The following is a 53,340-nucleotide window of genomic DNA, read 5'->3' as shown; positions in this document are numbered from 1 at the left end:
TTCCAACTTCTCACCCAGAAAACCGCCACTTGACACTCATAGGAGCATCACATGCAGCACATCGGGTACGTCCGTACGGTCGAGAAGGTGCGTGAGAAGTGGCGGTGGCTGGCGGTGGTGCTCGGCATCGCCGTGCTCGTCGCCACCCCCGCTGTGATCGAGCGCTGGCCCGTCGCCGCGTCGGACATCTCAGCGGACGAACTTCTCTCCCGAGTCCAGTCCTCCACCGCGACGCCGTACTCGGGCTACGCCCAGGCAGTCGGCGGTGTCACTCTGCCGGTGACCGACGGACTCGGTGGCCTGCCGGATCTGCTGGGCGACACCACGACCCTGCGCGCCTGGTATCGCAGCCCGGACAGCTGGCGCGTCGACACCGTGCGCCTCGCCGGTGAGCGCGGCCTCTACCGGAGCCCGGCTCGGCTGTGGCGATGGGACTACGAACAGAACACGGCAGTGGCGACACCGGTCCCCGAGCCGAGCCTGCGCTTGCCACGCGAAGCCGACCTGCTGCCCCCGGAACTCGGGCAGCGGTTGCTCAGCGAAGCGACCGCCGACGAGCTCACCCGGCTTCCGGTTCGCCGGATCGCCGGCCTGGACGCCCCTGGCCTCCGGCTGATCCCCGGCGAGCCGCAGAGCACCGTCACCGAGGTCGACGTATGGGTCGACCCCGACAGTGGGTTGCCGCTGCGGGTCGACGTGCTGGGCGACGGGGCCACTCGCCCTATCGTCAGCACCGCGTTCCTCGACTTCTCCTCCGCGACCCCCGACGCCGACACCGTTCGTTTCGTCCCGCCGCCCGGTGCCGATGTGCAGCGCGAGGACGGGCTCGACATCGCCTCGTTTGCCGACGGAATCGACTCCGCCCGTCTTCCGGCAACTCTGTCCGGACTCGACCTGATGGACCGCGGCGGCCAGGGTGCGGTGGGAATCTACGGCCGCGGAGTGACCGAGTTGATCGCCGCTCCGCTGCCGCGCCGGGCGGCGCGCGGGCTCGTCGACCAGCTGCGGGAAGCCCCGGGCGCAGTCGTCACCGGCAACAGCGTCGCGCTGTCGATCGGGCCGCTCAACGTCCTGATCACCGAGCCCACCGCCGACCGGCGTCGCTACCTGCTTTCCGGCACCGTCACCGCAGACACCCTGGCCACCGCCGCCCAGCAGCTCGAAGGAGCAGCCACATGATCCGCACGACCGGCCTCACCAAGAGCTACGGATCGGTGCAAGCAGTCGACGGTGTCGACCTCGACGTGCGAGCCGGCGACATCTACGGCTTCGTCGGTGCCAACGGCTCCGGCAAGACGACGACCGTGCGGATGCTGCTCGGCCTGGTCCTGGCCACCTCCGGACAGATGCAGGTGCTCGGCGAGGAGATGCCGCGGCGACGCAAGAGCGTGCTGCCGCGGGTGGGCGCGCTGATCGAGAACCCCGCCGCCTACCCCAATCTCTCCGGACGCAGGAACCTCACGCTGCTCGACGCGGCCGGACCGGGTGGTTCCCGGCGCACCCGCACCGCCCGTGTCGGCGAGGCCCTCGAGCAGGTAGGGCTCGCCGGGGTGGGACGCAGACCGGTCAAGCAGTACTCGCTCGGCATGCGGCAGCGCCTCGGCTTGGCCGCGGCGCTGATGCGGACCCCCGAGCTGCTGATACTCGACGAGCCGACCAACGGTCTCGACCCGCAGGGAATCCTGGAGATTCGAGAGTTGCTCCTCGGCCTGCATGCGAAGGGCACCACGGTGTTCCTCTCCAGCCACCTGCTGGCCGAGGTGGAACAACTGTGCGACCGAGTGGGAGTGCTCGATCGGGGGCGCCTCGTTCTGCAGGATCAGCTCGCCGCGTTCCAGCAGCCCACCGGCCGAGTGCTCGTGGGCACCCCGGACCCGGCCGAGGCCGTCACCGTGCTCGCCGGAGTCCAGGACGCCACCGTGCTCCACCGTGAAGGGCAGCAGCTCGTGATCGAACACCCCGACTCCGCCCTGCTCAATCGACTGCTCGTCGAAGGTGGGGTGCGGGTGAGCGAGCTGACCACGCAGCAGATGAGTCTGGAGCAGTCCGTGCTGGCCGTCACCGGCACCAGTGCTGATCGAGTCGACGGTCCCGTCCGCTCCACCCGAACGGAGGTGACCGCATGATCGGCGTGGAGCTGCGCGCGATGCTGAGTCGACCCCGCACCTGGGTCGTCATCCTCCTGCTCAACCTGCTGCCGACCATCGTCGCCTGCCTACTGGCCCTGACCGACGTGGGTCCGCGCCCGGGAGAGGGCCCCGCCTTTCTCTCCGCAGTGACCACCAACGGCCAGCTCTTCCCGCTCGCCGCGCTCGCCATCGTGCTGCCGCTGTTCCTGCCCGTCGCGGTGTCGGTCATCGCCGGAGATGCCGTCGCCGGGGAGGCCCAGGCCGGCACCTTGCGCTACCTGCTCGCCCGCCCGGTGGGACGGACCAAGCTACTGGTCGCGAAGCTGATCTCGGTGACCGCCTTCGTGTTGCTGGCCGTGGTCATCGTGGCCGCCGTCGCGTACTTCGTCGGTACGACGCTGTTCGACACCACGTCGTTGGCCGGGGTCTCCAGCGTGTCGGGCACGGTGCTGACCGATCAGCAGGTAGCCGCACGCACCGTCATTGCCGTGCTCTACGTGACGATGTCCATGCTCGGAGTCGCTGCCATGGGGTTGTTTCTCTCGACCCTGACCGACTCCCCGCTGGCCGCGACGCTGGGCGCGTTGGCTTTCCTCATCGCCAGCTCGTTGCTGCTGACCCTGGACGCGGCCGACGCCATCGCGCCCTACCTGCCGACGCGGTACTGGCTGGCTTTCGTCGACCTGTTCCGCGATCCGGTGCCGATGCGGGACCTGGTCCGCGGCGTCGGGTTGCAGGGCGTCTACGTCGTCGTGCTTCTCGGCGCAGCATGGGCGAACTTCACGACCAAGGACATCACGAGCTGAGACGGCTGCAATCAGCTGCTCCGAGCTGGGTGGTGGAGCTGCCGTCCAACTGGGCGGAGACCATCGCGGCGACGAGAGGGTCGCGGGGCAGGTTCCCGTGATCGACGGTGGAATCCGCACACACGCTCTGGACGGGGATGTTGATCGCCCCGTCGAGTTCGGCCGAGGTAGGCGGGGTCACCACCTGATCCACGTCGGTCCAGATCGATACCCACTGCGGCCCCTCCGGGGTCTCGTCGCCGGAGTTCAGGGCGGCGAGCACGGAGCTGTCCGGGGCGAGCTGCTGACAGGCCGTCGGGCACTGATCGGGCAGAACCTGGGCCGCCAGCCCCGCCACCTGGGTGCCGTGGTGCGGGGAGCCGAGAGTCACGATGCGCCGGGCCTGCTCGGTGCCGCCCAAATCGGCTGCCCAGATTCGGGCCACCACGCCGCCGGCGGAATACCCGACGACGTCGACCGAGGTCGCTCCCGTCCGAGTCAGAGCTGCGTCGGCGGCGTCACGCAAGGTGCCCGCCTGCGCAGTCAGATCGCCGACGCCACCGTCGGGCAGGGCCACCACGGTGGCGTCACGACCGTCTTCCCGCAGCGCGGCCGCGAGCACGTCGAGCGCATCGGTGGAACCGCCGAAACCGGGGACCAGCAGCACCGGCCCGGGCACCGACTGGTCGACGCTCGCGACGGGGTCATCGGTACGGAGTGACGACGCAACAACCGCTGCGACCACGACGACCCCGATTGCAACCAGGACGAGGAGAGCGAGGACGAACCGGCGACGGGCCGGGGCGAGGGAGGAGAACACTCCGTCCAGTGTGCCCCGGTTATGCCTGTAGAGCCTGGACCAGCGCGCGAGCGGCCGCCTGTGGGTCGCGAGCCTCGGTGATCGCCCGAACCACCACGATGCGATCGGCACCGGCTGCTCGAACCTGATCCACGTTGGTGGCGTCGACTCCGCCGATCGCGAACCACGGCCGCTCCGGTAGTGCATCCGCGGTGGCCCGCAGAGTCTCGAGCCCAGCGGCAGATCGGTTGGGCTTGGTGGGCGTCGGCCAGACCGGCCCGACGGCGAAGTAGTCGACGCCGTCCTCGATCGCGGCGAGCGAGGACTGGGCGCGGTTCTGCGTCGAGCGGCCGATCACCACGTCCGGACCGAGAATCTGGCGGGCGTAGTGCACCGGCAGATCGCCCTGACCGAGATGCAGCACGTCCGCGCCGGAGGCCAGCGCCAGGTCTGCGCGGTCGTTGACCGCAAGCAGTGCACCGTGCCGCTTGGTCGCGCCGAGCAGAATCGCCAGTGCAGCCAGCTCGTCCTTGGCCTCGAGCGGCCCGAACTGGCGCTCACCGGCAGAGTTCTTGTCGCGCAACTGGATGATGTCGACGCCACCGGACAACGCGGCCTCGGCGAACTGCGCGAGATCGCCCTTGTCGCGCCTGGCATCGGTACACAGGTACAGGCGAGCGGACGCAAGACGCTCACGGGGAGTCTGATTGCGGGCGGTCTGAGATGGATGCACACAGCGAACTGTATTCTCATGGTGGCCGCCACCGACGACGGAGTGGCCGAGATATCGCGGGAGTCCCGAGGATCGTGGGGCTGAGAGTGGGTTCGCCGCCCTTACCGTCAATACCTGAACCCGATCATGCGGGCGCAGGGAGTGAGGACGTGAATCGCGTGCACATCGTCGTTATCGGCGGAGGCGTCATCGGGCTGTCGACGGCGCTGCGCCTGAGCCAGGACGGTCACCGAGTGGTCGTGCACGATCCAGCTCTGGGCAAGGGCGCGTCCTGGGTGGCCGGCGGCATGTTGGCCCCGCTGTCCGAGGGGTGGCCGGGCGAACACGAACTCCTGCACCTCGGTGCTGCCTCGCTGGCGCGGTGGCCGGACTTCGCCGCGCGCCTGCCCGGCCCATCGGTGTTCTCCGCGACCGGATCGGTGACGGTTGCCCTCGACTCCGCCGATGCCGCCGATCTGCGGACCGTTGCCGAGTGGGTGGGCGAGCAGGGACACGAATTGGAGATTCTCGGTCGCGCACAGCTGCGGGAGCTCGAACCTGCTCTGGCGCAGAACATTCGGCTCGGATTGCTGGCTCCGACCGAGCTGTCCGTGGACAATCGAGCGCTGGTTGCCGCGCTCGAGCAGGGATGCCTGGATGCGGGAGTGGAGTTCGTGGCCGCCCCGGTGGAGACCATCCCAGACGCCGATCAGGTGGTCCTGGCCGCCGGTGCGCAGTCGGCGGCGCTGTGGCCCACGCTGCCCGTCCGGCCGGTCAAGGGCGAAATCCTGCGGCTGCGTCGTCGACCGAGCGCCGCGCCCCCGCCGCAGCGCACCGTTCGCGGAACCGTGCACGGCAGAGCGATCTACCTGGTGCCCCGCGGCGACGGATTGGTGGTCGGTGCAACACAATACGAATCCGGGCAGGACACGCAGGTGACCGTCGCCGGGGTACGAGACCTGATAGCCGACGCCGAACGGCTCATGCCGAGTATCGGTGAATACGAGCTGTACGAAACCGCCGCCGGACTGCGGCCCATGAGCCCGGACGGATTACCGATCATCGGCAGGCTGTCTCCCCAGGTGATCGTCGCGACCGGCCACGGCCGCAACGGCATCCTGCTCGCCCCCATCACCGCCGACGCAGTAGCCGCACTGATTGCCGGAGAAGAGATGTCCGAGGCGAAAGCCGCCACTCCTGAACGCTTCTCGCACATTCACAGCCCGCAGATCGAAAGGACACCATGACACAGGTTGCCATCGGCATCACCGTCAACGGCGAGGATCACCTGCTCACCGAGGACATGACCATGCGTCGATTGCTCGAGTTCCTGGGGCTGCCCGAGAAGGGGATAGCCGTCGCCGTCGACGGTGCGGTACTGCCCAAGAGTCGGTGGGACACCACCGACGTCCAAAAGGGTTGGACCATCGACGTTCTCACCGCAGTTCAGGGTGGTTGAGGGCATGACGGGTCTGACTATTGCGGACCGTACCTTCACCTCCCGGCTCATCACCGGCACCGGGGGAGCGGCCAATCTCGCCGTACTCGAGGAGGCCCTCGTCGCGTCCGGAACCGAACTGACCACCGTTGCGATGCGCCGCGTCGACGCCGCGGGTGGGACGGGAGTGCTGGATCTGCTGCGCCGGTTGAACATCGCGCCGCTGCCGAACACCGCAGGATGCCGAGGATCGGCCGAGGCCGTGCTGACCGCGCAGCTGGGTCGCGAGGCGCTCGAGACCGACTGGGTGAAACTCGAAGTGATCGCCGACGAGCGAACCCTGCTGCCCGACGCCATCGAATTGGTCAAGGCTGCAGAACAACTCGTCGACGACGGCTTCCAGGTGCTGCCGTACACCACCGACGACCCGGTTCTGGCCAAGCGGCTGGAGGACATCGGCTGCGTGGCCGTCATGCCGCTCGGCTCGCCCATCGGCACCGGCCTCGGCATCGCCAACCCGCACAACATCGAGATGATCGTCGACGCCGCATCGGTACCGGTGATCCTCGACGCGGGCATCGGCACCGCCAGTGACGCCACCCTCGCGATGGAACTCGGCTGCGATGCAGTCCTGCTCGCCACCGCGGTGACCCGTGCGAAGGACCCCGCGCTGATGGCGTCGGCGATGAGACACGCGGTGGCGGCTGGTTACCAGGCCCGACATGCCGGCCGCATCCCGAAACGATTCTGGGCGCAGGCCAGCTCGCCGATGTGAGTGCGTGACCAGGCGGGCTCCTGGCAAACGCGCGCGCATTCGTCGAACGCGCGCGAACTGTGTGTCGAGCCCTCTTTGCCAAGCTTCTGGCAAACGCGCGCGCGTTTGCGACCGCGTGCCGTCGCCCATGTGACCGACTGTCTCAGGGTGTGTGTCATCCGAAAGGATGATGGACAAGGCGACTGTAGGTCGATGTGCGGACGCGTTCGATCGGGGAAGGTTGACCCCATGATCGAAGTGACAGGATTGACCAAGCAATACGGCGCGGTGACGGCGGTCGACAACCTCACCTTCACCATCAAACCCGGCATCGTGACCGGCTTTCTCGGCCCCAACGGCGCGGGCAAGTCGACCACCATGCGGATGATTCTCGGGCTCGACCGACCCACCTCGGGTTCGGCGACCATCGAGGGCAAGAGCTACAGCCATCTGAAGCAGCCACTGCGTACCGTCGGCGCTCTGCTCGACGCCAAGTGGGTGCACCCCAATCGTTCGGCACGTGCTCATCTCGAGTGGATGGCTGCGTCCAACGGCATCCCCAAGTCCCGCGTCGACGAGGTGCTGCGTCTGGTGGGACTGTCCGAGGTCGCGAAGAAGAATGCGGGCGGCTTCTCGCTCGGCATGTCGCAGCGGCTCGGTCTCGCCGGCGCTCTGCTAGGCGATCCCAAGGTGTTGCTGTTCGACGAGCCGGTCAACGGCCTCGACCCCGAGGGCATCGTCTGGATCCGAAAGTTCATGCAGCGCTTGGCAGCCGAGGGCCGCACAGTGCTGGTCTCGAGCCACCTGCTCTCGGAGATGGCGCAGACTGCAGAGCACCTCATCGTCATCGGACGCGGCAAGCTGATCTCGGACTCCTCGGTGCAGGAATTCATCGACCACGCCTCCGAGGCATCGGTGCGCGTGCGCAGCCCACAGCTCGACGGGCTCCGACAGGCTCTGACCACAGCGGGTCTCACCGTGCGCGAGCCGGACAAGACCGATGAACTTCAGCCCTCGCTCGTGGTGCTGAACTCCACGACCGACACGATCGGCGATATAGCCGGACGGGCCGGAATCACTCTGCACGAGTTGGCCTCTCAGCGAGGCTCGCTCGAGGAAGCATTCATGAAACTCACCGGAGACACAGTGCAGTACCACGGCGCGGGTGCCGAAGACCAGAACACTCAGCAAGCGATGGGCGGGTCACTCTGATGGGCGTCTTGGCAGCAGAAAGAATCAAGTTCACCTCGACCAAGTCGCCGTGGTGGTGCAGCGCGATCGTGGTGGTGTTCGGCCTCGGGTTCGGAGCCATCCTCGGTTGGGCCGCAAAGACGGCCATCGGGCCGGATGCTCCGGAGGGGCTTCCGCCGACCACCGCGTACGACGTCGTCGGCAGCGGTGTGGGTGGCCTGGGGATCATGGTGCTGATGATTCTGGCAGCCCTCACTGTCACCAGCGAATACCGCTTCGGCCTGATCCGAACGACATTCCAGGCGGTCACCAACCGGGCCTCGGTGCTCGGTGCCAAGGCACTGATCGTCGGTGTGTACGGCGCGGTGCTGTCGCTGATCCTGGCGTTCGGTGCATTCTTCCTGGCGAAATCGATCGCGGGTGAAGAAGCAGGCGCGCTCTTGAGCTTCGACGTCGACGGCACGTGGCGAGTCATCTACGGTACTGCCGTCCTGGCGTTCGTTCAGATCGTTCTCGCTGTTGCGGTGGGTGCGCTCATCCGGCAGTCCGCCGGTGCCATCGCCGTCCTACTGTTGTGGCCGTTGCTGATCGAGAGCCTCGTCGGAGTCATCCCGAAGGTCGGCGAGAAGATTCAGCCGTTCCTGCCCTTCAAGAACGCCGACCATTTCCTCGGCGGCTCGGCAGGTACGGACTTCCACTGGGGTCCGGTCGGCAGTCTGATCTACTTCGTCGTCTTCACTGCGGTGATCTTCGGCGTAGCAGTGTTCGTCGTCAATCGTCGGGACGCCTGACACCCTGCGATTTGTCTGGGTAGGGTGTCCGCTATGCGGATTTCCTTGCTTGCAGGTACTGCCGTCACTGTCCTGATTCTGGCCGGTTGCTCGTCCACCCCGGACGAGGAACCGGCCAGAGTTTTCGCGACACCCGACGGGCCGGGGCTGTCGGCCGCGGTCACCGAGGACGCTCTCGTCGGGCACCTCCAGGAATTGGAAACGATCGCCGCCGCGCACGACGGAAACCGTGCGGCCGGTACCGCCGGATACGACGCGAGTGTCGATTACGTTGTCTCGCAACTCGAATCGGCCGGTTTCGAGGTCACCACTCCGGAGTTCGAGTTCGAGACCTTCGAGGCGCAGACTCAGACCCTGTCGCTCGCGGGCACCGAGATTCCGGTGTTCGCGCTCAGCTATTCGCCGACCACGCCTGCAGAGGGCATCACCGCGCGCGTCGTCGGGGCCCCAGCCGGTGCAGACGGATGCGAGGCGGCCGATTACGCCGGGCTCGATCTGGCCGGTGCCGTCGCCGTTGTGCCGCGCGGTGTGTGCCCGTTCGGTGCGAAGCAGACCGTCGCCGCCGAATTGGGTGCGACAGCCGCGATCATCGTCAACAACGAACCGGGACCGCTGGATTCGGGGACACTCGGCGATCCCGAGACCGCAAAGATTCCGACCGGCGGCGTCAGCCAGGAGGACGGCGCAGCGGTCCTCGCGGCACCCGAGGTCACGTTGACGCTCGTCACGACGACCGACACGACCACGAGCCGCAACATCATCGCCCAAACCACCACCGGCTCGACCGAGAACGTCGTGATGGCGGGTGCCCACCTCGACAGCGTGCCCGAGGGCCCCGGCATCAACGACAACGGCACCGGCACATCGGCGGTGCTCGAGACGGCCCTGCAAATGGGTAGTGCTCCCGAGGTGACCAACGCGGTTCGCTTCGCGTTCTGGGGTGCCGAGGAGGACGGGCTCGTCGGTTCCACCAAGTACGTCGAGGGCCTGTCCGACGACGACAAGCGAAACATCGCTCTGTACTTGAACTTCGACATGATCGGCTCGCACAACGCCGGCTACCTCGCGTACGACGGCGACGACTCCGACAAGGTCGGTGAGCCCGCGGGACCGGCCGGATCCGACGCCATCGAGCGCACCTTCGTCGAGCGGCTGGCTGCCGACGGTGTCGCCGCGGACGGCACCGACTTCGACGGTCGATCCGACTACGGCCCGTTCATCGAGGTCGGTATTCCGGCGGGCGGCGTGTTCAGCGGCGCGGACGAGAACAAGACGGCCGAGCAGGCTGCACAGTGGGGCGGCACCGCCGATCAGACCTTCGACGAGAATTACCACACCGATCAGGACACCCTGGCGAACGTCGACCGCGCCGCACTGGCGAAGAACGGTGCCGCCGTCGCCTACGGAATCGGCGTCTACGCACAGTCGGTGGAGGGCCCCAACGGAGTGCCGGTCGGTGCTGCGCGCGAGGCCGCACGCGCCGAAGGATGAGGCAAAGTATGTGTAACCGTGGGTTACGCTCGATGCTGTGAACGCAGTCGTCTCCTCGGTGGTGGAGTGGGTCCGCACCACCAATCGAGCGCCTACGGTGGTCGGGGCGGTTCGGCGTGTGCGGCGAGCACTACCCGGCGACCCCACGTTCGGTGACCCACTGTCGATCGACGGCCCGGGACGAGCACTGGCCGTCGCCCGCGTTGCGGATCGGTTTCTGGCCGCCAACGGGCTCGACGACGAACCGGGTGCATCCCGGGAAGTCGGCCTCGGTGCCCTGCAGGTGTGGCAGGCGATCCTCGAGCGGGCGGGCCGTGGCCGCGGCGAGGCGGACGTCACGATCGTCTTCACCGACCTCGTCGGGTTCTCGTCGTGGTCGCTTCGTGCGGGCGATACCTCCACCCTGACGTTGCTTCGCAAGGTCTCGAAAGCCGTCGAACCCGAGGTCACGTTCCGCGGCGGTCACGTCGTCAAGAGACTGGGAGACGGCATCATGGCCGTGTTCTCCGATGCGGACAGAGCCGTCGAGGCCGTGTTCGCAGCACGAGATGCCCTCACCAGCGTGAATGTCGGCGGATACACCCCGACCATGCGAGTCGGGATCCACACCGGCAGCCCGCGTCAGGTGGGATCGGACTGGCTCGGAGTCGACGTCACCGTCGCCGCCCGGGTAATGCAGACCGGCGGAAACGGCAACGTGATGATCTCTGCAGCGGCCCTCGGGGCGGTCCCGCCGGAGGTGCTTGACGCCTTGGGCGTGGTCGCCAAGCCCTATCGCCGCAGCTTCTTCGCTCCCAAGATCAAGGGCGCGCCCGACGATCTACGCATCCTCCGACTCGTGCAGTCGCCACAGCGGTGACACCGGGCCGTGGCCCGCACCCAGATCGTAGGACGCGGCCAGGCAACGGGTGACCCACTCCTTGCCGAACGCCACCGCGTCGGGCATCGAGTATCCGTGTGCGAGCGCCGACGCGATCGAGGCAGCGAGGGTGTCGCCGCCGCCGTGATCGTTGCCGGTGTCGATGCGGTCACTGGTGAATTCGAGGAACGTGTCGCCGTCGAACAGCAGGTCGGTGCTGTGGGTGGACGTACGCAGATGACCGCCCTTGACCAGCGCCCACTGCGCGCCCAAACCGTGCAGGGCCTCCGCGGCGCGGTGGGCGGACGCGTCGTCGACCACGTCGATGCCGGTGATCAACCGGACCTCGTCGAGGTTGGGGGTCACCAGCGACGCGATGGGGAACAGGGTGTGGCGGATGGCGTCGAGCGCTTCCGCGTGCAGTAGCGGGTCGCCGTGCATGGACGCACACACCGGGTCGACGACCAGGGGAACCGGCCGATCGCGACCGATACCGACCTCGGTACACACGGCCGTGACCGCCTCGATGATGGCGGTGGACGCCAGCATCCCGGTCTTCGCTGCGCCGACGCCGATGTCCGAGACCACCGAGCGAACCTGGGCCGCGACGATCTCGGGCGGTATCTCGTGGAAGCCCGTCACGCCGACGGTGTTCTGGACCGTCACCGCTGCGACGGCAACACATGCGTGGACGCCCAACATGGCCATCGTGCGGCTGTCGGCCTGGATTCCGGCCCCGCCGCCGGAGTCGGTTCCGGCGATCGTCAGCGCGCGGACGGGAGTCTCGCCGTTGGGCGTGAGCGGTAGGAACATCACGAGAGACGACAGTACCGGCGGGGCGGAGCCGACCGTCTCGGCGGCCGAATCCGAACCTGTGAATATCCGGTGAAAACGCGACGTGGCTTCGAATGTTGTTGTATCACAACGTCGAACAGGGCAGCTTATGACCGATACCAGCATTCGAGTCGGGATGGACGGACAAACCTACGCATCCGAAGGTTTGTTGGTAGAAAAGGTGACAGAGCCACCGCACGCATGTTTAATAGTGGTGCACGTCACATTCGATTCACTCGTTCACCACCCCACACACAGCGAAGGAGGCGTCCCATGCTTGCGAGTTCTCCTAGCGCTGATGTCTCGATCAACAAAGATCAGAACCGGTTCGAGCTTCGATTGAACGGCGATCTCGTCGGGATCGTCGGATTCTTCGAGGTGGAGGGAAACGGCACTCGCGCAACGCGCACGCACGTCGTGTCCTTCATGCACACCGTCGTCACCGAGGACTTCGGTCATCAGGGTCTGGCCGGAATCTTGGTACGTCGCGCGCTGGACAGCGCCCGTTCCTACGGTTGGAAGGTCAGGCCGGTCTGCACCTACGTGCAGCGATTCGCCGCGGCGAACCCGGAGTACAACGACATGCTCGTCGCCCTCTGACCACTACGTCACTCGGTTTCGCCCGGTCACATTCAGGACTCGACTCGGCGACGATCGAAGCACTCGCCTCGCGTCACACGGGCAACACTGGTCTCATAAGTGACATGAGTCACATCATCTCTCGTCGCTCGATCCCGGCGGCACCTGTCGAGCGACCCGTCGTCCGCATCGAGGACGACGCCGATCACAGCAGATTCGATCTTTTCGTCGACGACGAGCTTGTCGGCATCCTCGGCTACCGCTTCGGTGACGGGGATGCGGGCGACAGCTGCGTCGTCGCACTCATGCACACCGTCGTCAAGGAGGAGTACGGCGATCGCGGGTGGGCCGGTGTGCTGGTGCGAGCCTCACTCAACACCGCGCGCGATCGACAGTGGCGCATCGTCCCGATCTGCACGTACGTCCGGCGCTATCTGGCGCAGCACGAGGAATTCCTGGACCTGATCGCCGATTAGAGAGCACTGCTCTTGCGTGGAGTGCATCGAGAGTGAATACTGCTTCCTGTAGAGAGCGTCGCTCTCGAAAGGTTGGTACCTCCGATGCGTGCAGCTCTGTACCTCTTCATCGGCCTCATGTTCGCCCTCTACCCCGCCTTGCGGCCCTACTCGAACGAGGTGGGCAGTGCAGGTGTGGACGCCTTCGCATCCTCGAGTTGGGTGCTGGCCCACACCTTCGCGATGCTCGGCTTCATCGCACTCGGACTGGCTGTGCTGTTCGGCGGTCGACGGTCCGATCCCGCAGTGGTCGCCACCTGGATCGGCGTCGGGCTGGTTCTGCCGTACTACGGCGCGGAGACGTTTGCGCTGCATGCCCTGGGTGTCGACGCCGCAGCGAACTCGAACCCCGGTCTGATCGATCTTGCCGATCCGATTCGCTACTCGATTGTGCAGTCGACGATGTTCGCTCTCGGGCTCGTCTCGATTGCCGTCGGGCTGGTGATATTCGCTCTACGGAACCGCTACGCGATGGTGCTGGCCGCCGGATTCGTGCTGTTTCTCCCGCAGTTCTATACCCCGCCGGCCGTGCGGATCGCCCACGGAATCCTGATTGCCGTGGGAGCGATCATCGCCGCGCGAGCAGTGGCCGGCAGTTCGGTCCGGCCTGCTCAGCCGATCTCGACGATCACCGGCGCGTGATCGCTGGCTCCCTTGCCCTTGCGTTCCTCGCGGTCGATCGACGCGCCGGTCACTCGGGCCGCCAGTGCAGGCGAGGTCAGCGCCATGTCGATGCGTAGGCCTTGCTTCTTGGGAAACCGTAACTGTGTGTAATCCCAGTAGGTATACGTTCTGGGCTCGGGGGTGAACTGCCGTGTCACCTCGGTGAACCCGGCGTCGGCGAACGCGGCGAAGGCATCGCGCTCGGCCTGGGAGGTGTGGGTCTTCCCCTCGAACAGGGCAGGATCCCAGACGTCGTCGTCGGTGGGCGCGATGTTCCAGTCGCCCACGAGCGCGATCTGGGCCTCCGGATCGGCCGCAACCCACGCCTGAGCGTCGGCCTTCAGTGCGGCGAGCCATTCGAGTTTGTAGGTGTAATGCGGGTCGGCGAGCTCGCGGCCGTTCGGCACGTAGAGGCTCCACACGCGCACACCGTCGCACGTGGCTCCGATCGCGCGGGCCTCCTGGGTGGGGTCGATCTCGGGATCCTTGCTGAAGCCGGGCTGATCCTCGAACCCGATCTGCACGTCGTCGAGACCGACCCGGGACGCGATCGCGACGCCGTTCCACTGACTCAGTCCGACGTGGGCCACCTCGTACCCGATATCGGTGAACCGCTGATACGGAAACTGTGCGTCCTTGCACTTGGTTTCCTGCATCGCGAGCACGTCGACGTCGGATCGCTGCAGCCAATCGACGATTCGATCCTGACGAGAGCGGACGGAGTTCACATTCCAAGTAGCCAAGCGCACGGGAAGGAACCCTATAGAACCCCTCCGACAGGGCAGTCGACCGATCGCGTCATTGTGAATCCGGTCGCGCGTAGCGATAGTGGTGATGGTCGACGAGGCCCAGGTCTCGGTACAGGGCGAGCGCGACGGTGTTCTCGACGGCCACCTGCAGGTACGCGTGAGTTGCGCCGTGCTCGCGTCCCCATCGCACCAATTCGCCGCACATCAATGTGCCCAGACCGTTGCGACGATGTTCGGGGGAGACCCAGAGCGAGGTCAGTCCCACCCAGTGACGACCGTCCGGGGCCGTGGTGACCGCCGCTCGCCCGACTGCGATCGCGCCTGATCCGACTGCACCTGCTCCGAGCATGCCGAACCCGAGGGTGCCCTCGTGGATCGCCGACGCCACTTCTGCAGCGCCGTGAGGTGCTGCGCGGCCCTGGTAGTGCAGTGACGTCAACCAGTCGACGGTGGGCTCCGCCGTGACGGCGATGGCCGAGTCGCCGTCGCGTAGAACCAGATTCGAGATGTCCGCCGCCATGACGGCGCTCTCGTTGTACGTCGTCCATCCGGTCGGAGCAGCCCCGAGGCGATCGGGAAGCGACAGCGTCGGCGTCAATCCCCGTGCGGTGTATCGATCGCAGATTCTCGCCAGCGTCTCGGGCGTCGTCGACGCCCCGGGCTCGAGCGGTGCCGCCGAATTGGCGCGACCGGTGAAACCGTGACCGAAGCGCAGCTGCCAACCGTCGATCCATTCTCGCTCGACGCCCGGCCATCCGTCGGCAGCGGCAGCTTCGAGAGCCCTGATCTCCGACGTCCGAATCGGCTTCGGGCCCAAGGGTTTCAAGGCCACGACGCGCTCGGCGGCAACCTGCACCAACGATCCGTCCCGGCCGCGGACCGAGACGGCATCGGCGTCGAGGGCCACCAGTTCGCCGATCACGTCCGTCATCGGATGGGTGTGCCCGGGCGGCAGCCGATAGCGGAGCATCACCCGGGTACCCACCGGAACGCTCACTGGTCGAAGTTCATCGGGTCGTTCAGTCTTCGTCTTCGTCGTCGTGCCCGAACGGATCGTCGACGGTGCCGGGCGTCCAGCTCAGCCCCGGCACGCCCCAGCCGGCGCGCTTGATGGCCTTCTTGGCCGCCCGTGCGTGTCGTCCGATGAGTACATCGGTGTAGAGGAAACCGTCGAGATGACCCACTTCGTGTTGGAGCATCCGGGCGAAGAAGCCTCGGCCCTCGATGTCGACGGGATCGCCCTTCGCATCGGTGCCGGTCACCCGAGCCCAGTCGGCGCGGCCGGTGGGGTGCTGCTCGCCGGGAACCGACAGGCAGCCCTCGTCGTCGTCATCGGGATCGGGCATCGTCTCGGGAATCTCGGACGTCTCGAGGACGGGGTTGACGACCTCCCCGCGACGACGGTAAACCTTGCCGTCTTCGCCTTGGTCGGGGCAGTCGTAGATGAACAGACGTTTGCCGACGCCCACCTGATTCGCCGCGAGACCGACGCCGTTCGCGGCGGCCAGGGTCTCGTACATGTCGGCGATCAACTCGGCCAGCTCGGCGGGTGACTCGGTGACGGGAGCGGTTGCGGTGTGAAGCACCGGATCGCCGACGATCCGGATGGGAAGAATTGCCATGGTCGACAAGGATACCGGGAGTGGAGCCTGCGGAATGACCCAGAGTTGTGGGTGATGCATGTGGTCACTTGCGCTGCCGGTCCCCATCGAACACGCCACGCGCCGGTACCTCGCGGGAGCCGTGCCTCGGGCGTCGAGCATGGTTGAATGATTCTCGAAATACAACTGTGTAATTCGGTCGGTGCGCGTACGGGTGCCGGCAGTACTGGGGGAAGCAGATTTCCCCAGGGTCTGTGGTCTCACGAGTCGGTGATCGCACAGGCCCAGGGAGTCGAGAAGTCGAGGAGTGGGATGGACGGCGCAGCAGCGCGTGACTCGAACCAGGCTCAGCAACCGGGAAGTTCGGACGGCTCGCAGGATCCGAACGAGGTCGGTGCAGACGGCCTGAGTCGACGAGAGCACGACATCCTGTCCTTCGAGCGGCAGTGGTGGAAGTACGCCGGCGCGAAGGAAGAGGCCATCAAGGAACTCTTCTCCATGTCGGCCACCCGCTACTACCAGATTTTGAACGCATTGGTCGATCGGCCGGAATCGCTCGCCGCGGATCCGATGCTGGTCAAGCGTCTGCGCCGCCTGCGGGCGAGCCGGCAGAAGGCTCGCGCGGCGCGTCGGCTCGGTTTCGACGTCTGAGCAGGTCCGACTATCGGCGCGTTCCGAGCCGCCGTCGACGGTCGGCTAGGGTCGAGTACGTGAGCAGCCCCAACCCGGAACAGACCGGGCCACCACTCCGCGCTCTGGCCATGGTGTTGATCTCGCTCGCGATTCTGTTCGCGGCGATCGGTGCACTCTCGCTCACCGGTTCCGATTCCGACGAGGCGGCCGCCGAGCCCTCCGCTTCCGAGACGACGAGCGCCCCGGCTGCGATTACACCGACGATGCAGGCCCCAGCAGCGCAGGTGCCGGCAGGTGACGCGTCGACCAGCTCCGCGGCCCCCACCACCTCGGGCACCTCCGCCGACGTCGAAGTGCGGGTGCTCAACAACTCCAACGTCTCCGGCCTCGCGGCCGGTACCGCGAGCACGTTGACCGCCGGGGGATGGAACGTCGCCGAGACAGGCAACTTCAGCGAGGCCCAGTTCGCCCAGACCGCGGTGTACTACGGGACTGCTGCAGGTGAGGAACAAGCTGCGCAGTCGATCGCCACGGAACTCGGTGTTCCGGCCGAGCCCAAGCCGACCTCACTCGAATCCACGGTCGGCGTCGTCGTCATCGTGACGCAATAGGTTGTCGAGACCCGAGAGTTCACCACTTCGACGACGTGCCCGGTTCGGTCGAATCGGGCGGCACGTTATTATTTCCGAGCCCGGCGAAACTGCCTGAAAGAGGAGCGATTTCCGATGGACATGTTCAAGCGACGCACTGCGGCGACCCGATCGTTGCGTTATGCGGTGCCGGTCCTCGCGATCGCAGCACTCGGTCTCTCTGCCTGCAGCAACGGCGAGGTTGCGTCCGATACCCCCGGCACCGTTCCGCCGGTCTGGACAGGCGAGTCCGATCCGTCGGCGGCCGCTACGGCAGGCGATGGGCGGGCCGAGTCCGAGTCGGGCTCCGAGGAGACCATCGAGGGCACTCTCCGCAACGCTTCCGGTGCCGAGGTGGGCACCGTGACGTTCGCGGCCGAGGGCGAGAAGCTCACCGTCACCGCCGAGGTCGAGAACATGACTCCCGGATTCCACGGCTTCCACGTTCACACCGTGGCCGCCTGTGAGCCGAACTCCGTTGCACCCACAGGTGGGGAACCGGGCGCGTTCCTGTCTGCGGGCGGTCACCTGCAGGTCGACGGCCGCACCGAGCATCCGGCCAGCGGTGATCTGACGTCCATCCAGGTCGGTGAGGACGGCACCGGGCGACTCGTCACCACGACCGACACGATCACGCTCGACGATCTGCGCGCGGGCGGTGCCGGAACCTCGGTGATCGTGCACGAGGGTGCCGACAACTTCGCGAACATTCCGCCGCGGTACACACTGCCCGACGGTGCCGCTGTGCCCGACATGACGACCCTGATGACCGGCGACGCCGGTGCTCGGGCTGCATGCGCGGTACTGCAGTAGTTTGAGCGCTCCCCGGATCGACTTCGCGAGTTCACCTCGCCCGACGCTCGGCGTCGAGTGGGAGATCGCACTGGTCGACAAGAACACGCGAGACCTGGTCAACTCCGCCGAAGCGGTCATGGACGGCGTACGCGATCTCGCCGGGGACACCCCACGGGTGACGAAGGAACTGCTGCGCAACACCGTCGAGCTCGTCACCGGAGTGTGCGAGAACGTCGGTGAGGCCATGGAGGACCTCGGCGGCTCGTTGGACCTGGTGCGCCGTGCCGCGGATCCAGTGGGAATCGACCTGTTCTCGGCGGGCACTCACCCGTTTGCCGAATGGTCCACCCAGCAGCTCACCAGCTCGCCGAGCTACGACGAGCTGATCGCGCGCACCCAGTGGTGGGGTCGGCAGATGCTGATCTGGGGAGTGCATGTGCACGTGGGAGTCTCGTCGCCCCACAAGGTCTTTCCCATTCTGAACTCGCTGCTCTTGCAATATCCGCACCTGTTGGCGTTGTCTGCCTCCTCGCCGATCTGGGCTGGAAACGACACCGGATACGCCAGCAATCGTGCGCTGATGTTCCAGCAGCTGCCGACGGCCGGTCTGCCGTTCCAGTTCGAGGACTGGTCGCAGTTCGAAGGATTCGTTCGCGATCAGCTCAAGACCGGCGTCATCGAGCAACTCGGCGGTATGCATTGGGACATCCGGCCGGCACCGAAGTGGGGAACCATCGAGGTCCGAGTGTGCGACGGGGCATCGAGCAAGCGGGAGCTGGCAGCCCTCGTCGCGTTGACTCACTGCCTCATCGTCCACCTCGACGAGCGGCTCGAAGCGGGGGAGACACTGCCCTCCATCCCGCCGTGGCATGTGCAGGAGAACAAGTGGCGAGCGGCCCGATACGGCCTCGACGCCGAGATCATCCTGGACTCGAGCAGCAACGAACGCCTGGTCACCGATGACTTACACGACCTGCTCGAAAAGTTGACGCCGACGGCCGTGCGGTTGAATTGCGTCGACGAGTTGGCCGCGGTGGCCGACATTCCCCGGCGCGGGGCGTCGTACCAACGCCAACGTGCGGTGGCTGCGCAGTCGGGCGGCGATCTGCGAGCCGTGGTGGAGTCGTTGGTCACCGAGCTCCAATTGTGACCGTTTGTATTTAACTTCGTGTTCACTCACCGTTTACGATCAACGGCGTGGTGCAGGGGGACGTCGGAAGCGTCGAGGTCGATTCGACACGTGAGAACTCTGTTCGGCCCCTGATCGTCGGCGCAGCGTTTGTTGCCGCGTTCCTGGTGCTGCTGCAGATCGTTGCGACGACCTGGAACTTTCCCGGCCCGTTGCCGAGCGTGTGGAACGACCTGTTCGGCACCCCGAAGTCGATGTCACTGCCGTGGGCGGCCCTGATCCTGGCCACTGTCGGTCTGAACTCCTCGCTCCGCCTGCGCACCCTGGCCATCGCCGCGCTGATCGATGCTGCGCTGCTCGGTGTCCGGTTCGTGTTCGACGCCACGCTGACGGTCGGCAACGGCCCGTCTCTCGTGCTGGTCGGGCTCGGGGTCTACGTCGCCCGGCGGGGTGAGACTCGGGCGATGCGGGGCGTTGCATTGGGAGCGCTGTTGTTGCTCGCGACCAAGGCGGGCGACGCCTGGTTGCACATCACCACCATCGTCCGGCCTTACGTTCTCGACGAATACGCATATGCCGCCGATCATGCGCTGGGGAATCCGTCCTGGGTGCTCGGCAACATCCTGGACCGCCTGGGCCCGGTCGCCGAAGGAACGCTGCATTGGATCTACATCCAGTTGCCCGTCGCGGCAATCGTCGTTGCGCTGTACCAGCTGCGCGGAGTGGCCGCGGGTGCAGACTGGCCGAGGCACTTCCTGTTCCGCACGTTTCTGCTCATCGGACTCGTCGGGCCGGTGTTCTATCTGCTGTTCCCGGTGGTGGGACCGATGTTCGCGTTCGATTCGTGGCCGTCGCAGGTCACGCCGCTCTCGGGGGCGCTCGGCGAGATCCCGTTCGACTCGGAAACTCCGCGTAACTGCATGCCGAGTCTGCATACCGCCTGGGCGTTGAGCATCTTCATCCATTCCCGACGCGGCCCGTGGTGGCTGCGGGCCGGCGGCACCTTGTGGTTGCTCGGTACGCTCGCCGCGACTCTCGGATTCGGCTACCACTACGGCGTCGATCTGGTGGCCGGTGCGGTGCTGTGTCTGACCCTCGAATCCGTACTCCGTGACCCCGAGCGTGGCTGGGATCGGGCCCGAATCACGTTGGTGGTCTACGGCTGCGTCGCGATGGCTGCGCTGTTGGTGAGCTACCGCTACCTGGCCGCCGAGTTCGCGTCACACCCTCAGGTGTTCGGGCCGCTCGTTCTCGGCGTACTGGCAGCCATGGCGTTCGGCTTCCACGCGGTGTTCTTCGCCGATTCGTCCAGGGCTACCGATCGGACTCGTCCGGTTCCATCTCGTTGACGATCAGCAGGCCGTCGCGGCCGCGTTGTTCTCGGTAGGCCACGCGGCCGACGGTGTGGGCGATCACCGGAGCGGTCACCAGGGTGAAAATACCCACCAGCATGAGCATCCAGATGTCGACGTTGCCGCGCAGGCTGATGATCGCGCCGATCAACACCATGATCAGACCGACCACCTGCGGCTTGGTGGCCGCGTGCATCCGCGAGAGCGTATCGGGGAACCGCACGATGCCCACGGCGGCGGTGAACGCCAGTAGCGCCCCCAACAGAATGAAGATGGAGGCAATGACCTGCGCAACGGTGCTCATTCGTCCCTCACTCTGAAGCGTGCGATGCTGACCGATCCGACGAAGCTGACCAGCGACAGCGCGACGATGGCCGGTACCAGCGTGGTGTCGCGGCTGTAGACGGCCCACACCGCGAGGCCGCACATGGAGACGGCAAGAATCGTGTCCATGGCGACGAGTCGGTCGAGTGTGCTGGGGCCGTCGAGCAGTCGGAACGCGGTCAGGATCGCGGCGGCGATCAGGAGGACGCCGGCTACGGCGAGTACGACGGTCACGACCAGTCCCCCTTCCTCTTGTCGTCGGTCTTCTTGTCGTCTCGAGGAGCGTCCGAATCGGCCGGTACCGGATCGTCGCCGAGCACTCCGTGGTACTGCTCGTACTCCTGGTAGTGCAGGGGGCTCGGCTTCCAGTCGGAATCACGCTCGAAGCCGGCGATGAACAGCTTCTCCAGATGCCGGACGTAAGCGTAGAAGCCGTCGACCGCTTTCTGGGTACCCATGTCCAGCACGTGCACGTACAGCAGGCGTCGGGTTCGGTCGATCTCGAGCACCATGGTGCCGGGCACCAGGTTCATCGCGTCGACGAACAGGGTGAGTACCAGATCGGATTTGATCGCGATGCGGCAGCGCAGCACTCCGGTGACCGGCGGGGCCTTCGGCCTGATCGCCAACCAGGCGACACTGACGCTCGATTCCATTGCGTAATAGAGGAATACGACGGCGAGTTTGACGAGCGAGAACACGTGGATACGGCCCTCGACCGGCACCCGCGGCAACGGCAGCAGCACCATGATCAGCAGTCCCACCGCGATACCGCCGAGAATGTTTGCCGCAGAGACGTTGCCCCACAACAGAACCCAGATCGCCGTCAACCAGGCAAGGGTCCACAGGCGCAGCAGAATCGAGCGGTCCATCTTCATCTTCATCGGGTGCCCTCCTCGTCTGCGCGCGCCTGCTCGTAGGCCTGATCGCCGACGAATTCCGCGCCGCGCACCGCGTCGATGTACACCGAGCGATCGCGGAGGTCCGCTGCGGCGCGGTCGCTGATGTCGATGATGCGGCCGGCGAACACCGTCATCGCCAGGCCGACGACGACGAGTCCGATCGTCGGGATCAACATGAAGGCAGGCATCCGGCCGACGTCCTCGCGGTCACCGAACTGAATGTCCGACGAGTCGTCGAGCAGAGCGGACGGGCTGTTGTCCGCCAGATCGCCCTCGGGGGCGTCGGCGCGAGCCCGCCAGAAGGCCTTGGTCCAGACACGCGCCACCACGTACAGCGTCAACAGGCTGGTGACGGTACCACCGGCGACGAGCAGCCAGGCCAATACGCTGCCCTGTTCGCTACCGGCCTGCAGCAGCGCGACCTTGCCGATGAAGCCCGAGAACGGTGGAATGCCACCGAGATTGAGGGCCGGTACCAGGAACACGATCGCCAGCACGGGGCTGGCCGCAGCCAGCCCACCGAGTCGCCGCAGCGACGACGAGCCGGCCTGGCGCTCGATCAGGCCGACGACGAGGAACAGTGTTGTCTGCACCAGAATGTGGTGCGCGACGTAGTAGATCGAGCCCGACAATCCCGATTGGGTCGACAGCGCGACACCGAAGATCATGTATCCGATGTGGCTGACGAGGGTGAACGAGAGCAGTCGCTTGATGTCGCTCTGCGCGATGGAGCCGAGGATGCCGACGAGCATCGTCAGCAGACCACAGACCATCAGAACGTTGTCGAGTGAGCCGTCGGGGAACAGCAGGGTGTGTGCGCGAATGATTGCGTACACACCGACTTTCGTCAGCAAGCCGGCGAACACTGCGGTGACCGGGGCCGGGGCGGTGGGGTACGAGTCGGGTAGCCACGTCGACAGCGGGAACACCGCGGCCTTGATGCCGAACGCAACCAGCAGCACGGCGAAGATCGCAGTTCTCGTGCCCGACGGGATGTCGTCCATCCGCACCGCGATATGTGCCAGATTCAGCGTTCCGGTGGCGCCGTAGACCAGGGCTATACCGATCAGGAAGATCAGCGAGGACACCATCGAGACCATCACGTACGAGACGCCTGCTCGCACGCGGTCTGCGCTGGCTCCCAGAGTCAGGAGCACGAACGAGGCCGCCAGCAGTACCTCGAAGCCGACGAACAGATTGAACAGATCGCCGGCCAGGAAGGCGTTGCACACGCCTGCGGTCAGCGCCAGATAGGTCGGCAGGAAGATCGAGACCGGCTGATTGTCGCTGCCGTCGCGGATGCCCTGACCGATCGAATACACCATGACCGCGAGCAACACGATCGAGGAAACGACGAGCATCATCGCCGAAAGTCGGTCCACCACAAGGGAAATGCCGAGCGGTGAATCCCAACCGCCGACCTGAAGTGCGCTGGTGCCGTCGCGATCGGCGAGGTAGAGCATCATCGACGAGATCGCGACCACGGCGGTCAGCGCGACGATGGTGATGAAGCGCTGCGCGCGGGGGCGTCGACCCAGCACCAGCGTCAGTGCCGCCGCGAGCATCGGAATGAGAACGGGCAGTGGAGTAAGGGCATCGATCACGCCCGGGGAGATCGTCACTTGTCGTCTCCCTTCGTGTCGTCGGTGCTGCGGTCCTCGGGGCGGCTGTCGTCCTTCTCGGCCGTGTCGAGACCGTCGAGCCCGCGGAGCTGGGGGTTGTCGTCGTCGTTGTCGAAGTCGCCGTCGTGCAGATCCTCGTAGCACTCGAGGTCTTCGAGGTTCCTGATCTGCTCGAGGGGAATCGGATTGCCCTTCGAGTCGAATGCGTCGCCGCCGAAGCTCGGTTCGCCCGTCACCGGGTCGTCGGAGCGGTCGCGGTCGGGTGCCTCGGCCATCGACCGGCGCTTGGAGACCTTGGTGTCCTCGGGGTCGTTCTCGACGTCGTCCTTGGTGTTGAGCGTGAACGATCGATAGGCGAGTGCGAGGACGAAGGCCGCGATGCCCATGGTGATGACGATTGCCGTCAGGATCATCGCCTGCGCCAACGGATCGGCCATGCCCTGGCCCAGGGAGTTGTCCCGCCCGACGATGGGCGGCGTACCGGCCGGCCCACCGACGGTGAGCAGCAGCAGATTGACGCCGTTGCCGAACAGCAACAGGCCGAGCAGCATCTTGGTGATGCTGCGTTCGAGTAGCAGGTAGACACCGGCGGCGACGAGCACGCCGACGATGACGAGCATTCCGAGATCAGCGGTCATGGGGCGCTCACTCGGCCTTGGCTCTGCATTTCCACCTGTGCGTCGAGACGTGCGCCGAGACTGCGCAGCACGTCGAGTACCAACCCGACCACGATGAGATACACACCGAGGTCGAAGAACAATGCGGTGACCAGCTTGATGTCACCGAGAATCGGCAGCGTCACTTCCAACGTCGCCGAGGACAGTGCAGGTGCGCCGAGGAACATCGACGCCACCGCCGTGCCTGCCGCGAAGATCAACCCGAGACCGAGGATCTTTCCGGCATCGATCGGCACCGCCTCCCCGAGCTCGTACCGGCCACCCGCGAGGTACCGCAGCACCAACGCCAAGCCGGCCGTGAGGCCACCGGCGAAACCGCCGCCGGGGGCATTGTGACCGGAGAAGAAGAAGTAGATCGAGAGCACCATGATCGTGGGGAAGATCAACCGCGTCGTCACTTCGAGAATCAGCGAACGATGGCGCGGATCGATCAGGTCGCCACCGAGCAGCCACGTCGTTTCCGCCGCGTAGTTCGCATCCGAGTTCGACGAGGAGGCGTTCGATGCGGGGGCGTCGGACACCCGCGGAGCGCTGCCGAACCGCCGGTTGCGGAAGACCAGGCTGGCCACGCCCGTTGCGGCAACGAGCAGAACACAGATCTCGCCGAGGGTGTCCCAGGCTCGGATGTCGACGAGGATCACGTTCACGATGTTCTTGCCGTCGCCCAGCGCGTACGCGGCCTCAGGGAACTGCAGTGAGACCGGAGCTGCGCTGCGGGCGTTCATCGCGAATGCGCCCAACACACTGACCGTTGCACCGACGGCGACGGCGAGCGCGGCGCGGGGTCCGCGAGATCCGGCCGAGCCTCGATCGTCCACCTCGGCCGGTAGCTTGCGCAGCACCAGCACGAAGACCACGAGGGTCAGGGTCTCGACGAGGAACTGAGTCAGGGCGAGGTCGGGTGCACCGTGGATGGCGAAGATGACGCCGCAGCCGTACCCGGTGAGTCCGACGAGGATGACGCTGGCCAGACGGTTGCGCATGACGGTTGCGCCGAGGCCGCCCGCGATCATGATCACTCCGATGACCAACTGGAGCGGGGTGTTCCACAGGGTGTACTCCAGGCCTGGCTTCTGCCCGACGAGCAACACGATGATCGGCAGCAGAACCAGCGTCAGGAGGATGGTGCCCTGGGTGAGGGGGAGCGAACCGCGCTGCGTGGTGCCGGTGAGGCGGATGGACAGGGTGTCCATGGACTTGAGCACGTTGTCGTAGATGCGGTCGGCGTTGCCGAGCGGTGGGTGCTCGAACTTGAGTCGGTTGACCACACGATGTGCGATGAACAGCCCGACGCCGCCGGTGACGACGACGACGGTCAACGCCAGCGGCAGGTTGAACCCGTGCCAGAGCGCCAGGTGGTAAGGCTCCTGCCCGTACGACGGCAGCGTGCGTGCGTAGGGGCTGACGATGCGGTCGACGATGGAGGACGCGAATCCCGCGATCAGGCCGAGAACCGCCAGGAAGGCAGGCGCGGCCAGGAACAGTGCGGACGGCGCGTGCATGTTCTTCACCGACGGACTCGGACGCTTGAGCTGCTTGCGGCCGAACGCGCCCCAGACGAATCGGATGCTGTAGGTGACGGTGAGAATCGACCCGATCACCAAGCCGGCGACGACGAGGGCGGCGACCGTGGGATCGAGCGTCGGAGTGCCGATCACCGCCGACAGGGCCGTCTCTTTGCCGACGAAACCGATCATCGGAGGCAAGCCGGCCATGCTGGCGGCAGCGAGCGCTGCGATGGCGGCGAGCCACGGGGCCTTCTTACCGAGGTGGGCGAGCTTGCGGATGTCGCGCGTGCCGGTGGTGTGATCGACGATGCCCACGACCATGAACAGCGTTGCCTTGAACATCGCGTGCGCGATCACCATCGTCAGACCGGCCAGCATGGCCTTTTCGGAGCCGATGCCCACCAGCACCATCAAGAAGCCGAGCTGGCTGACGGTGCCGAACGCCAGGATGAGCTTGAGGTCGAAGGCGCGAAGCGCGCGCCACCCGGCCAGGATCATCGACAGCAGCCCCAAGCTGATGATGGTCGCGCGCCACGGACCCGAGTCGGCGAAACCCGGTGCGAGGCGCGCCACCAGGTAGATGCCGGCCTTCACCATGGCCGCGGCGTGCAGGTAGCCGCTGACCGGTGTGGGGGCGGCCATGGCTCCGGGGAGCCAGAAGTGCATCGGCACGATGGCCGATTTGCTCAGCGCGCCGATGAGGATCAGCACGATCGCCACGCCGGGCAGCCAGCCGCCGGGCGCATTCGTGACGACCTCGGACAGGTTGTACGTCCCTGCGGCCTGGCCGAGGACGATGATGCCCACCAACATCGCCAGCCCGCCTGCGGTGGTGACGAGCAGAGCCTGCGTGGCCGCGCGCCTACTCGAGGCACGCTCGGCATAGTGGCCGACGAGCAGGAACGACAGGACGGTGGTGATTTCCCAGAAGATGTAGAGCACCAGCATGTTGTCGCTGGTGATGAGGCCGAACATGGCACCGGAGAACGCGACCATCTCGGCGGCGAACAGGCCGAGCCGTGGCTCGTCGTCCTCGAAGTAGCGGGCGCAGTACAGCAGAATCAGCGAGCCGATGCCCAGCACCAGCAACGACATGATGGCGGCGAGGGAATCGAACCGCATATCGATGTCCATCGACAGGCCGGGAACCCACTCGATGCTCAGCTTCTGTTCGGTGTTCCAGTTGACGGACACCCAGATCAGACTCAGTAGGGGGACGAGTGCGAGCGGGAAGAAGGCAGTGCGACCCCACCACCGGACGAGGAGCGGGGCGAGCAGCGCGGCGGCGGTGTGCGCAAGAAGAATGGCGAGCAAAAATCACTCCGTCGTCTCGGGTCGCATCGGCGGCGAGGCCGACGCGGTGGTCGTAGGGCGGCGATGAGTAGGGTTTTGAAATCTGTGTGAAATTCGACCTATGGCTTTGAGAGATAACGAACCGGCCACCGAACGGTGGCACCTGAAGTTGTCTGTTTCCATCCTACTTTGCGTGGTCGACGGCGGACCCAGCGGTACAAATCGGACGTAGCTCGGAAAGAGGAACTGTGCCCGTGAACGAGAAGAGGCTCATTCGGACGGCCGGGTTGGCCTACGTTCGGGACCGTCGCATGATCCAGGCGCGATCGGTGGGCAAATCCGCGTTCTACATGGCCGGCGGCAAGATCGACCCCGGTGAGACTGCAGAGCAGGCATTGCATCGGGAAATCAGGGAAGAACTGGACGCAGCAGTGATCGGCGCTCGGCTCCTCGGAGTCTTCGAGTGCGAGGCCTGGGGACATCCGACGGGGACACCGCTCGAGATCACGTGCTTTCTGGCCGATCTGGTCGGTGAACCCTCGCCGACCAGCGAAATAGCCGAGATCAGGTACTTCACCCGGGACGAGTACGCGGCGATGCCCGACGTCGCTCCGGGATCGCTGATGGTGTTCGACCGGATGAAAGCCCTCGATTTGATCGACTGAAGCGCGTATGTTGGTTGTCGAGAGAACGTACGTTCTCCACAGCCACCGCGAAGGAGTCTTTTATGACGAACCTGTCCCAGAAAGCCACCACCCTGCTCGAGCTGCACAAGCCGGGCAACCCGGTCGTGTTGCCGACGGTGTGGGACGCCTGGTCCGCCAACCTGGCCGTCTCCGCCGGATTCACTGCGCTGACCGTCGGCAGTCACCCCGTCTCGGACTCCATCGGCAAGCCGGACAACGAGGGCATCACCTTCGACGAACTGCTCGCTCGCATCACGCAGATCTCCGGAGCCGTCGACGCGCCGCTCTCGGTCGACATCGAATCCGGCTACGGCGAGGACCCCAACCGCCTGATCGACGGCCTCATCTCGGCCGGAGCCGTCGGCCTCAACATCGAGGACACCGTCCACAGCGAGGGCGGACGCCTCCGTGAAGCACAGGAGCACGCCGACTTCGTCGGAGCACTGCGCGCGGCATCCGACGCCACCGACGTGCACGTGGTCATCAACGCCCGCACCGACCTGTTCGTCAAGGAGATCGGCGACGAGAACGATCGCGTCGATCGCGCCATCGCCCGTCTGAAGCTGGCCGCCGCTGCCGGAGCCGACTCGCTCTACCCTGTCGGCTTCCACAACGACGCCGACTACAAGCGTCTGGCCGAGGAACTCCCGCTGCCGATCAATGCCATCGCCAACCCTGCCGAGGGCGATCTCTCGCACTTCGCATCCCTCGGTGTCGGTCGCATCAGCTTCGGGCCGATCTTCCAGATGGTGCTCGCCAAGCGCGCCGAAGAGGTCCTCGCTCGCTGGAAGTGAGTGCGGCTCCGCCGCAGTGGTGCGGTTGAGCGCCCTGGAGGGCACTTAACCGCACCACTGCCGCTAGGCACTCCCGTAGGCCCGCAGATGCGCCACCTGCTCGGGATCGAGTGACGGCTTGACCGTCGCCCGAGCGGTGGCGACATCGGCGGCGGTGACGGCCGCGGCATCCATCGACCGACGCATCGCCGTCAAAGCGGCCTCGCGCAGCAGGGCAGCGCAATCGGCGGCGGAGTAGCCGTCGAGATCGCGGGCGAGTGCGTCCAGGTCCACGTCCTCGGCGAGCGGAATGGATTTGCCCGACGCCTTCAGAATGGCCACCCTTGCGTCGGAATCCGGCGGCGGCACGAACACCAGACGCTCGAGTCGGCCGGGCCGCAGCAGAGCCGGGTCGATCAGATCGGGCCGGTTGGTTGCTCCCAGCACCACCACGTCGCGCAACGGTTCGACGCCGTCGAGCTCGGTCAGCAGCGCTGCCACGACCCGATCGCCGACGCCCGAATCCGAGCTCTGCCCGCGCCGGGGCACGAGCGCATCCACCTCGTCGAGAAAGATCAGCGACGGCGCAGAATCGCGGGCACGCTGAAAGAGCTCTCGCACAGCCTTTTCCGAGGAGCCGACCCACTTGTCCATCAGCTCTGCGCCCTTGACCGAGTGCACGCTCAGCTGCCCGGAACTGGCCAGTGCTCGCACCAGAAACGTCTTGCCGCATCCGGGTGGGCCGTACAGCAGCACTCCGCGCGGCGGTTCGATGCCCAAGCGCGCGAACGAATCCGGATGTCGCAATGGCCACAGCACCGCCTCGGTGAGTGCCTGCTTGGTCTCCACCATGTCGCCGACGTCCTCGAGAGACAGGCTGCCGATCGCAAGCTCCTCACTGCCCGAACGGGACAGCGGGCGGATCACCTGTAGAGCGCCCACCAGATCGTCCTGGGTCAACGAGGCCGCGGCCGAGTTCTCCGATGCGCGGGCTGCGGCACGCAATGCCGCCTCACGCGTCAGTGCAGCGAGGTCTGCAACCACGAAACCCGGTGTTCGTGACGCGATCTCGACAAGATCCACGTTGTCCTGCGGCACCTTCTTCAGTAGGTGTTCGAGCAGTCCTTTGCGGCCGGCGGCGTCGGGCAGGGTGAGCGTGAGCTCGCGATCGCACAGGTCCTGCCCTCGGAGTCGTGCGTCGGTGGCCTCGGGATGCGCGGTCGTTGCGATGAGCGCCAGACCAGGAGTGTCGACGGCCCGGCGGAGTACGTCGAGCACGAAGGTCGACGCCGGTTCGGGATCGGAGGGCAACAGGGCGTCGACGTCGGTGATCATCAGAACCCCGGAGCCGGCCAGTTCGTCCACCGCCGCGGTGACCCGCTCGACGCGAGCGGACGCCCCGAGTGCGCCGATCGACGGACCGTCCAGTACGACGCAGGCTCGCTCACCGATCACCGCGCGGGCGAGCGTGGCCTTGCCCACCCCGCCCGGCCCGGTGATCAGCACTCCCAGATGCGGCGATGCGCCGAGTGTGGCCAGCAGTTCCGATTCGTCCAAGGCCAACCGCAGCCACTCGGTCAGCTTGGCCGACTGTGCATTCACGCCCACCAGGTCAGCCGCGCTCACCCGTGGGGGAGCAGCGCTCGGTGTGCGTACCGACACGGATGGTGCTGTGCCCGAGGCAGTTACGGTGCCGGTACCCCAACTCACCGCCGAGTTCGGCTGAACACTCACCGGCCCACCCGACGGGTCGACGGCGGAGACCGTCAACAGTTCGGTGGTCCAGGCAACCCCGAACGTCCTGGACAGTGCTTGCGTCGCCGAACTCGTCGACGTACCGGGGCCCAGATCGCGGGGGAGCAGAGATACCGTGTCGCCCACCGTCAGTACCTTGCCGAGCAACGCTTGTCGCAGGGTGGCGTCGGAGATGGAACCGGTGGCGAGCGCGGAGCCGGTCACCGTGACGGTCTTGGCACCGTAGACGGTGACGGGTGCGACTGCGACAGTGGCATTTTCGCGCAGGCCGGCATTGGAGAGGGTGACGTCGTCCAGCAGTGCGGTGCCCTGCGGCGAACCCTCGGGAGCCGCAGCGACGACGGCCGCAGTGCGCCGAGAGCCGATGAGCGACAACGCATCCCACTCCCGCAGGCCAAGGGCTGCGAGAACTTCTGGATGTAGGCGCACAACGCCGCGCCTGGCATCGGCCGCCGAGGTGTTCAGTCGGGCGGTGAGAACGAGCTCGGGAGTTCGGGATGCGGTCACACGTCCAACCTAATGGGGTTTTCAGCTACGTGGTCGACGCAGTCCCAGGCGTGCCTGCGACCGCCGATTGTTACCCGGAGCGCGTCGGATGGCCCGGCGCTCGGCGCGGCGCTCGGCCGGCTTGGCGTCCCATGTGTACGGGCGCGCGGCCGTCCAGCGCTGCGAGCGCACTGCGAACGGGATGTGCACCAGGTAGGCCAGCACCAATCCCATGAGTAGAACGAGCGGGAAGGTGATGAGTGCGGCGGCGAGCAGAGCCACCAGAACCAGCAGGATCGCCGCCAGCCGCGGCGGCACCGAGACCGTCTTGAGCGCGAGGGTGGGGATGCGGCTGACGATCAGAGCCGCGGTGACGATCGACCACCCGGCGACGACGTAGAACGACGCCCACCAGCCGTCGCCGAATTCCTCGAACGCGGCGATCGGAGCCAGCGCGATGAGTGCCCCAGCGGGTGCGGGAACGCCGGTGAAGTATTCACGGGCGTACGCGGGGGTGTCGTCCTCGTCGAGCAAGGTGTTGAAGCGGGCGAGCCTGAGTACGATGCTCACCGCGTAGACCAGTGCGACGATCCAGCCGCCGCTGCTGCCCTCGAGCAACGTGACGTACAGGACCAGTGCCGGGGCGACGCCGAACGAAATGGCGTCGGACAGTGAGTCCAGTTCGGCACCGATCTTGCTGGTGGCGTCGAGCAGTCGCGCGATTCGCCCGTCCAACGCGTCGAGAATGGCGGCGGCACCGATCATGGCGAGTGCGGTGCCGAGTTGACCGTCGAGAGCGAACTTGACCGCGGACAGACCGGAGCACAGCGCGAGAATCGTGACGACGGACGGGAGCAGACGGATGGCAGCAGGCGGCTTGGCGCGTCTGGTGATCATGTCGGTGTCTACTGCGAAAGCTCGGCGAGGACAGTCTCGGCACCGACTGCGCGTTGGCCGCGTTCGACCAGCAGCGTCGTGCCCGCGGGGAAGTAGGTGTCGACCCGTGAGCCGAATCGGATCAGGCCGTACGTGTCGCCGATCGAGAGGGTCTCGCCAACCTTGGCGTTGTTGATGATGCGTCGCGCGATGAGACCCGCGATCTGCACGACGGCGACATCCTGACCGGAGTCGGTTCTGATGTGCATGCTGTTGCGTTCGTTGACCTCGCTGGCCTCGGCGAGATCGGCGGATTTGAACTGGCCGCGGCGATGAACGACCTCCATCACTCGGCCGCCGACAGGGACGCGCTGTACGTGCACGTCCAGGACCGAGAGGAAGATGCTCACGCGCGGGACCGGCTCCGAGCCGAGATCGAGCTCGGCCGGCGGGACGGCAGTATCGACGAGTGTGACGAGACCGTCGGCCGGGGCCACGACGACGCCGGGGCGATTGGGCGGCACCCGTGACGGGTGGCGGAAGAAGGTGGCGCAGGCTCCGGCGGCGACGAGGCCGGCATTGCGAACCCACTTCGAGCGGCGGCCGAGCACTGCGACGGCGAGCGGACCACCGACGAACGGTAGCCCTGCCGGGTGTAGCGGTGGAACCGTTTCACGGACCAAGTCGACGATGTGAGCCACTCCGGTACGGGGCGGTTGACCAATCGGGGCGGGACGGCGTGCCACGGTCTCCTCTAACTTTTCGTCGGACAGGTGTCGGCAGGTCGTGGTGCTGGAGCAGTCGAGGCGTAGACGCACGACTGCCGAGGCCCTCACAGCGTACGTGAGGTGCCCCGGCAGTCGGGAGCTGCGAGTCGATCAGACGCGGCTGCGACCAGTCACGAGCTTGACCAGGAACAGCAGGATGACTGCACCGAGGATGCAGGTGATGAAGCTGAAGATCAGGCCGCCACCTTCGACGTCGACGCCGAAGACCTTGAGCAGGTATCCACCGATGAGGCCACCGATGATGCCGACGACGATGTTCAGGATGATGCCCATCTGAGCATCCGTCTTCATGATCTTGCTGCCGATCCAACCTGCGAGTCCGCCGATGATGATCCAGCCGATGAATCCGAGACCCAACATATGTTGCCCCCACTTTCCGTTCGTGTCGTTTGCTTGTCGAAACGACGGATGCCCGAGGGAAACAAACCTGAAACCTTCCTGAGAAGTTTTATTTTTTTCCCAGCTTCTCGCTCTCGACCTTGATGCGACGCAAGGTCTTGTTCATGCCCTCCACGAGTTCGACGTCGAACTCGTCGATGCCGCCGAGGATGCGCTTGACCAGCAACGACGACACCGCCGATGTGCCGCTGGGTGCCTCCCGCTTCTCGACGACGGTCGTCCCGGTGGCGGTGGGCGTCAGGGTGTAGGACCAGATCGTCTTGTTCTCGACGACGCGAAAAGCGAGTTCACGGTTGGGCTCGAAGGTGACGACCTTGGACGTCGTCGGCCAGACGAGCAGGCCCTTGCGGTTGACGTTGAGCGTCTTGGTGCCTTTTCCGACCGGTCCGCCGAGGACCTTCATCTTCTTGCACTGCGGGCTCCATTCGCCCATGCGCTGGAGGTCGGAGACGATCGACCAGACGGTCTCGGGGCTCGCGGCGATATCGATCGTGGCTTCGAGGGTCTTGCTCAACGTGGGCCTCCGGTAATGAGGTAAGTGCAACCGACTGTCACACTCAATCGTGCGCATCCTATGTGTCAGCGAACACAGCTGACCACCTAGGTGAGCGGAACTTCGTACCCTGCTACGAGTTACCGCTCACCTGGGTCGTTCCGCAGGCTCCACTCCCGCTCACCTGCCAGCGAAGCGAGCTCAACTCCCGATCACATGCGAGCGAAGCGAGCCAGCACGAACGCATACAGCCCGTAGAGCGCGATGCCCACTCCGGCGAGGATCAGCAGAACCTGTCCGTAGGGCTGAGAGCCGAGGGTCTTGACGGCACCGTCGATTCCGGTGGCCTTGGAGGGATCGGACTGCAGTACCGCCACGACGACGAGGATGCCTGCCCCGACCAGCGCCGTGCCCTTGGCTGCGTATCCGGCGATACCGAGTTTGACGACGGCTCCGCTCTGGTGGCCTTCGAGATCGTCGAGGAAGTTCTTCGAGACACCCTTGTAGACGTGGTACCCGCCGACCCCGATGACGACCAGCGCGATGACGATCAGTACCAACTTGCCGCCGCCGGATTCCATCAACCGGGCCGAGTAGCCGGCATTCTGCTGTCCGCTGGACTTGCCCGAGCCGGTCGCGAACCCGTAGGTGGAGAAGGCGAAGGCGATGTAGACGACAGCCAGTGCCGCCGCCTTGAGACGATCGAGTGCACTTCCCTCGTCGGCGTCGGATTTCTTGCCGACTATCGCTTCGACGATTCGCCACAAGGCCAATGCGACAAAGGCGACGACAGCCACCCACAGGGCGATCTTTCCGCCGGGCTTGTCGGCCAGTTCGGCGAGCGCACCTGACTGGTCGGCGTTACCCGCCTGACCGAACGCCAGCCGGATCGCGATGTATCCGATCAGGATGTGCAGCACCCCGCTGACGAAGTGGCCGGCGCGCGCCGCTTTCTCGAATGCACCGTTGTCTTGAACAGTGTTGGCTACAGACTTTCCCGACGTGTTCACGAACGTTCCCCGATCAGTTGATTTGAAGGAATGTTTACCCCGGGAAGGGGCGCGAGAAACCGTGTTTCCCCACGAAACGCCGCACGAGATCCCACTGCTGCGTTAACACCGAGCGGACACTGACCGATGTAGCAAGCGGAGTGTCGGGACCAACGAAGAAATTGTTCGGAGTGATCCACCGTGAAATTACAGTCGATAATGCGTCGTACCAGCAGCGATCTACCCCTGTTGAAGACCGCCAGGATGAGTGGGAGTCCGCGCACCTGGCCGGCCGAGAAGCTCGAACGACTCCTCACCCCACACGAACTCGATCTGATCAGGCGCGGCCGAATCTGACCCCGCTGTTTCCAGGCCCGCTTGCCTCCCATTCGGGGCGAGCCGGTGGCATGCTCATGAGGTTGGTGAGTATCAGTCCTGGAGGGTCATGAAACCGGTCATTCTCAGCGTCGACGACGATCCCGGAGTATCCAGATCGGTCGCCCGCGACCTACGCCGCCGCTACGGCGAGCAGTACCGCATCGTGCGCGCCGAATCCGGTGCCGGGGCACTGGACGCACTCAAAGAACTCACGCTGCGCGGCACCCCGGTTGCCATTCTGTTGGCCGATTACAGAATGCCCCAGATGAGCGGCATGGAATTTCTCGAACAGGCCATGGACCTCTTCCCGACGGCCCGCCGCATTCTGCTCACCGCCTACGCGGACACCGACGCAGCGATCGACGCCATCAACGTCATCGATCTCGATTACTACCTGCTCAAGCCCTGGGATCCGCCCGAGGAAAAGCTCTACCCCGTGCTCGACGCCCAGCTCGAAGCCTGGTGCGCGTACGACCACCGAGCCGTCGAGGACACCAAGATCGTCGGCCACCGCTGGTCTGCGCGGTCGTCGGAGATTCGCGAGTTCCTCGCCCGCAACCAACTGCCCTACCGCTGGTACATGTCCGACGAGTCCGAGGGCGCGCGACTGCTGGCCGCGGCCGGTGTGGCAGACGACCGGCTTCCGGTCGTCATCACCACCGAGGGTGATGCGTTGATCGAACCGTCCGACGCCGAACTCGGTAACCGGCTCGGCCTGACCGTGTCGCCGTCGGAGGAGTTCTACGATCTCGTCGTGATCGGCGGCGGTCCGGCAGGACTGGGAGCGGCTCTGTACGGCGCGTCGGAGGGGCTGCGGACGACGCTGATCGAGCGGACCGCGACGGGCGGCCAGGCCGGTCAGAGCTCCCGCATCGAGAATTACCTGGGATTTCCCGACGGGGTCTCGGGTGCGCAGCTGGCCGAGCGAGCCCGGCGGCAGGCGTTGAAGTTCGGTGCCGAGGTCGTCACCACGCAGGACGTGGTGGGTCTCGACGTCAACGGATCGGCGCGCACCGTGCGGTTCGCGGACGGCCGCAGCATCAGTGCGCAGACGATCATCCTGTCCACCGGCGTCGCATATCGACGACTCGACGCACCCGGAATCGACGACTTCACCGGCCGGGGCGTGTTCTACGGATCTGCGATGACCGAGGCCGCGCGCTGCGCCGAGCAGGACGTCTACATCGTGGGCGGCGCGAACTCGGCCGGGCAGGCAGCGGTGTACCTCTCGCGCGGGGCCAAGTCGGTCACCATTTTGATCCGTGCCACCTCGCTCGAAGCGTCGATGTCGTACTACCTGATCAAGCAGATCGAAGAGAATCCCAAGATCAGCGTGCGGCCGTGTACCGAGGTCGCGGGCGTGGCAGGCGACGGTCACCTCGAGTCGATCACGCTGCGCAACCGGGCCACCGACGAGACCTCGACCGTCGACGCGCAGTACCTGTTCCTGTTCATCGGGGCTGCCCCGCGTACCGAGTGGCTCGACGGAGTGCTCGTTCGGGACGATCATGGATTTGTGGTCACCGGACCGGATCTCGTCACCGACGGACGCGGACCCGCAGGGTGGACGCCCACCCGACTTCCGCATCACCTCGAGACGAGTGTGCCCGGGGTGTTTGCAGCCGGGGACGTTCGATCCGACTCGGCCAAACGGGTCGCGTCGGCAGTGGGAGAGGGAGCAATGGCCGTGATGTTGGTGCACAGATATCTGGCGAACCCGTGAGCAGCACGGCCGCATGTGATCCGGAGGAGTTACGGACGCTGTTTCTGTTCGAGCATCTCACCGACTCGCAGTTGGCGGAGCTGTGTCGGGACGGGCGCATCGAGACCATCGAACCGGGTCCGGTGTACGCCGAGGGCGACCCGGCGACGTGCTTCTACGTCTTGATGGACGGTGCCGTTGTCCTCTCCAAGCTCTCGGGCGGCGAGGATCTGGTGATCAACAGAACGTCGCAACGCGGGGTGTATGCCGGTGCGTGGCAGGCATATCTGGGTGATCGGGTGCCGCAGACTTACCAGGGTTCGATGCGGGTGAGCGAGCCCTCACGCTTCTTCGTACTCGACGCGGACTGTTTTGCATCGATCGTGCGCGAGTGGTTTCCGATGGCCCTACATCTGCTCGAGGGACTGTTCTTCGGAAATCAGAACACCAAGCAAGTGGTGGAACAGCGAGAGCGCTTGCTGGCGTTGGGTTCTCTGTCGGCCGGGTTGACGCACGAGCTCAACAACCCGGCGGCGGCCGCTGTGCGGGCGACGTCTGCGTTGCGCAATCGGGTGGGGCACATGCGGCAGAAGTTGGCGATGATCGCCGGCGGCACCCTCGACCGTGCGAGCCTGGCGCGTCTGGTCGAACTGCAGAACGAGGCCGTGGAGTTGGTGGCCAAGGCACCCAAATTGACGGCAATGGAGGCGTCGGACCGCGAGGACGAACTCGGAGAGTGGTTCGAGGACAAAGATATTCGAGACGGCTGGGATCTGGCCCCCACCTTCGTCTCGGCGGGGCTCGATGTGCCGTGGCTCGATCGGGTGTGCGCGACCGTCGACGATCCGGCCATGCTCGAGGGCGCGATTCGGTGGCTCAACTACACGGTCGAAACCGAGTTGCTGATGAACGAGATCGCGGATTCGACCACGCGAATCTCCACGCTGGTCGGTGCCGCGAAGCAGTATTCGCAGATGGATCGAGCGCCGTACCAGACCGTCGACGTGCGGGAATTACTCGACAGCACGCTGATCATGCTGGGGCGCAAGATCGGTGACGATATCCGCGTGGTGAAGGAATACGACCCGTCGGTGCCGCCCATTCCCGCCTACGCCGCCGAACTCAACCAGGTGTGGACGAACCTGATCGACAATGCCGTGCAGGCGATGGGATCCACGGGAGTGGAGCCCGCAGGAACGACCAGGAAAGAGAAGGGCACACTGACGGTGCGCACGTCGTTGGACGAGGATCAGGTGCAGATCGAGATCTGTGACACCGGACCCGGTGTGCCGCAGGAGATTCGGTCACGCATCTTCGAGCCGTTCTTCACCACCAAGGCCGTCGGCGAGGGTACGGGTCTCGGCCTCGACATCTCGTGGCGCATCGTGGTGAAGAAGCACCAGGGTGACCTGCAAGTCGTGTCCGAACCTGGAAACACGCGCTTCATCGTGAGACTGCCAGTCCAACCCGCTGTCGAGGAGGCATCATGACCATCGAAGGTATCGACCCGCAGGTTCCGCCGTCGGGTCCTGGCTGTGTGGAGTGCACGCAGGCGCAGGGCTGGTGGGTGCATCTGCGTCGGTGTGCGCAGTGCGGTCATATCGGGTGCTGCGATTCCTCGCCGTCGCAGCACGCCAGCAAGCACGCCGAATCCACTCGACATCAGTTCGTGCGGAGCTACGAACCCGGCGAGGAATGGTTCTACAACTACGCCGACGAGCAGATGTACGACGGTCCGGAACTTGCTCCGCCGCAGCATCATCCACTCGATCAGACGGTTCCCGGCCCGCGTGAACGGGTGCCGTCGAACTGGCAGAGCTTGATGAACTGACCCGTTCGGCACCGGTGAAACAAGTGGTATCGACGAGATGAACACCGCAAATCGGGTGAGCGTTGTGGGTAACCTCGCCCCATGACGTTGATTGCGGAGGATCTGCTGCTGTTGTTGCTCGACGACGAAACGGGCAAACCGTCGGCCGACAGCACGAAGTTGCCGCGGGTGCTGGCTGGTGCGTTGGTCGTCGAGCTCGCGATGAGTGGATCTCTGCGCATCACCGGCGCCGATGAGCAGCTGAAGAAGGACCACGTGGTCGTTGCGGGCGATCCGCCCGAAGACGAACTGTTGCGCCGTGTGTTCGATCTTGTGGCAACGGCGTCTCGCCCGATGAAGCCGCAGAAGGTGATCGAGAAGTCGCAGAAGAATCTGACCAAGGATCTGGCCGCCCGTCTGGTGGCGCAGGGATTCGTCACCGAGACGCAGGACAAGGTGTTGGGGTTGTTCCCGACGACGACGACGTGGCCCGCGCGCGACACCTCACGGGAGAAGGTACTGCTCGATGCTCTGCGAAGCGCGCTCGTCGACGGCACAACTCCTCAGCCGCATTCCGCGGCCCTGATCTCGCTCGTTTCGGCAGTGGATCTCACTCACAAGGTCATCACAGATGCCGACAAGAAGCTGGTGAAGAAGCGAGCCAAGGAGATTGCCGAGGGTGAGTGGGCAGGAGAGGCAGTGCGCAAGGCCGTTTCGGATGTGAACGCCGCGGTGATGGTGCCCGTCATCGTCTCGACCACGAGCAGCTGAAGGTCAGGTTATGAGTAGAAGCATTGCGATTCTGTTGTTCGACGACGTCGAGGTGCTCGATGCATGCGGTCCGTTCGAGGTGTTCTCGGTGGCCGATCGGGTTGCCGAACGTGCCGGTGGTGCAGCACCTTTCGAGGTCGTACTGGTGGGCATAGACGCCGCGCCCGTGCGCGCTCGAGGTGGCATGAGGATCGGCGTCGACACCACGATCGACGATCGGCGGACCTACGACCTCGTCTTGGTTCCCGGCGGCATCGTCGACGCGGTCGAAGCGGACGGCCGAGTTCTGGAGTGGCTGCGGCGAATTCGGCCCACCGCAGAGGTTGTCGCGTCGGTGTGCACCGGTGCGTTCGTGCTCGCGGCGGCGGGACTGCTCGACGCGCGTCCGGTGACGACGCATTGGGAAGATCTGGAATTGCTGCGGACAAGGTGGCCTGCGCTCGTGGTGCACGAGGGCGTTCGATACATCGATCACGGCGATCTGGTGACGTCGGCCGGCATCAGTGCCGGTCTCGACCTCGCGCTGCATCTGGTCGCGCGGTGGGCGGGCGCGGATCACGCCCTCGCCACCGCGGGCCAGATGGATTACGACTGGTCAGGCGCTGAGCACCCGTAGGACCAGCGCGACGACGGCGAACACGGCGAGCCCGGCGGCTGGGGCGAAGTCCTTGTCCTTGGCCCGAAGGTGGGCGGCGACCGCACCGACGAAGTAGAGGATGACGCCGACAGCAGCTGCTGCACCGATGGGCCAGACCAGCAGGCCGACCAGGAGGCCGATGGCACCGAGTATCTCCGCGTAGGCCAACCACGGAATCTTGTCGGCGGGGACGCCCACTTGCTCGAGCATCGGAATGACGGAGGGATTCTTCGTCAGTTTGCCGATCGCCGAGAACGTGAGCGCCACGGCGAGCAGTACCGAGACGACGAGGGTTGCGATGAACATGATCCCTGCTTTCATTTCTGGGGCCACTAGGAAATCAGAAGTAGCAAGGCGGACTGTAGCACCTCGGTATGGTGGAGTCATGGTCGCGAACGAACAGCCTCATGACCCCCGTGCCTGTGACGGAGCGTTGACCAAAGCTTTCGGTTTTCTCGGCAAGCGATGGAACGGAATTCTTCTTGCGACGCTGATGAACGGGCCGATGGGATTCTCGGACCTGCGCCGCGCCGTCGGCGGCATCAGTGACTCGGTGCTGTCGGAGCGACTCGGAGAACTCGGCAAAGCGGGACTGGTGGCGCGCGCAGTCACGGACGGGCCACCCATCTCGGTGGAGTACAGCCTGACGACGTCGGGTGAGGCGCTGCTGCCGTCGCTCGAGGCGCTCACCGACTGGGCATCGAAAAACCTCTGACCCCCGCAACGCCTGTTGCGAGGGTCAGAGAGTGGTCGAGACGAATCAGTTGGGGTTGTTCTGGTTCTGTCCTTCGGCCGAGTCGGCGAACTCCTGAGTGTCGAACACCTCTCCGCCGAGGGGATCGACGGGAGCGTTGTCGCCCGAGTATTCGACGGCCCCGGTTTCGGGATGGACCTCGAGTTGTTCGGTTCCGACCTCGTGCACTGCGAGTACGACGCTGCCGCCGGCGCGCGGCGATGTCAGTCCCTCACGGGAGGGTGCCAGACCCGAGAACGTGGTGGAGATTCCGGCAGTGGTGCGCTTACGCGGTGCGGACTGGGGCGATGCGTCTGTCTCGGCGTCGGCGACCTCCGAGGTGGTGGTCACCCGCACGTACCTCGGGGTGGTGGCGACGTCGTAGCGGAAGGCCTTGAGCATCGACACGCACGCGAGCACCAGGATGATCGAGAATGGCACTGCCGTGGCTATCGACATCGTTTGCAGGGCCGTCAACGATCCTGTTCCGCCGATGAGGAGCAGAACCGTTGCTGCCACGCCTTCGAGAATCGACCAGTACACGCGGGTGATCTTCGGGGGCTCCAGATCGCCGCCGGTGGAGAGGATGTCGATGACCAGCGAGCCGGAGTCGGAGGACGTCACGAAGAAGAACACGATGACGAAGATCGCCAGCACGCTGCTGATCGTGGCCAACGGCAACGTGTCGAGCAGCTGAAACAGACTCGTGTTCGTGTCGACGGCACCGTCGACCAACAGGTCGCCGTTCTCGCGCTGACGCAGGATGCCGGCGTCACCGAAGATGGTGAACCACAGCGATCCGATGATGGTCGGTGCCAGCAGCACTCCGAACACGAACTCGCGGATGGTGCGGCCGCGTGAGATGCGGGCGATGAACATGCCGACGAACGGTGCCCAGCTCATCCACCAGCCCCAGTAGAAGATGGTCCAGTCGCCGGTCCAACCGTCATCGGAGAACGGTGACGTGCGCAGCATCAACTCCGGCAACGCTTGAATGTAGCCACCGAGGTTCTGCACCCAGGACTGCATGAGAAACAGGCTCGGTCCGGCGATCAGGACGAAGACGGCCAGAGCTGCGGCCATTCCCATGTTGATGTTCGAGAGCCACTTGAGCCCTCGTGAGACTCCCGACACCACGGAGAACGTGGCAAGACCGGTGACGAACGCGATGATGATGACCGTCACCCAGTTGTTCGTATCGACCCAACCCAGGTATTCGAGGCCGGCCGAGATCTGCTGCACGCCGAATCCGAGCGAGGTGGCCACGCCGAACAATGTGCCGATGATTGCGATGGCGTCGATCGCATGGCCGATGCCACCCTCGATGCGCTTGCGTCCCAAGAGCGGCTCGAGCAGCCAACGCACGGACAGCGGGCGTCCCTTGCGGTACGTCATGTAGGCCAGCCCGAGGCCGACGACGACGTAGATGGCCCAGGCGTGCAGACCCCAGTGGAACAGGGTCAGCTCCATCGCCTGACGGGCTGCCGGATCGGTGCTGCCGGGAACACCGCCGGCCTCGGGTGGCGTGACGTAGTGCGAGAGAGGTTCGGCGACGCCGTAGAACACCAGGCCGATACCCATGCCGGCGCTGAAGAGCATCGCGAACCAGGACAGAACGCCGAACTCGGGCTTCTCGTCGTCGCGGCCGAGGCGGATGTTGCCGACCTTGCTCAGGCCGCAGTACAGCGCGAACACCACAAAACCGGTGGTGGCCAGGATGTACCACCAGCCGACGCCACTGGTGATGGCGTTGTTGAGCTTGTCGAACGCGTCGGCGGCAGTGCCGGCATAGATCACCGAGAAGGTGATCATGACGAAAATGACGATAGATGCGGGGACGAAGACCGGCTTGAGCAGGCCGCCCCACGCTTCTTTTACTGCTTTCACTTACTTGACTTCCTTACAACTCGAGTCGAGGTGATCGGCTGACCACTATTGGTTTGCCGTTCTTTTTCCCTTGTTTTGGTCAAGTACCGGTAATCACCATAAACGACGTCGGCACGGGCGGCGAAACGTGACGGAGCCGGTGAGCTGGGGGGACAAGCCCGCGTCGAGAGTCTGCCGAGTCGCCGCGAGCACCCGAACGGACTACAGTTCTGTCGATGCTGCGGTCTCGCCCGGTCGTCCCCTCGTGGAGTCGATGTGCCGCGAGTAGTGCTGCTGCACAGGAGATTCGGTGAACCCCGGTCGGTTGCAGCCCGGAGCGGATTTCGCGGGTTTCCGAGTGCAACGGCGCCTCGGGGTCGGCGGGATGAGCGAGGTGTACCTGGTCCTCGGTCGCGGACATGATCGGCTCGAAGCGCTGAAGGTTCTCGATCGTGATGCATCACGGTCACCGCGACTCCGCACCAAATTTCGGACCGAGGCCACCGTTGCCGCGCTGTTGGTGCATCCGAACATCGTGTCGGTGCACGAACACGGTGAGTTCGAGCATCAGCTGTGGATGTCGATGCACTACGTCGACGGGTACAGCGCGGCGCGGCTGGTCGCTCGCGGACAGATCGCACTCGACGTCTCCCGGGTGGCGCGCATCGTCGCCGAAGTGGCCAAGGGGCTCGACTACGCCCACTCGAACGGCGTCGTGCACCGGGACGTCAAGCCGTCGAACATCCTCATCTCCACCGAGCGGGTGGACGGCTACGAGCAGGTGTTGTTGTCCGACTGGGGAATTGCGCGTCTGGTCGACGACTCGGCGCCGCTGGTCGTCGGTGGAACGGTGCTGGCGTCCATCCACTATGCGGCCCCGGAACTGCTCCGCGGGGGAGTGCTGAGCGCGCAGACCGACGTCTACGCATTGGGGGCGACCCTGGTCGAATTGCTCACCGGGCGAACGCCGTACCCCTTGGCTACTCCACTGGCGATCACTGCAGCTCATCTGTCGGCCGACCCGCCTGCCGTGACGCGGCGGCGGCGATCACTACCGCGGGGACTCGACGCGGTCGTCGCACGCGCATTGGCGAAAAACCCAGCCGATCGTTTCGAGACCTGCGTGGACCTGGCCGACGCCGTTGCTGCCGCTATCGCCGCGGGGGTTCCGGAACCGCCCGTGCGGCGCTCACCGTTCACTCGATCGAGATGGCTCAGGTTCTCCTGACGATCGGGTGAGCTGCACGTGTGGGAGACGAAGGCATGACGGTGCCCCGCCGCATGGTCGCGGCGGGGACCTCGGATACGACCGAGTCAGAAGCTGAAGGCTGATCCGGTGGGGAGGCAGACTGATCCGGTGCAGCTGGGGGCGGCGCTGCCGACTGTGAGGGTTACTGGTTCGCTGGTCATTTGGCTTTCTCCGAATGCTGAAGCGAATCCGGGTGTTCCATCGACGAGTTGGTTCGAGCCGTTTGTAGTTGTGTAGCAGAACCATTCGACTGTGTAGGTGCCGTCGGGGACGTCGGAATCGACCACCGTGAGTGTGGAGTTCTGGGGGGCTTCGGGGGACGCGTCGGCATAGAGCACGCCGCCGATCAATACGTCGCCGTTGGGGTCAGCTTCGGCGAAGCCGCAGTCTGCGGGCGCGTAACCGGGTTGCGTGGCGGTGAAGAGTGCGGAGACAGTGTTGCTGCCGTCTGGGTTCGGCGCGGAGCTGAATGCCACAGTGGCGTCACCGGGTGCGGCTGTGGCTGGTGCGGCGGTGAGGAATGCGAGGGGTATCGCCGCTAGTACGGCGAGTGCTGTGGTCAGGGTTGTGCGCATGTGGTGGGCTGCTTTCGTTTTGTTCGGCTCCCGACCGATTTGTCTGATGCTGCCACGTGCGCTGATGCTGGACTCGTTATATCGAGAATCGGCCATCCGACGGCCCGGGTTCGCGCACTCGAAGCACAGGGGCAGTTCCTCGGGCCGCATCATTACAGTGACCATCGGCCGTCAAGACATCTTGACGGCATGAGCAGGGCCCCGCATCGACTCGATGCGGGGCCCTGTTCCTCGGGGTGTGTAAGGGTCACTCCTCCGGTTCGGTCGGACGGTTGGCCACCACCGGGTACTGACCGGTGTAGCCCAGGCGTTCCTCGGCGACGGTGAGGACCTTGGTGCGTACCAGGTACCAGCCACCGATCAGCGCGGGAATGATGACCACCAGGGTGGCGATGGTCCACGACCCAATTGGAGCGTCGAAGGCCATCAGTACCAGCACGCCGAACAGGAACACCAGCGTCGCGTAGCTGGTGTACGGCGCGCCGAAGAGGCGGAACTTGGGCCGCTCCACGATGCCCTTCTTGGACCAGCGGTACAGCTGGATCTGGCACAGCACGATGGTTGCCCAGCTGGCGATGATGCCCAGTGCAGACATGTTCAGCACGATCTCGAACGCCTCGCCGGGGGCGATCGCGTTGAGGGCGACACCGAACAGGGTGATGAAGCAAGTGAGCAGAATGCCGCCGAACGGCACCCCGCCCTTGGTCATCTTCTTGGTGAACTCCGGCGCGCTGCCGTTCATCGCCATCGACCGCAGGATGCGGCCGGTCGAGTACAGGCCGGCGTTCAGGGACGACAGTGCCGCGGTGAGCACCACGATGTTCATGATGGTGCCCGCACCGCCGAGGCCGATGCTCGAGAAGAACGTCACGAACGGTGAGGTGCCGGACTGGTACGCGGTGTACGGCATCAGCAGTGCGAGCAGTACGAGCGACCCGACGTAGAACAGTGCAATACGTGCGATGACCGAGTTGATCGCCCGCGGCATGATCTTCTCCGGGTTCTCGGTCTCACCTGCCGCTGTGCCTACCAATTCCACTGCGGCATAGGCGAAAACGACACCCGAGATGACGATGACCAGCGGCCACGCGCCCGACGGGAACAAGCCGCCGTTGTCGGTGATGAGACTGATGCCCGGCATCTGGGTACCGACGGGGATCCGGCCTGCGAGGAACACGACGCCCACGATCAGGAACGTCACCAACGCGATGACCTTGATGATGGCCGCCCAGAACTCCATCTCGCCGAACCACTTGACCGAGACGAGGTTCAAGCTCATGACGATGACCAGTGCGATCAAGGCGATGGCCCACTGGGGGATCACCTCGAAACTGCCCCAGTAGTGCATGTACGTCGCGATGGCGGTGACGTCGACGATGGCCGTCATCGCCCAGTTCAGGAAGTACATCCACCCGGCGACGAAAGCGGCCTTCTCGCCGAAGAACTCACGCGCGTAGGAGACGAAACTGCCCGAAGACGGACGGTGTAGTACCAGCTCGCCGAGGGCGCGCAGAATGAAGAAGACGAAGATTCCGCAAAGAGCGTAGGCGAGGAAGAGGCCGGGCCCGGCGCTGGCGAGGCGTCCGCCCGCGCCGAGGAACAGGCCGGTGCCGATGGCGCCGCCGATCGCGATCATCTGCAACTGCCGAGGTTTGAGGCCCTTGTGGTAGCCCTCTTCCTCGTGGTCCATCGCCGAGTTGTCGTACGAGGTGTCGACCGTATCGGACATGTTTCGATCCTTGCTGTCGGATTTGTAGGGTTTTGTCCGAATTTTGTGACGTCGAAGGTGTTGTCGCTCAACGGTATTAGCGTCGAGGGTTCCATGCACAGTATTCGGATGTTAACAACGCGTACGGGTGTGAACAGTGCGTGACGAATGGCGGCTCGGCTGAGCATCTGCTCGAGACTGCGTCGCGCGGAGGCGTCGAGCATGGGGTGCGGTGATTCGCTGGCGGCGGACGACCTTGCACTCGCCATGGTCGAGTGCTAGAAATGCAGTTGGCACTCTCGACACGTGAGTGCCAGGTCGGGACACGGTGAGGCCGGGGAATCAACGACACCCCTGGTCGTCCGTCGCGGGCACCGAGCTCGGCCAGCAATGTGTCACCCCCAATCCGGAGGATCACTTCGCAATGGCCAAGATCATCGCGTTCGACGAAGAGGCACGCCGTGGCCTCGAGCGAGGCCTCAATGCCCTCGCCGACGCAGTAAAGGTGACGTTGGGCCCCAAGGGTCGCAACGTCGTACTCGAAAAGAAGTGGGGAGCTCCCACGATCACCAACGATGGTGTTTCCATCGCCAAGGAGATCGAGCTCGAAGATCCCTACGAGAAGATCGGTGCCGAGCTCGTCAAGGAGGTCGCCAAGAAGACCGACGACGTCGCAGGCGACGGCACCACCACCGCTACCGTTCTCGCCCAGGCACTCGTCCGTGAAGGCCTGCGCAACGTCGCAGCCGGCGCGAACCCGCTCGGCCTCAAGCGCGGCATCGAGAAGGCTGTTGCAGCCGTCACCGAAGCCCTGCTCGCGTCCGCCAAGGAGATCGACACCAAGGAGCAGATCGCTGCTACCGCTGGCATCTCCGCAGGCGACCCGTCCATCGGCGAGCTCATCGCCGAGGCAATGGACAAGGTCGGCAAGGAAGGCGTCATCACGGTCGAGGAGTCCAACACCTTCGGCCTGCAGCTCGAGCTCACCGAGGGCATGCGCTTCGACAAGGGCTACATCTCGGCGTACTTCGCCACCGATGCAGAGCGTCAGGAAGCCGTCCTCGAAGACGCGTACATCCTGCTCGTCAGCTCCAAGATCAGCACCGTCAAGGACCTGCTGCCCCTGCTGGAGAAGGTCATCCAGTCCGGCAAGCCGCTCGTCATCATCGCCGAGGACGTCGAGGGCGAAGCCCTCTCCACCCTCGTGGTGAACAAGATCCGTGGCACCTTCAAGTCCGTCGCCGTCAAGGCTCCCGGATTCGGTGACCGTCGCAAGGCGCAGCTCGCCGACATCGCCATCCTCACGGGCGGCGAGGTCATCAGCGAAGAGGTCGGCCTCTCCCTGGAGACCGCCGGACTCGAGCTGCTCGGTCAGGCACGCAAGGTCGTCATCACCAAGGACGAGACCACCATCGTCGAGGGCTCGGGAGATTCCGACGCCATCGCCGGTCGCGTCAACCAGATCCGCGCCGAGATCGAGAACTCCGATTCCGACTACGACCGCGAGAAGCTGCAGGAGCGCCTGGCCAAGCTGGCCGGCGGCGTTGCAGTCATCAAGGCCGGAGCCGCAACCGAGGTCGAGCTCAAGGAGCGCAAGCACCGCATCGAAGATGCCGTGCGTAACGCCAAGGCAGCCGTCGAAGAAGGCATCGTCGCCGGTGGCGGCGTGGCACTGCTCCAGGCAGCGCCCGCACTCGACAACCTCAAGCTCGACGGTGACGAGGCAACCGGCGTGAACATCGTTCGCGTCGCACTGTCCGCTCCGCTCAAGCAGATCGCATTCAACGCAGGCCTCGAGCCCGGCGTCGTTGCGGACAAGGTTGCGAACCTGCCCGCAGGTCACGGCCTCAACGCCGCGACCAACGAGTACGAGGACCTGCTCGCTGCAGGCATCAACGACCCGGTCAAGGTCACCCGCTCGGCACTGCAGAACGCAGCGTCCATCGCGGCTCTGTTCCTCACCACCGAGGCCGTCGTCGCCGACAAGCCCGAGAAGGCCGGAGCGCCCGCTGGCGATCCGACCGGTGGCATGGGCGGCATGGACTTCTGAGTCCCTTGTTGCACTGAAGAAGCCCGACTCCGCTCCGCGGGGTCGGGCTTTTTCGTTCGAATCGGGTGCAACCAGCCGTGCTCAGCGCGGTCAGCTGCACACGATTCCGAAGCAGTCAGTCCCGGTGATACGCGATGTTGATGACATTGCCGTCGGGAGCGCGAACGAAGAAGCGGCGCACACCCCATGGCTCGGTGGTCAACGGGTACACGATCTCGTAGCCCAGTTTCTGCGCTTCGGCGTACGCGCCGTCGACATCGTCGGTGAGCGCCGACAGCACCGAATCCTCCGGTGCGCTGACATCTCCGGTCACCAGTTGAACGCTGACCGGGCGATCGGGCGACGTCAGCCGCGCGACCCACCCCATATCGAACTCCTCCGAAGCCAGACCGAGGAACTCGGAGTAGAACGACTTGGCCGCGTCGACGTTCGGTACCCGCAGATTGGTGATGATGCTCGTCGTTCTCATCGAACTCCCTCCGAGCGTGGACCGGTCGATGCCCTGATCTGTTCGACGCTAACAGCGGAGTTGCCTCGCATGTCGGGCTTTGTCGTGGTCGATCGAGCTGCCCGCGGTTAAGGTCGGTCATGACTCGTATCGGCTCGATGACCGTTGCACTCGCAGTGACCGCGGCTCTGGCGGGCTGCTCCACCTCGGGAACCGCCACGTCGGTGTCAGCGCCGACGACCACCGCTGCACCGGTTACGGCCGAGAGCGCCGAGCCGACGAGTACAACTCCGCCCACTACCTCGAATGCCGTCGAGCCGTACGTCGTCGGCAGCACTCGGATCACCGGATCGACGGAGCATGCCACCTACGACGTCGCCATTCCGCAGCTCAGTGGTGGGGATCCCGCCGTGACGGCGGAATTCAACGAGTCGATGCGCGCTGCGCTCCAAGATCAGATCGACGGCGACTACGGATACGACTTCGCCCTCAGCGACGGCTACTCGACGGGTGCGACCTACGTCGGGCGACGCGTGATCAGTGCCGAACAGATCACCGATTGGATCGCCGTTCCGCCCGGAGCGCACGGTAATTCACTGCTTGCGACCGTGACGATCGACGCCGACACCGCGCAACCGATCTCTCTCGGCGATGCCTTCACCGACCTGGATTCCGGTCTGGCCAGGCTGTCCGAACGAGCAGCGGAGATTCTGCCGACCACCCGGGCAGGCGAGAACTTCGAGCGCCCGGGCATCGAGCCGACAGTGGCCAACTTCGGCAACTGGACGGCATCACCGGAGGGGATGAACATTCACTTCGGGGACTATCAGGTGGGTTCCTACGGCATCGGCCTCATCACGATCACCGTCCCATGGACCGACCTGTCCGACGTCCTCGCTCCCGGTATGGAGGACGTGTTGAGCAGCTGACCCTCGGCCCCACAATGCGAACATGGACCGATGATGATTCGCGCAGGGGTGCTGGATGTGTCGTTCGACCGCGTCGGTGATCCGGCGGGCCGCTCGGTGGTGTTGTTGCACGGTTTTCCGTACGACCCGCGCAGTTACGACGACGTCGCCAGGCTGCTCGCCGAGTCCGGTTACGACGTGGTGGTGCCGTACCTGCGCGGCTTCGGACCGACCCGGTTCGTTGACGCGGACACGATGCGCTCCGGTGAGCAGGCCGCAATCGGCCACGACCTCCGTGAATTGATCATCGCGCTGGAGCTGAACGAGCCCATCGTCGCGGGCTACGACTGGGGTGGGCGAGCAGCGTGCGTCGTCGCCGCGCTGTGGCCGGAGCTGGTGTCGGGCCTGGTGAGCGTCTCCGGATATCTGGTCCAGGACATCGCTGCCGCTGTGTCCACGCCGGTGCTGCCACACCTCGAGAAGCGGTACTGGTACCAGTACTACCTGCACTCCGAGCGGGGCCGGGCCGGGCTGGCGGCCTACCGCGCAGAAATCGCACAGACGCTGTGGACGGATTGGTCGCCTACCTGGCGGTTCGGTGACTCCGAATTCGCAGCCACTGCACCCTCTTTCGACAACCCCGACTTCGTGGACGTGACCGTGCATTCCTACCGGCACCGATACGGCGTCGAGGGCGGGGACGCCGCCTATGCAGAAACGCAAGAATTGCTGACACAGCAGCCGAGGATCACGGTGCCCACGGTCGTGATCGATCCGCCCGAGGACACCGTCGCCTCGCTGTACGGCAGCCCGGACCACGCGTCGCACTTCACCGATCTGATCGATGTTCGTCAGGTCGATTGCGGCCACAACCCGCCTCAGGAGTTGCCCGGGCAGTTCGCCGACGCCATCGTGACGCTGGGCCAGGTGGTCCGGGATCGTCAACGGCCCTAGCTGAACGAACTAGTCGACCGCGAGCTCGCCCAGTTCGTTCCAGTCGGTGCCGTCCACCTCTTGGCTGATGATCTTCGGCGTCTCCTGCAGGTACGGCGGGAGATCCTTCTGGGCCTGCTCGAAGTGATCCGAGTTCACGTGCGTCGCACCGGCATCGGGATCCTTGAACGCCTCCACCAGGACGTACTCGGTCGGGTCGTCGAGGGTACGCGACCAGAAGTACCAGAGACATCCTTCTTCGGCCTGGCACGCTTCGGTGAAATCGCGTGAGATCTCGGGCCAGTTGTCGGCGTGCTCAGGCTTGACCTTGAACTTGGCGGTGATGAAGATCAACGTTGCTCCTTCTAGTCGGTGTGATGCTGGTGGGTACTACCCGGTTTCACGGTACGAGAATCGCGCGTCCGCGAACCCGTCCGTTGTCGAGGTCGTCGATCGCACTCTGAAAGTCGTCCAGTGCGTAGGTCTGCGTGTGCAGGTTGACGGCACCGCGTGCGGCGAGGGACATCAGATCGCACAGGTCGTTGTAGGACCCGACGAGATTGCCGACGATGTTCTTCTCCGCCGAGACCAGGTCGATGGTCGGCACGTCGACGTTCTCGCCGTACCCGATGACGTGATAGTCACCGGCCCGCCTGGTCATCGCCAATCCTTCTGCGGTGGAGCCGTTCTCGCCGACGAAGTCGAGTACCACCTCGGCCCCGAAGCCGCGGGTGAGTTCCATGACCTGATCGACCTGACTGCCGTCGGCGACCACCGCGTGATCTGCGCCCAGGGTGAGCGCCAGCTTCACGGCATCGGCATTGCGGTCGATGACGATCAACTCGGCCGGGGACAGCGCCTCGAGCACCTGAATGCCGATGTGGCCCAAACCGCCTGCTCCGATGACGACGCACTTGTCTCGCGGTGTCAGTCGCCTGGCCGCCTTCGCGGCCGCGTGATAGGCCGTCAGGCCGGCATCGGCCAGTGCGGCTACGGCGGACGGTTCGAGTGAATCGTCGATCTTCACGACTGTCCTGGCGTTGGTCCGCAGATAATCCGCGTACCCGCCGTTGGTGTCGATGCCGGGGAAATCGCTCGTCTCGCAATGGACATCGTCTCCGGATCGGCAGGCGCGGCACAACCCGCACGTCACCAGTGGATGCAGGATCACCTTGTCGCCCTCGCGCACGTTGGTGACGGCCGAGCCGACGGCATGGACCCACCCGGCATTCTCGTGCCCGATCGTGTACGGCAGTGTGACGCCGGACTTTTCGGCCCATTGGCCTTCGAGGATGTGCAGATCGGTGCGGCACACGCCGGCCCCGCCGATCTTGACGATGACGTCGAGCGGGCCCTGTACTTCCGGAATCGGAACCTCGGTCATCTCCAGATTCTTGTGGTACCCGACCACCTGGACTGCGCGCATCGTGCTCATCGTGACTGCTCCTGTGTAGTGCCGTGCTGGACGGTGAGGGTGGTGAGGGGGATGAACGCGCCTTCCATCCGAGGTACTTGCTGCTCCTCCGACCCCGGGTAGCGGGTCTGCAGCAATCCACGACAGAAGTGCGCGTTGCCGTCGATCGAGACGCGGGTGGCGCGGGCGCGCCGCATCACCATCGTCAGATCTCCGGTGTGCGGGCGTCCGGTGTGATCGACCAGAGCCGGAGCGGCCGGGTCGACCCTCAGCCCGAGTGCCTCACGTCGGCGAAGCAGCGCGGTCGAGGTGCGATCGTCCGCTAGATCTCCGAGAACCACTGCAGCCAAGTCATTTTCGGTCGAGTCGGGATTGGCACGCAACCATGCCATGAGCGACCGTTCCATCGCCGCCACATATGCCTTGCGTCGGAACGTCGCTCGTAGTTCCTCGAGGTCCTCCTCGGCCTCGTGCCCGAAAGTGCCTCGGTAACCTGCGTCGGCGGCGAGGCCGGCGTTGATCTTGTCCGAGTCGTGGTGATCGTCCAGTTCGACGAGAACGTGCTCGGTCCACGGCAACGCCGTCAGCACGTCCTTGGAGTCTCCCGCCATCAGGTACGCGAAGTTCGGCGAACAGAACGACGTCGGCAGTCGAAGATGAACGTGCACTGTGCCGTCGTCGACCTCGAGGGATCGGACGAAGCCGAGATCGGTGATGGGCTCGTCCAATTCGGGATCCAGGACGACTCCGAGGGCGGTGTACGCCTCGTCCTTCCTGGTAGACGTAGCGGTCGTCATCTCACACCGCCGCGAGGTCGGCGCGTTCGGGCTGACGAGGACCGGTCTCGGTCTCGTCGGCGTCGGGCAGCTGCAGCTCGGCGGGCACCGGGATGTCGTAGAGCTTGGCGGCGTTGAGTCCGAGCACCTTCTTCTTCTGCTCGAGCGTGATGGGCGCGTATTCGTCGAGGGACTCGTGGATCTGGAAGTCGACGAATCCCTCGACCAACCACTTGGGTGTCCACAGCGCGTAGTCGGAAGAGAAGAAGATGCGGTCCTCGCCGAGCCAGTACAGCAGTTCACCCATGATCTGACCGAAGTACTTCGGGCGCGTGTGCATGAACGGAATGGCCACGGCGAGGCCGGCATACACGTTGGGCTCCTGGGTGGCGATCCAGCAGAAATCCTCGAGCCGGGGCAGTCCGCAATGTTCGACGACGAAGTTCAGATCGGTGAAGTCGGTGGCCACGTGATCGACATCGGCGACGTCGAATGCATCGCGATCGAGCGGACGGATGGTCGGCCCCTTGTGCACGTGGATGTTCTTGATGCCGACCTCGCGGCACACTTCGAGGTAGCGCCGCGTCCAGTCGTCGTCGAGCTTGTAGCCGCGGGAGTCGCCGTGCCACTCGGCGGTGTAGAGCTTGACGCCCTTCAGCCCGAAGCGTTCCGCGTCGGCACGCAGTTGGTCGAGGCCACGCTCGCCGTTACGCGGGTCGAAGTGGTGGTTGTAGGTCAGTTTGTCCGGATGTGCGGCGGCAAGTGCCGACGCTTCCTCCGTTTGCCCGAACCCGGTCTTGTAGAACTCCCCGAGGTGCGCCGGCTGGAAGATCGCGTGATCGACGTATCCGATGTCGAACAGGTCGTGTATCAGCCGCTCGCCACCCTGGTAGAGGTACTCGTCGTACGTCCACAGCTCGCTCTCGGGGGAAAGGTTGCGGTGATAGTCGTAGAAACAGTCGATGAACTGCTTGCCGTGGATGTTGCGTTGGTTCTCCTGCCGCGCGTCCCACAGGGCGACGTGGGCGTCGACGATGAAGAAGTTTTCGCCGTTTTTCGTGTACATGCGTGAGCCTCCCAAAGTGCGGTTCGTGACATGGGTCATGTTTGCCTGTGCACGACGGTAAGGCGGTGGGGCCGCCTCGAGAGCCTCTCGCTGTCTCAATTCGAGACGATCGAAAGATCGGTATTGCGACCTGCGAATGTAACGTGGGTCACATGGCTGAATCGGAGGGCCTCGCGCGAGCCCGACTCCACTCGGAGCCCCTCGCTGCCGTCTCGCACCGTCTTCTCGCATCCTGGCACCGCAGTCAGCGGTACGGCGTCTCGCTGGACGAGGTTGCTCCCGTGTTCTCGGGAACCTACGACGGCGAATCCCTGTTC

The 53,340-nt window shown here is 65.2% G+C and carries 59 protein-coding genes and 1 riboswitch (1 of these 60 only partly in view); of the genes, 32 read left to right on the top strand and 27 right to left on the bottom strand.

Translation table 11 applies throughout. The features are described from left to right. The first annotated feature begins 51 nt into the window (after nt 1–51). The 3 genes from O4220_RS23340 to O4220_RS23330 are packed head-to-tail and all read left to right on the top strand — an operon-like array spanning nt 52 to nt 2,935. Nucleotides 52–1,179, top strand: coding sequence for a LolA family protein (locus tag O4220_RS23340; protein ID WP_269607900.1), 1,128 nt, complete (start codon nt 52–54; stop codon nt 1,177–1,179). Next, nucleotides 1,176–2,126 (top strand): ABC transporter ATP-binding protein, encoded by a 951-nt coding sequence (locus O4220_RS23335; RefSeq protein ID WP_269607899.1) that lies wholly within the window; start codon nt 1,176–1,178, stop codon nt 2,124–2,126. Before O4220_RS23340 ends, O4220_RS23335 begins: the two co-directional genes overlap by 4 nt. Further along, nucleotides 2,123–2,935, top strand: coding sequence for an ABC transporter permease (locus tag O4220_RS23330; RefSeq protein ID WP_269607898.1), 813 nt, complete (start codon nt 2,123–2,125; stop codon nt 2,933–2,935). The genes O4220_RS23335 and O4220_RS23330 overlap by 4 nt, the downstream gene beginning before the upstream one ends. Here the strand turns inward: O4220_RS23330 and O4220_RS23325 are convergent. Both O4220_RS23325 and thiE read right to left on the bottom strand, forming a co-directional pair. Beyond that, nucleotides 2,925–3,734, bottom strand: a complete 810-nt coding sequence (locus O4220_RS23325) for a lipase family alpha/beta hydrolase (RefSeq protein ID WP_269607897.1) — start codon at nt 3,732–3,734, stop codon at nt 2,925–2,927. The genes O4220_RS23330 and O4220_RS23325 overlap by 11 nt on opposite strands. Nucleotides 3,735–3,753: 19 nt before the next feature. Next, nucleotides 3,754–4,446 carry a thiamine phosphate synthase gene (thiE, locus tag O4220_RS23320; protein WP_032401758.1) on the bottom strand — a complete coding sequence of 231 codons (693 nt, stop codon included), beginning with the start codon at nt 4,444–4,446 and terminating at the stop codon, nt 3,754–3,756. Between the two features lie 46 nt (nt 4,447–4,492). Further along, a riboswitch (TPP riboswitch) is annotated at nt 4,493–4,604 on the top strand. Between thiE and thiO the strand changes: the two genes are divergently transcribed. The 7 genes from thiO (at nt 4,605) to O4220_RS23285 (ending at nt 10,949) form a co-directional block, all read left to right on the top strand. After that, nucleotides 4,605–5,672 carry a glycine oxidase ThiO gene (gene thiO, locus O4220_RS23315; RefSeq protein WP_269607910.1) on the top strand — a complete coding sequence of 356 codons (1,068 nt, stop codon included), beginning with the start codon at nt 4,605–4,607 and terminating at the stop codon, nt 5,670–5,672. Further along, entirely contained in the window at nt 5,669–5,884 is a 216-nt protein-coding gene (thiS, locus tag O4220_RS23310) for a sulfur carrier protein ThiS (RefSeq protein WP_027498486.1), read from the top strand. Before thiO ends, thiS begins: the two co-directional genes overlap by 4 nt. 4 nt (nt 5,885–5,888) lie before the next feature. Beyond that, nucleotides 5,889–6,638: a thiazole synthase gene (locus O4220_RS23305; protein WP_269607896.1), complete on the top strand. Its 750-nt coding sequence runs from the start codon at nt 5,889–5,891 to the stop codon at nt 6,636–6,638. A 228-nt stretch (nt 6,639–6,866) separates the two neighbouring features. Further along, the gene (locus O4220_RS23300) at nt 6,867–7,829 is read left to right on the top strand and encodes an ABC transporter ATP-binding protein (RefSeq protein WP_269607895.1); all 963 of its coding nucleotides are present in this window, start codon (nt 6,867–6,869) and stop codon (nt 7,827–7,829) included. Continuing rightward, nucleotides 7,829–8,599 (top strand): ABC transporter permease, encoded by a 771-nt coding sequence (locus tag O4220_RS23295; RefSeq protein ID WP_269607894.1) that lies wholly within the window; start codon nt 7,829–7,831, stop codon nt 8,597–8,599. The genes O4220_RS23300 and O4220_RS23295 overlap by 1 nt, the downstream gene beginning before the upstream one ends. A gap of 33 nt (nt 8,600–8,632) precedes the next feature. Continuing rightward, nucleotides 8,633–10,090: a M28 family peptidase gene (locus O4220_RS23290; protein ID WP_269607893.1), complete on the top strand. Its 1,458-nt coding sequence runs from the start codon at nt 8,633–8,635 to the stop codon at nt 10,088–10,090. A 37-nt stretch (nt 10,091–10,127) separates the two neighbouring features. Next, complete coding sequence (locus O4220_RS23285; protein WP_269607892.1) at nt 10,128–10,949, top strand: adenylate/guanylate cyclase domain-containing protein; 822 nt, start codon at nt 10,128–10,130, stop codon at nt 10,947–10,949. Here the strand turns inward: O4220_RS23285 and thiD are convergent. Further along, complete coding sequence (gene thiD, locus O4220_RS23280; protein ID WP_269607891.1) at nt 10,911–11,765, bottom strand: bifunctional hydroxymethylpyrimidine kinase/phosphomethylpyrimidine kinase; 855 nt, start codon at nt 11,763–11,765, stop codon at nt 10,911–10,913. The genes O4220_RS23285 and thiD overlap by 39 nt on opposite strands. 291 nt (nt 11,766–12,056) lie before the next feature. Here thiD and O4220_RS23275 point away from each other — a divergent pair, with 291 nt between their 5' ends. The 3 genes from O4220_RS23275 to O4220_RS23265 all read left to right on the top strand — a co-directional run bounded on the left by O4220_RS23275 (nt 12,057) and on the right by O4220_RS23265 (nt 13,519). Then, entirely contained in the window at nt 12,057–12,383 is a 327-nt protein-coding gene (locus O4220_RS23275; RefSeq protein WP_032380255.1) for a GNAT family N-acetyltransferase, read from the top strand. Between the two features lie 104 nt (nt 12,384–12,487). Further along, nucleotides 12,488–12,838 carry a GNAT family N-acetyltransferase gene (locus O4220_RS23270; RefSeq protein ID WP_269607890.1) on the top strand — a complete coding sequence of 117 codons (351 nt, stop codon included), beginning with the start codon at nt 12,488–12,490 and terminating at the stop codon, nt 12,836–12,838. An 84-nt stretch (nt 12,839–12,922) separates the two neighbouring features. Next, on the top strand, nt 12,923–13,519 hold the full coding sequence (locus O4220_RS23265; RefSeq protein ID WP_269607889.1) for a hypothetical protein: 597 nt from the start codon (nt 12,923–12,925) through the stop codon (nt 13,517–13,519). Here O4220_RS23265 and O4220_RS23260 read toward each other — a convergent pair. Genes O4220_RS23260 through O4220_RS23250 form a run of 3 tightly spaced genes read right to left on the bottom strand, consistent with a single transcriptional unit; the run spans nt 13,489 to nt 15,911 of the window. Continuing rightward, entirely contained in the window at nt 13,489–14,289 is an 801-nt protein-coding gene (locus tag O4220_RS23260) for an exodeoxyribonuclease III (RefSeq protein WP_269607888.1), read from the bottom strand. The genes O4220_RS23265 and O4220_RS23260 overlap by 31 nt on opposite strands. 49 nt (nt 14,290–14,338) lie before the next feature. Then, nucleotides 14,339–15,259: a GNAT family N-acetyltransferase gene (locus O4220_RS23255; RefSeq protein ID WP_269607909.1), complete on the bottom strand. Its 921-nt coding sequence runs from the start codon at nt 15,257–15,259 to the stop codon at nt 14,339–14,341. Nucleotides 15,260–15,308: 49 nt separating this feature from the next. Then, entirely contained in the window at nt 15,309–15,911 is a 603-nt protein-coding gene (locus O4220_RS23250) for a peptide deformylase (RefSeq protein ID WP_269607887.1), read from the bottom strand. Between the two features lie 291 nt (nt 15,912–16,202). On the opposite strand from O4220_RS23250, the gene O4220_RS23245 reads away from it, so the two are divergent. From O4220_RS23245 to O4220_RS23225, 5 genes are all read left to right on the top strand, one after another. Next, the gene (locus tag O4220_RS23245) at nt 16,203–16,541 is read left to right on the top strand and encodes a DUF3263 domain-containing protein (RefSeq protein WP_032380761.1); all 339 of its coding nucleotides are present in this window, start codon (nt 16,203–16,205) and stop codon (nt 16,539–16,541) included. A 59-nt stretch (nt 16,542–16,600) separates the two neighbouring features. Beyond that, complete coding sequence (locus O4220_RS23240; protein ID WP_269607886.1) at nt 16,601–17,134, top strand: LytR C-terminal domain-containing protein; 534 nt, start codon at nt 16,601–16,603, stop codon at nt 17,132–17,134. 114 nt (nt 17,135–17,248) lie between these two features. Next, nucleotides 17,249–17,965: a superoxide dismutase[Cu-Zn] gene (gene sodC / locus O4220_RS23235; protein WP_269607885.1), complete on the top strand. Its 717-nt coding sequence runs from the start codon at nt 17,249–17,251 to the stop codon at nt 17,963–17,965. 1 nt (nt 17,966) lies between these two features. Continuing rightward, complete coding sequence (locus O4220_RS23230) at nt 17,967–19,097, top strand: glutamate--cysteine ligase (RefSeq protein ID WP_269607884.1); 1,131 nt, start codon at nt 17,967–17,969, stop codon at nt 19,095–19,097. Nucleotides 19,098–19,135: 38 nt separating this feature from the next. Further along, nucleotides 19,136–20,425 carry a DUF5933 domain-containing protein gene (locus tag O4220_RS23225; protein WP_420030452.1) on the top strand — a complete coding sequence of 430 codons (1,290 nt, stop codon included), beginning with the start codon at nt 19,136–19,138 and terminating at the stop codon, nt 20,423–20,425. Here O4220_RS23225 and mnhG read toward each other — a convergent pair. From mnhG to O4220_RS23195, 6 genes are read right to left on the bottom strand one after another with little or no spacing between them, the layout of a single operon-like run. Next, a complete protein-coding gene (gene mnhG / locus O4220_RS23220) occupies nt 20,391–20,732 on the bottom strand; it encodes a monovalent cation/H(+) antiporter subunit G (protein WP_269607883.1) in 342 nt (113 codons plus the stop codon). The genes O4220_RS23225 and mnhG overlap by 35 nt on opposite strands. Then, a complete protein-coding gene (locus tag O4220_RS23215; protein WP_032380262.1) occupies nt 20,729–20,986 on the bottom strand; it encodes a monovalent cation/H+ antiporter complex subunit F in 258 nt (85 codons plus the stop codon). The genes mnhG and O4220_RS23215 overlap by 4 nt, the downstream gene beginning before the upstream one ends. After that, entirely contained in the window at nt 20,983–21,624 is a 642-nt protein-coding gene (locus O4220_RS23210; protein ID WP_420030451.1) for a Na+/H+ antiporter subunit E, read from the bottom strand. Before O4220_RS23210 ends, O4220_RS23215 begins: the two co-directional genes overlap by 4 nt. Nucleotides 21,625–21,632: 8 nt before the next feature. Next, entirely contained in the window at nt 21,633–23,276 is a 1,644-nt protein-coding gene (locus tag O4220_RS23205; protein ID WP_269607881.1) for a Na+/H+ antiporter subunit D, read from the bottom strand. Further along, nucleotides 23,273–23,914: a Na(+)/H(+) antiporter subunit C gene (locus tag O4220_RS23200; protein WP_269607879.1), complete on the bottom strand. Its 642-nt coding sequence runs from the start codon at nt 23,912–23,914 to the stop codon at nt 23,273–23,275. The genes O4220_RS23205 and O4220_RS23200 overlap by 4 nt, the downstream gene beginning before the upstream one ends. Beyond that, on the bottom strand, nt 23,911–26,775 hold the full coding sequence (locus O4220_RS23195) for a Na+/H+ antiporter subunit A (protein WP_269607878.1): 2,865 nt from the start codon (nt 26,773–26,775) through the stop codon (nt 23,911–23,913). Before O4220_RS23195 ends, O4220_RS23200 begins: the two co-directional genes overlap by 4 nt. 290 nt (nt 26,776–27,065) lie before the next feature. Between O4220_RS23195 and O4220_RS23190 the strand changes: the two genes are divergently transcribed. Both O4220_RS23190 and O4220_RS23185 read left to right on the top strand, forming a co-directional pair. Continuing rightward, the gene (locus O4220_RS23190) at nt 27,066–27,419 is read left to right on the top strand and encodes an NUDIX hydrolase (protein ID WP_269607907.1); all 354 of its coding nucleotides are present in this window, start codon (nt 27,066–27,068) and stop codon (nt 27,417–27,419) included. A gap of 62 nt (nt 27,420–27,481) precedes the next feature. Beyond that, nucleotides 27,482–28,234 carry an isocitrate lyase/PEP mutase family protein gene (locus O4220_RS23185; RefSeq protein ID WP_269607877.1) on the top strand — a complete coding sequence of 251 codons (753 nt, stop codon included), beginning with the start codon at nt 27,482–27,484 and terminating at the stop codon, nt 28,232–28,234. A 63-nt stretch (nt 28,235–28,297) separates the two neighbouring features. Here the strand turns inward: O4220_RS23185 and O4220_RS23180 are convergent, their stop codons facing one another. The 6 genes from O4220_RS23180 to O4220_RS23155 all read right to left on the bottom strand — a co-directional run bounded on the left by O4220_RS23180 (nt 28,298) and on the right by O4220_RS23155 (nt 34,020). After that, on the bottom strand, nt 28,298–30,475 hold the full coding sequence (locus O4220_RS23180; protein ID WP_269607876.1) for an AAA family ATPase: 2,178 nt from the start codon (nt 30,473–30,475) through the stop codon (nt 28,298–28,300). A 21-nt stretch (nt 30,476–30,496) separates the two neighbouring features. After that, nucleotides 30,497–31,351 (bottom strand): CDP-diacylglycerol--serine O-phosphatidyltransferase, encoded by an 855-nt coding sequence (pssA, locus tag O4220_RS23175; protein ID WP_032380268.1) that lies wholly within the window; start codon nt 31,349–31,351, stop codon nt 30,497–30,499. Nucleotides 31,352–31,359: 8 nt separating this feature from the next. Then, a complete protein-coding gene (locus O4220_RS23170; RefSeq protein WP_269607875.1) occupies nt 31,360–32,076 on the bottom strand; it encodes a phosphatidylserine decarboxylase in 717 nt (238 codons plus the stop codon). A 132-nt stretch (nt 32,077–32,208) separates the two neighbouring features. Further along, the gene (locus tag O4220_RS23165) at nt 32,209–32,478 is read right to left on the bottom strand and encodes a GlsB/YeaQ/YmgE family stress response membrane protein (RefSeq protein ID WP_032393780.1); all 270 of its coding nucleotides are present in this window, start codon (nt 32,476–32,478) and stop codon (nt 32,209–32,211) included. Nucleotides 32,479–32,566: 88 nt separating this feature from the next. After that, on the bottom strand, nt 32,567–33,031 hold the full coding sequence (locus tag O4220_RS23160) for an SRPBCC family protein (RefSeq protein ID WP_269607872.1): 465 nt from the start codon (nt 33,029–33,031) through the stop codon (nt 32,567–32,569). Nucleotides 33,032–33,222: 191 nt separating this feature from the next. Next, the gene (locus O4220_RS23155) at nt 33,223–34,020 is read right to left on the bottom strand and encodes a DUF1206 domain-containing protein (RefSeq protein ID WP_269607870.1); all 798 of its coding nucleotides are present in this window, start codon (nt 34,018–34,020) and stop codon (nt 33,223–33,225) included. Between the two features lie 198 nt (nt 34,021–34,218). Here O4220_RS23155 and O4220_RS23150 point away from each other — a divergent pair, with 198 nt between their 5' ends. The 6 genes from O4220_RS23150 (at nt 34,219) to O4220_RS23125 (ending at nt 39,276) form a co-directional block, all read left to right on the top strand. After that, nucleotides 34,219–34,356 (top strand): hypothetical protein, encoded by a 138-nt coding sequence (locus tag O4220_RS23150; protein ID WP_222093973.1) that lies wholly within the window; start codon nt 34,219–34,221, stop codon nt 34,354–34,356. A gap of 88 nt (nt 34,357–34,444) precedes the next feature. Next, the gene (locus O4220_RS23145) at nt 34,445–36,100 is read left to right on the top strand and encodes an FAD-dependent oxidoreductase (protein ID WP_269607869.1); all 1,656 of its coding nucleotides are present in this window, start codon (nt 34,445–34,447) and stop codon (nt 36,098–36,100) included. Beyond that, nucleotides 36,097–37,569: an ATP-binding protein gene (locus O4220_RS23140; RefSeq protein ID WP_269607868.1), complete on the top strand. Its 1,473-nt coding sequence runs from the start codon at nt 36,097–36,099 to the stop codon at nt 37,567–37,569. The genes O4220_RS23145 and O4220_RS23140 overlap by 4 nt, the downstream gene beginning before the upstream one ends. After that, a complete protein-coding gene (locus O4220_RS23135; RefSeq protein WP_269607867.1) occupies nt 37,566–37,910 on the top strand; it encodes a UBP-type zinc finger domain-containing protein in 345 nt (114 codons plus the stop codon). The genes O4220_RS23140 and O4220_RS23135 overlap by 4 nt, the downstream gene beginning before the upstream one ends. A gap of 81 nt (nt 37,911–37,991) precedes the next feature. Further along, entirely contained in the window at nt 37,992–38,660 is a 669-nt protein-coding gene (locus O4220_RS23130) for a GOLPH3/VPS74 family protein (RefSeq protein ID WP_269607866.1), read from the top strand. 10 nt (nt 38,661–38,670) lie between these two features. Next, the gene (locus tag O4220_RS23125) at nt 38,671–39,276 is read left to right on the top strand and encodes a DJ-1/PfpI family protein (RefSeq protein ID WP_269607865.1); all 606 of its coding nucleotides are present in this window, start codon (nt 38,671–38,673) and stop codon (nt 39,274–39,276) included. On the opposite strand, the gene O4220_RS23120 is transcribed toward O4220_RS23125, so the two are convergent. After that, entirely contained in the window at nt 39,256–39,603 is a 348-nt protein-coding gene (locus tag O4220_RS23120) for a DoxX family protein (RefSeq protein ID WP_269607864.1), read from the bottom strand. The genes O4220_RS23125 and O4220_RS23120 overlap by 21 nt on opposite strands. A gap of 79 nt (nt 39,604–39,682) precedes the next feature. On the opposite strand from O4220_RS23120, the gene O4220_RS23115 reads away from it, so the two are divergent. After that, entirely contained in the window at nt 39,683–40,012 is a 330-nt protein-coding gene (locus O4220_RS23115; RefSeq protein WP_269607863.1) for a winged helix-turn-helix transcriptional regulator, read from the top strand. A 45-nt stretch (nt 40,013–40,057) separates the two neighbouring features. On the opposite strand, the gene O4220_RS23110 is transcribed toward O4220_RS23115, so the two are convergent. Further along, nucleotides 40,058–41,917, bottom strand: coding sequence for a BCCT family transporter (locus tag O4220_RS23110; RefSeq protein ID WP_269607862.1), 1,860 nt, complete (start codon nt 41,915–41,917; stop codon nt 40,058–40,060). 289 nt (nt 41,918–42,206) lie between these two features. On the opposite strand from O4220_RS23110, the gene O4220_RS23105 reads away from it, so the two are divergent. Continuing rightward, nucleotides 42,207–43,124 (top strand): serine/threonine-protein kinase, encoded by a 918-nt coding sequence (locus O4220_RS23105; protein ID WP_269607861.1) that lies wholly within the window; start codon nt 42,207–42,209, stop codon nt 43,122–43,124. A gap of 86 nt (nt 43,125–43,210) precedes the next feature. Here O4220_RS23105 and O4220_RS23100 read toward each other — a convergent pair whose 3' ends face one another. Both O4220_RS23100 and O4220_RS23095 read right to left on the bottom strand, forming a co-directional pair. Next, nucleotides 43,211–43,720 (bottom strand): hypothetical protein, encoded by a 510-nt coding sequence (locus tag O4220_RS23100; protein ID WP_269607860.1) that lies wholly within the window; start codon nt 43,718–43,720, stop codon nt 43,211–43,213. 247 nt (nt 43,721–43,967) lie between these two features. Continuing rightward, nucleotides 43,968–45,449 (bottom strand): amino acid permease, encoded by a 1,482-nt coding sequence (locus O4220_RS23095; protein WP_269607859.1) that lies wholly within the window; start codon nt 45,447–45,449, stop codon nt 43,968–43,970. 403 nt (nt 45,450–45,852) lie between these two features. Between O4220_RS23095 and groL the strand changes: the two genes are divergently transcribed. Then, nucleotides 45,853–47,478 (top strand): chaperonin GroEL, encoded by a 1,626-nt coding sequence (groL, locus tag O4220_RS23090; RefSeq protein WP_032380280.1) that lies wholly within the window; start codon nt 45,853–45,855, stop codon nt 47,476–47,478. Between the two features lie 115 nt (nt 47,479–47,593). Here the strand turns inward: groL and O4220_RS23085 are convergent, their stop codons facing one another. Beyond that, on the bottom strand, nt 47,594–47,947 hold the full coding sequence (locus tag O4220_RS23085; protein WP_269607858.1) for a VOC family protein: 354 nt from the start codon (nt 47,945–47,947) through the stop codon (nt 47,594–47,596). A 119-nt stretch (nt 47,948–48,066) separates the two neighbouring features. Here O4220_RS23085 and O4220_RS23080 point away from each other — a divergent pair, with 119 nt between their 5' ends. Next, the gene (locus tag O4220_RS23080; protein WP_269607856.1) at nt 48,067–48,855 is read left to right on the top strand and encodes an RsiV family protein; all 789 of its coding nucleotides are present in this window, start codon (nt 48,067–48,069) and stop codon (nt 48,853–48,855) included. A gap of 30 nt (nt 48,856–48,885) precedes the next feature. Beyond that, nucleotides 48,886–49,788 carry an alpha/beta fold hydrolase gene (locus tag O4220_RS23075; RefSeq protein ID WP_269607855.1) on the top strand — a complete coding sequence of 301 codons (903 nt, stop codon included), beginning with the start codon at nt 48,886–48,888 and terminating at the stop codon, nt 49,786–49,788. 9 nt (nt 49,789–49,797) lie between these two features. Here the strand turns inward: O4220_RS23075 and O4220_RS23070 are convergent, their stop codons facing one another. Genes O4220_RS23070 through O4220_RS23055 form a run of 4 tightly spaced genes read right to left on the bottom strand, consistent with a single transcriptional unit; the run spans nt 49,798 to nt 53,023 of the window. Beyond that, nucleotides 49,798–50,121 carry a putative quinol monooxygenase gene (locus O4220_RS23070; protein ID WP_269607854.1) on the bottom strand — a complete coding sequence of 108 codons (324 nt, stop codon included), beginning with the start codon at nt 50,119–50,121 and terminating at the stop codon, nt 49,798–49,800. A gap of 46 nt (nt 50,122–50,167) precedes the next feature. Continuing rightward, nucleotides 50,168–51,193 (bottom strand): NAD(P)-dependent alcohol dehydrogenase, encoded by a 1,026-nt coding sequence (locus O4220_RS23065; RefSeq protein ID WP_269607906.1) that lies wholly within the window; start codon nt 51,191–51,193, stop codon nt 50,168–50,170. Between the two features lie 5 nt (nt 51,194–51,198). Beyond that, nucleotides 51,199–51,978 (bottom strand): iron-sulfur cluster assembly protein, encoded by a 780-nt coding sequence (locus tag O4220_RS23060; RefSeq protein ID WP_269607852.1) that lies wholly within the window; start codon nt 51,976–51,978, stop codon nt 51,199–51,201. Nucleotide 51,979: 1 nt separating this feature from the next. Next, nucleotides 51,980–53,023 carry an amidohydrolase family protein gene (locus tag O4220_RS23055; RefSeq protein WP_269607851.1) on the bottom strand — a complete coding sequence of 348 codons (1,044 nt, stop codon included), beginning with the start codon at nt 53,021–53,023 and terminating at the stop codon, nt 51,980–51,982. Between the two features lie 152 nt (nt 53,024–53,175). On the opposite strand from O4220_RS23055, the gene O4220_RS23050 reads away from it, so the two are divergent. Further along, on the top strand, nt 53,176–53,340 hold the 5' end (the start) of the coding sequence (locus O4220_RS23050) for a helix-turn-helix domain-containing protein (RefSeq protein ID WP_269607850.1). Its footprint extends 1,296 nt past the window's final position; the window shows 165 of its 1,461 coding nt (coding positions 1–165); its start codon is at nt 53,176–53,178; its stop codon lies off the right edge, out of view.

Source organism: Rhodococcus ruber, from assembly GCF_027270735.1.
GTDB classification, from domain to species: Bacteria; Actinomycetota; Actinomycetes; order Mycobacteriales; family Mycobacteriaceae; genus Rhodococcoides; species Rhodococcoides rubrum_A.
Note: the sequence above shows the minus strand (reverse complement) of the source record. Positions and strands in the feature narration are given on the sequence as shown.

What these genes read in the sequence shown, in the direction of transcription:
- O4220_RS23340 (WP_269607900.1), top strand. Translation starts at nt 52, where the DNA reads ATGCAGCACATCGGGTACGTCCGTACGGTCGAGAAGGTGCGTGAGAAG.
- O4220_RS23335 (WP_269607899.1), top strand. Translation starts at nt 1,176, where the DNA reads ATGATCCGCACGACCGGCCTCACCAAGAGCTACGGATCGGTGCAAGCA.
- O4220_RS23330 (WP_269607898.1), top strand. Translation starts at nt 2,123, where the DNA reads ATGATCGGCGTGGAGCTGCGCGCGATGCTGAGTCGACCCCGCACCTGG.
- thiS (WP_027498486.1), top strand. Translation starts at nt 5,669, where the DNA reads ATGACACAGGTTGCCATCGGCATCACCGTCAACGGCGAGGATCACCTG.
- O4220_RS23305 (WP_269607896.1), top strand. Translation starts at nt 5,889, where the DNA reads ATGACGGGTCTGACTATTGCGGACCGTACCTTCACCTCCCGGCTCATC.
- O4220_RS23300 (WP_269607895.1), top strand. Translation starts at nt 6,867, where the DNA reads ATGATCGAAGTGACAGGATTGACCAAGCAATACGGCGCGGTGACGGCG.
- O4220_RS23295 (WP_269607894.1), top strand. Translation starts at nt 7,829, where the DNA reads ATGGGCGTCTTGGCAGCAGAAAGAATCAAGTTCACCTCGACCAAGTCG.
- O4220_RS23290 (WP_269607893.1), top strand. Translation starts at nt 8,633, where the DNA reads ATGCGGATTTCCTTGCTTGCAGGTACTGCCGTCACTGTCCTGATTCTG.
- O4220_RS23275 (WP_032380255.1), top strand. Translation starts at nt 12,057, where the DNA reads ATGCTTGCGAGTTCTCCTAGCGCTGATGTCTCGATCAACAAAGATCAG.
- O4220_RS23270 (WP_269607890.1), top strand. Translation starts at nt 12,488, where the DNA reads ATGAGTCACATCATCTCTCGTCGCTCGATCCCGGCGGCACCTGTCGAG.
- O4220_RS23265 (WP_269607889.1), top strand. Translation starts at nt 12,923, where the DNA reads ATGCGTGCAGCTCTGTACCTCTTCATCGGCCTCATGTTCGCCCTCTAC.
- O4220_RS23255 (WP_269607909.1), bottom strand. Translation starts at nt 15,259, where the DNA reads ATGCTCCGCTATCGGCTGCCGCCCGGGCACACCCATCCGATGACGGAC.
- O4220_RS23250 (WP_269607887.1), bottom strand. Translation starts at nt 15,911, where the DNA reads ATGGCAATTCTTCCCATCCGGATCGTCGGCGATCCGGTGCTTCACACC.
- O4220_RS23245 (WP_032380761.1), top strand. Translation starts at nt 16,203, where the DNA reads ATGGACGGCGCAGCAGCGCGTGACTCGAACCAGGCTCAGCAACCGGGA.
- sodC (WP_269607885.1), top strand. Translation starts at nt 17,249, where the DNA reads ATGGACATGTTCAAGCGACGCACTGCGGCGACCCGATCGTTGCGTTAT.
- mnhG (WP_269607883.1), bottom strand. Translation starts at nt 20,732, where the DNA reads ATGAGCACCGTTGCGCAGGTCATTGCCTCCATCTTCATTCTGTTGGGG.
- O4220_RS23210 (WP_420030451.1), bottom strand. Translation starts at nt 21,624, where the DNA reads ATGGACCGCTCGATTCTGCTGCGCCTGTGGACCCTTGCCTGGTTGACG.
- O4220_RS23200 (WP_269607879.1), bottom strand. Translation starts at nt 23,914, where the DNA reads ATGACCGCTGATCTCGGAATGCTCGTCATCGTCGGCGTGCTCGTCGCC.
- O4220_RS23190 (WP_269607907.1), top strand. Translation starts at nt 27,066, where the DNA reads ATGATCCAGGCGCGATCGGTGGGCAAATCCGCGTTCTACATGGCCGGC.
- O4220_RS23185 (WP_269607877.1), top strand. Translation starts at nt 27,482, where the DNA reads ATGACGAACCTGTCCCAGAAAGCCACCACCCTGCTCGAGCTGCACAAG.
- pssA (WP_032380268.1), bottom strand. Translation starts at nt 31,351, where the DNA reads ATGATCACCAGACGCGCCAAGCCGCCTGCTGCCATCCGTCTGCTCCCG.
- O4220_RS23165 (WP_032393780.1), bottom strand. Translation starts at nt 32,478, where the DNA reads ATGTTGGGTCTCGGATTCATCGGCTGGATCATCATCGGCGGACTCGCA.
- O4220_RS23150 (WP_222093973.1), top strand. Translation starts at nt 34,219, where the DNA reads ATGCGTCGTACCAGCAGCGATCTACCCCTGTTGAAGACCGCCAGGATG.
- O4220_RS23145 (WP_269607869.1), top strand. Translation starts at nt 34,445, where the DNA reads ATGAAACCGGTCATTCTCAGCGTCGACGACGATCCCGGAGTATCCAGA.
- O4220_RS23135 (WP_269607867.1), top strand. Translation starts at nt 37,566, where the DNA reads ATGACCATCGAAGGTATCGACCCGCAGGTTCCGCCGTCGGGTCCTGGC.
- O4220_RS23130 (WP_269607866.1), top strand. Translation starts at nt 37,992, where the DNA reads ATGACGTTGATTGCGGAGGATCTGCTGCTGTTGTTGCTCGACGACGAA.
- O4220_RS23125 (WP_269607865.1), top strand. Translation starts at nt 38,671, where the DNA reads ATGAGTAGAAGCATTGCGATTCTGTTGTTCGACGACGTCGAGGTGCTC.
- O4220_RS23120 (WP_269607864.1), bottom strand. Translation starts at nt 39,603, where the DNA reads ATGTTCATCGCAACCCTCGTCGTCTCGGTACTGCTCGCCGTGGCGCTC.
- O4220_RS23115 (WP_269607863.1), top strand. Translation starts at nt 39,683, where the DNA reads ATGGTCGCGAACGAACAGCCTCATGACCCCCGTGCCTGTGACGGAGCG.
- O4220_RS23100 (WP_269607860.1), bottom strand. Translation starts at nt 43,720, where the DNA reads ATGCGCACAACCCTGACCACAGCACTCGCCGTACTAGCGGCGATACCC.
- O4220_RS23095 (WP_269607859.1), bottom strand. Translation starts at nt 45,449, where the DNA reads ATGTCCGATACGGTCGACACCTCGTACGACAACTCGGCGATGGACCAC.
- groL (WP_032380280.1), top strand. Translation starts at nt 45,853, where the DNA reads ATGGCCAAGATCATCGCGTTCGACGAAGAGGCACGCCGTGGCCTCGAG.
- O4220_RS23085 (WP_269607858.1), bottom strand. Translation starts at nt 47,947, where the DNA reads ATGAGAACGACGAGCATCATCACCAATCTGCGGGTACCGAACGTCGAC.
- O4220_RS23080 (WP_269607856.1), top strand. Translation starts at nt 48,067, where the DNA reads ATGACTCGTATCGGCTCGATGACCGTTGCACTCGCAGTGACCGCGGCT.
- O4220_RS23075 (WP_269607855.1), top strand. Translation starts at nt 48,886, where the DNA reads ATGATGATTCGCGCAGGGGTGCTGGATGTGTCGTTCGACCGCGTCGGT.
- O4220_RS23065 (WP_269607906.1), bottom strand. Translation starts at nt 51,193, where the DNA reads ATGCGCGCAGTCCAGGTGGTCGGGTACCACAAGAATCTGGAGATGACC.
- O4220_RS23060 (WP_269607852.1), bottom strand. Translation starts at nt 51,978, where the DNA reads ATGACGACCGCTACGTCTACCAGGAAGGACGAGGCGTACACCGCCCTC.
- O4220_RS23055 (WP_269607851.1), bottom strand. Translation starts at nt 53,023, where the DNA reads ATGTACACGAAAAACGGCGAAAACTTCTTCATCGTCGACGCCCACGTC.